Origin of the sequence: Thermococcus peptonophilus, assembly GCF_001592435.1 — an archaeon.
GTDB lineage: Archaea > Methanobacteriota_B > Thermococci > Thermococcales > Thermococcaceae > Thermococcus > Thermococcus peptonophilus.
In genome coordinates this window covers 1,502,486-1,560,156 of record NZ_CP014750.1, presented here as the reverse complement: position 1 = coordinate 1,560,156, position 57,671 = coordinate 1,502,486, and the positions used below count along the sequence as shown (strand labels likewise).

Genomic DNA, 57,671 nt, shown 5'->3' with positions numbered 1-57,671 from the left:
ATTATGCTCCGTTTGTACCCGATTTTTACTGCAAGGGGCCCCGTGAAGAGGAGAAGAGCGGCCTGAGCTATCGTTGAGAGCGAGAACAGTACGCCCATGGCCGAGTAGTCCATGCCGAGGGACTTGAAGTAGAAAGGGACTATGAACCAGGATATATTGCCCCCTAACCAGCCAAAGAAGGAGTATATGACCACAAGATATGCGTCGCGGCTGAAGGAAAAATACTCTCTCATCGACCTGGATACCAGGACAGTCCTTTATAAGCTTGTCGAAACGTTAAAAGTTCAAATTAAAAATACTCATCCATTTCCCATTTCTGTCCTTAACCTTGGGTTCAGGAAATCCGTATAAGCCCAAAATCCAAATCCATTTCGGTGGTGGGGGTGATAATCGCTAAACCATGCACTACGATGAAGGGGATTGTAATATCGGGCTATTCCTGGGAGAAGCCAATAAAAGTAGACCTCACAAAGACAGCCCAGTGTCTCCGGGAGAGGGGGCACAGCGTGAAAAAGCTCCTCCCGGGTATGATGCTCATTCTCGAAATGGAAGGTTACGAAGTCAGCGTTTATCCGAGCGGGAAGATAATAGTCAAGCTCCTCGATGATGCCGAGCTTGGAAGGAAGATCGCCGAGACAATCTATGAGTGCGCGGGAATCCTGGAGGTGGTAGCATGAAGATACCGGACGATATTAGGAAGGACATACCGCTCACGAGCGAGGTTATTTACTTCGATAACACTGCCACATCACTCACGCCAAAGCCAGTTATCGAGGCGATTGATGAGTACTACTTAAAATACCGTGCCAACGTCCACAGGGGTGTCCACAGGCTCTCTCAGATGGCAACGCACAAATACGAAGAGAGCAGAAAGGTTGTGGCGGACTTCATCAATGCAAAGTTCGAGGAGATAGTCTTCACCAAGAACACAAGCGAGAGCCTGAATTTAGTCGCCCTCGGACTGGAGCACATCTTCAGACCCGGCGACAAGATAGTGACAACACCATACGAGCACCACTCAGACTTACTCCCATGGCAGAGGTTAGCTAAAAAGAAGGGTCTCAGACTAGAGTTCATAGAGGGCGACCTGGAGGGAAACCTAGACCTGGCCGATGCCGAGGAGAGGATCAAGGGTGCAAAGCTCGTGGCAGTCCAGCACGTCTCGAACGCCCTTGGAGTAATTCACGAGGTGGAGGAACTTGGAAAGATGGCAAAAGAGGAGGGCGCAATATTCGTTGTTGACGCCGCCCAGAGTGCTGGCCACATGGAAGTGGACGTTAAAAAGCTCCACGCGGATTTCCTGGGCTTCTCCGGACACAAGGGGCCGATGGGGCCGACAGGGATTGGGGTTCTCTACATCAACAGCGAGTTCTTCGACGTCTTCGAGCCGCCGCTCATAGGAGGGGGAACTATCGAGGACGTTGGCCTCGACTCTTACAAGCTGGCAGAGCCGCCGGAGCGCTTTGAAGCAGGAACGCCGAATATTGGGGGGGCTATAGGCCTCGCCGCTGGAATTCGCTACATCGAGAAGATTGGAATAGAAAAGATCGAAAGGCAGGAGCACAAGCTTGTAAAACGTACAACAGAAGGCCTTGACGAGCTCGAAGTGCCGTGGTACGGACCGCGGAACCTGAAAAAGCACGCAGGCGTCGTCAGCTTCAACGTCCCACCGCTACACCCGCACGATGTCGCTGCTATCCTCGATGAGCACAACATCATGGTTCGTTCAGGACACCACTGCGCCCTGCCAGCAATGAAGAAGCTCGGGGTGCAGGGGACAGTTAGGGCTTCATTCCACGTCTACAACAGCGTTGAAGAAGTCGAGACGTTCCTCGGTGTTATGGAAGAGCTGACAAAAGGGTTGAGGAGCTAAGCTCCAACTCCTCCCCCTGTAACTATTATGACCGTAAACTCAAAATCAAACCTTTCCGTAAGCACGTTTCCAGGGGAAATGGGCCAGACGACATAGAACCTGTCTCTCCCAATTATTTTTCCTCCTCTCGATATTTCATAGGAGTTGACTTCTACAACTGGAAGGAGGAGCAACGGCCGCACCACCACAAGTGCTTCAAGCCTTTTGTTGAGCCCAAGTGAATGAGTAGGACCCACGTCATTTAGGAAGTAAACCCACATTGGCCCGTAAGAGGGAATCCCCAGCTCTTCAAGGTTTTCAGTGTCAACATGATACCTCTGCAGAGGCTCAAAAGAGGTTACACACGAGGATGAGAGGCAGAACTCCGGACTAACTGGAGAGTGTATATATAGGTACTTGTCTATGGCCTGTTCACCAGCCAGGGAGGTAACGAAAAAGGCCAGCAAGAGGAGAACGGCAAGGCGCTTTAGGCGATAATCCCCCTTGCTGATGTATGGCTTCGAGAGAGCAAACCACAGAGCCAGGGCAGCAGGTATCGAGAAGTAATACAAGGATATAAGGAGGCCAAATATTACAGGAGTTGTCCCGTGTGCGTAGTAAACCATTCTTTCACCCCGAGTAATAAATAAGCGGGAAAGTTAAAAAGATTACGCTTTTTAGCCGTGAAATGCTCCCGTCTCCACGTTTATTGTTTCCGGGGTACGGTAGATGAAAGCTCCCTCACCCTTGTGAACGTGCTTCCGCATCGGCCCGGATGGGACGCCGCTGGCCTCATAGACCAAGCTCTGAATGTCCGGGTCGTGGTAAAGGAGGAGCACAGGACCGGCAAGGTTGAGGAGCGAATCAAGGGCATATTCACTGGCGACCACCGTAACCCTCCTTAGAATCGGCTTTGTGAGGAGCGGTAGTCCGGCTCCGCCTGCCGAAGTGTAGCTCAGAACAGTAGCGTCGTTGAGGCTCATCATTGCGTTCCTCCTCTTCTCGAGGGCCGCAGCTAGGATTAGGAAAGCATTGCCAACGAGGGTTATGCTGTGAGCATTCCCAAAGTCCACGAGGATGTTTTTCCCAAGTTCCGGAACGTTGCCGGAGTAGAGGAGCTGGTCTATGACAGTATAGCTTTCAGCTATTACCTCAGAGTACTTCTCACCCGCCTTGAGTGCCTCGGGAATGCTTCCAACCTTACCGGAGAGTATGTCCGAGTAGAGCCTCTCCGTGAGTGTCCTGTCCAGTCCATAGACTGTCTGGACGATCGTAGCTGCAGTGTAGGGGTCGAAGTAACCTTCGATCGCAAACTTTATGGGGTCAAGTCCATTGGGCTTCGTGTCCTCAATCTCAAGAACCGTGTCAAATCCTTCTTTTGGAAAAGTTCCCTTCGTATCAAAGACTACTGTCGAGTATCCCTTCTCCCTGTAAGCCCCTACAAAGTAGCCAATAGCCTTGTCGAGGAAGTCGTCCATGCCGAAGACCTTGAGCGTCCTCCCGTGATAAACGGGGTCGTAGAAAACGTCCTCACCTTCCCTCTCAAAAAGCTTAACCGCTATCCTGCTGTACTTCATTGCATTCACCAAAAATAGAATTTGCAGAGGGATATAAACGGCTTCCGCTAGATGACCTTAACCATCTTCTCCATCCATGGGGAGACCCTTACCCTGATGTAGCCTCTTAGCTTTTCATCAACCTCTTTATCTCCCGTGTACACGCGAATGACCCCTCTTTCAACTTTTGAGGGGGTTGCAACGACTATAATGTTCTCCTTCGGAATCCTTCTCAAAACTTCAGCGGAGAACTGCTGGTTTCCTCTTCCGAATAGGAAGTTCAGGCCGCCTATCACCGTAACGACTATCTTCGGGTTCTTATCGGAAAAGCGTAGGAGGTCTTTCTCAGCCGCGTCCTTCACGAGGAGCCTGGCCTTTCCGTCCTTTACCCCAACGACGTCAACTCCGAGCAGTGTTCCATTTATTCCCATCCTGTCCTTTATTCTTTTTATCGTCGAACCTGCTCCAAGAAAGTAAATTCCGTCCTCGCTCAAAATTTCCTCAGCTACCGCATCGGCTATGGCCTCAAGGGTCTCGCTCTCATCAACTTTCTGCGGCTCCTTTGCGCCCTGTACAAGTAGCTCGACAACTGGTGTTAGGGCCTTTCCGTAGTGCTTTGGTTTGACTTCATCCCTCCTGAAGGCCTCTTCATCGAGGTCCATGACGTCCCTCTCTTCCAGCCGGGCTCTCCCGCTGGCGAACTCGACGAGAAGCCTGGCGGCACTTTCAGGGGAAGCCGCGAAAATACCAGAGAACATCTTCACACCCGTAGGTACGCCCAGGATCGGGACTTTTTTGCCAACAACGGAATGAACGTCCCTCGCAGTGCCGTCGCCACCGGCGAAGACTATGATGTCAACCTTCCCAAGCATTCCACGGGCAAGGGCTTTTGTGTCTTCCGGCGTGGTGTCAGGGACTCTCACGCCTTCAATCTCACGGTAACCGATCTCTCTGTGCCTGATTACCTCAACGACAAACCCAAACTCCCTGAGGTAGTCCTCCCCGAGAGGACCGGGTCCTGTTAGAAATTCAAAGTTCTCTGCCTCCTTGTAGTGCTTCAGCTCACTCAGGAATAGGCGGGCAATCTCAGGGGCTACAGGCCTTGCTCCCCTCCTTATCGCCTCCTCAACAACGCCGTCGGTTCCCTTAAGTGCCACCCTGCCGCCCATTCCGGCTATCGGATTGACTATGAATCCCACTTTTAGCTTTCTCATGAACATCCCCAGAGACAGTAAAAAGAGCAGGGGCTTAAAGCTTGCCCTTACCTCATGTACTTCCTCGCGAAGACCGTGAGGAAGACAGCCCACATGAACATTCCGAATAGTGCCTCGATGGACGCTATAATTCTGCCAACACCGAAGGGATGATAATCACCGTAGCCAAGGGTCGTAGCCGTCACGATGCTGAAGTATTCATAGTCAAGGAAGCTCAAGGAGCTTGAGAGGCCCTCAACACTCTTCGTCGTCCAGAACAGGAGGGGAAAGATGAGGTTTACCGCGGCGAGCCAGAGGAGGATCGGCCTCTTCCAGTCCGTACCGTATTTGCAGGTCAAGTCCGCAAAGAGCCACTCAAACCAAACCTCTGCCATGTTGATAATCCTTTTAAGCCCCTTTTTCCTCGACTGGAGCTTGGCCTTCCTCTTCGCCAGCATCTCAAGGTAGTAGTACTCGTCCGCCCTATCAAAGTCTCCGCTCTTTTCCCAGCTCGTCCTCGCGAGGCGGTAGAAAAGCTCCTCCGCGCGGGGGCTGTTGAACCTGCAGTCATCTACTATAATGAAACCACCCACTTCAAGTTCTATCGGAAGGTTGGGAAGAACCGTCATGCCCCAAGTAGAGTCGGTATGGATCGAGGTGCTCCTTAACACCAGGTTGCTCTCAACCTTGACGTGTACGAACTCCGGGGAGACCAAGTAGCTCTTCCGGATTTCAATGTGACCGAAAACCTCGAGGTTCTCAAGGTGCAGCCTGCCGTGGAAGCCTGCAACGGTAAGCCTCACTCTCCTCTTATAGCGGGGAGACACATCAAACGATACATCCCTAATGATTAGGTTCCGCGCCCTAACGCTCCGTTCCCTGCTCTCGGATACGTTTACACCGTGTTCCCTCAGAATCTCTCTAAGGAGCGGATAGCGGGTGTTTATTCCTATCCTTCTAACGCCGGTGAGACTCGAAATCTCTATGTTGCCGACAATTCTCTCAGTTTCTCCGTAGGCCTTCTCCTCCCCAACTTCCTCTTTAGGTCTGTAGCGCGTCGAGTTTATCATGAGATACTTAACTTCCGAGTCCCTTATCGAGATGTGGCTTGAAAACTCCGTCCTAAGAATGTTGAGACCAAAGATACTCGAGTTTTTTATGAGGATCGTTTCGAGAGAGCTTTCAAAAATCACAACTCTCTCAACTTTCGAGTTAATCATGATAAGGCCCCTAACCAAGGAAGCATCCATAATGAGGTTTGTAACCCTAGAGTTTTTGAAGACTAGCACTTTTTCAGCGGTGAAGTCCTTTATCGCGACATCATAGAGGTCAACACCCTCAAAATAGGTCTGACCTACTTTCAATCTTTTCTCAAAGGCCTCTTTCTTGATCTCTTTCAGCCTCTCACCGTAGAGGACCTCTCCTTCCTCCCTCGGGATGTGGAGGACACAGTACTTTGAGCCTTCTAAGGGTTTCAGCCTGCACTTTTTCCCATTCTCGTAGATGTACTCGCACATCACAGAAAAACCGGCACCTCTCACTTTAAAGCTTTCCACTTCATACTGCCGTACAAAAGATAAGCAAAAAAGAAAGTCAGAACTTGAGAACCCTAGCAAGGACTATCAGCGGATCCCAGACCGGTGCAAACGGCGGTGCATAGGCCAGATCGGTGAAGAAGACATCTTTGGTCGTGAACCCTGCCGTGATCATGGCCGCCGCTGTGTCTATCCGGGGGAGGATTTCGCCGCCCACTGCCTGCACTCCGAGGAGCCTGTTGGTCTCGTTGTCAACGACACCCTTGAGCCATATCGTCTTTGAGCCAGGATAGTAGTGGGGTCTCGTTCCTGCCTTTATAAATGCCGTCCTGACGTCGTAGCCCTCCTTTATAGCTTCTGCCTCTGTGAGCCCGGTCTTTCCAATCTCAAGGTCAAGGAACTTGGTTATGCTAGTTCCAAGGACGCCCGGGAAGTGAATTTCCTTTCCTGCTATGTTGCTTCCAGCCACGTATCCCATCTTGTTTCCGGCCGGGGCGAGGGGTACCCACACGCGTCTGCCCGTTATGATATGCTTCGTCTCAGCGACGTCCCCAGCGGCATAGACGTTCTCAACGCTCGTCTGCATCCTGTCGTTCGTCCAGATGGCGCCGGTCTCACCTGTCCTGACGCCGAGCCCTCTGGCAAGTTCTGTGTTGGGCTTTATTCCCGTCGCCACTATCACGAGGTCAGCGGGGTACTCTCCGGCGTCAGTGACGACCTTCTCAACCCTTTCTTTTCCTTCAATGCGGAGTGTAACCTCCTCAAGGCGGAGGTTGAGGTGGTTTCTGAGCTTTTCCTCAACTATATCGGTTATCTCCTTGTCGAAGGTCTTCCTGAGAACTCTTTCGCTCCTTCCGATGAGGGTAACGTTCTTGCCCCTCTCAACGAAGGCCTCAGCCATCTCAATGGCTATGTAGCCGGTTCCGATAACGACAACGTTTTCGACGGGGTTTTTCTCTAGGTACTCTGTTATGGCAACTGCATCGGGCGGGAGGTCTGCCGTGAAGACTCCGGGAAGGTCGATACCCTCAATTGCGGGGATCTGGGGCGAGGCGCCGTTGGCGAAGACGAGGTAGTCCCACTCGTAGGTCTTCTCTCCATCCTCTTCCCTCACCTTGACACTGCCCTGCTCAACCTCGATTACCTCCGCCTTCAGGTGGAGGTCTATGCCGCGCTTCTTAATGAAGACCTCGGGGGGATAGTGCATGAGCTTCTCCTTGGGCGAAATACCCTCAACAACGTAGGGGATGCCACATGGAGCGTGGCTGACCCACTCCGTCGCTTCAAAGACCTTGACGTCCCATTCTGGCTTCAATCTCTTGACGCGCGAGGCAGCACTCATTCCAGCGGCTCCACCACCTATAACAACGACCGTCTTTCTCTCCATCACCATCACCGGGAAAGGTTCAAAACCTTTGGTTAAAAATGTTGGTGGGCAGAAAAGGGAAGTCTAACAAAGCCAGCGGAAGCCTCACCTATTCCACAACACTTCCGTAGCTTTTCCTTATTTCAACGTGCTCAATGAATTTCTAAACCACTCTCGTCAACTATATCTGACTATTACGCTTTTCTGGGCAACCTTATTTTTCTTCTTCCTTGCGGCCGCGTATGTACCGCTTCCCTTTCACAGAAACAACTCTATAAACATCACCCTCGGTAAGCTCAACTCCTGGCTTTTCAATTTCGTAGGTCTCATAGCTCTCCATATCCATGAGCTGGACTTCGTCCCTCCCTATGCTCGTAACCATCGCCTCGCTCTCCTCGTGCTCGACTGTATTAACTCCCTCCCTGCCAAGGGTCTTCCAGTCCTTGTGCTCGCTCTTCCCCGTGGAGAGATTGCGCAGGGTCATGCCTTTGCCGTCAACCCTCTCGACTTCGTAAACGGTTCCCCTCCTATCTGTGACTATATCTCCCCTCTGGAACTTGGGTATTCTGACGCTGACGCTCGTCCTGTAAACCTCTCTGCTCGTCTGCCTGTCCATGCCCACGAGCTCGTAGGCTTCGCTTATCTTTCCACCGAAGCGCTCCTTTATGGCCTGGGCCAGCTTTCTCGCGGCGCTGGTTGAACCCATGTAGAAGTCCAGACCCTCTTCCTTCTCTATCGTGTCCTGGATAAAGCCCATCCTGTCCCTGCGCATTATCTCATCCACTTTCTCCTCGACGAGCTTTCCGATAGCCTCTCTTTCTTCCTCCGTCAGGGGTCTGTCCTCAGCCCTGACCTGGAGTATAGCCTCGAAATAGCCGCCGAGGAACTTCTGACAGCGCGGGCAGACCGTCTGGCGAACGTACACTGTGACCCTCTTCCGCTCGTCGTGAAGCTCCTTCTGGAGCTCGTGGGTCCTAGCCTTAACGCGGACTTCGTATGTTATTATGGCCGGGAAGTACTCTATATGGTAACCCACTGGCTCGAAGGCGACGACCGCCCTGCCGAGGGGGATTTCTTCCGTTTCTTCAAGCTCCTCAGGTGGTACGACCTCGTACTCGCGGATTTTGTCGCTGAAGGAATCCTCAAGGGCCTCAAGCAGGGCGTTTTCGGCAACCTCAAATATGAGCTCCTCAAGTTCGTAGCTTTGGGGGTCGACCCACACACCCCTCCTCTTATAGCTCCCGCAGTTCTGGCAGAGCTCCGTGTTTATTTCGTTCTCGATGAGAAGGACTGGATTTTCTTTTCGGTAGCACACCTGGCAGAGACCCTCAATGAGCGGCCCACCCTCTCGCTCGCTTATTCCACACCTGTAACAGAACCTCTCGCTCATTACTCTCACCGGAGAAGGTGCCAGGAGATAAGTTAAAAACCTAACTCAGAAGAAAAGTCTCGCCATCTGGGCGTGGGGGACACCCTGGATTCTCAGGACTCTTTCAGGATCAACGTACCCGAGTTCTATCGCCTTTGAGACGCATCGTTCGCCGGTGAGGTTTGCTATCGTTGCCTCATCGAGAAGCTCCTTCAAACGGTCTTCCTCGACGAGTTCGCCCTTATAAAAGCGCTCCTTGACTTCAAGCTTCAGCTCTCCCTCTCTAAACGTCTTCCCAAGCAGTTCCTCGTCGCAGGCGGCAAGAAGAACTTCCCCCTGAACCCGATAAACCTTCACATATATCATTTTACCACCGGGAGAAAAGGAAGAAAAGAGGGTTAAAAAGGTTTCAGCGCTGTGTTTCAAGCTCCTCGATGGCCTCGAGGAGCAGCTTCACTGCCTTCATCTCGTTGAGGTACGCCAGGCGCAGTGGCCTTATGAGCCTCGGGTCGCCGAGGTACGTGAGTATGTTGCCGTCGGTGACCTCAAGGGCCTCGTTGTAGTACTTCTCGGCCTCCTTGTGGAGCTCGAGAGCCTTCTGGAGGGTCTCGTTGTCCACTCCGAGCTCGAGAGCCTTCTGGTAAGTCTCGTTGAACTTCTCATGGTACATGTTGTACCAGCGGTAGCCGAGGAAGTTGAGGAGTGTGAGGGAGATGCCCTCTCTCGGAGTCCTGTACTCGACGTGGACCGTTACTGGTGAAGCAAACTTGATTTTGACAAAGAGGTATGTTGCCTTCTTTCCTGTCTCTACCCACCAGTCAATGAGGTGGTCTGCCGGTTCAGTGGTCACACTCTCAACTGTCGCCTTGGGCGGCAGTACTATCATTATCGTCGCCGTTGTGTTCTCGGTTCCGTTGACAACAAGGGTTACCTTAGAGGACTCTATCTTTTCTTCCATTATGGTGGCGTTAGCTCCTGCCTCTTGATCTACGAGGTTCACCTCCACTTTGGTTACCGGTTTTTCGAAGGGTTCTGATACTTTAAGCTTAAATACTCCCTCAAAGTCCTTATATTCGTCGCTGATTATTTTGACATTAAGGCTAATGTCATCTAGAGAGGCCGGTGTGTATACAAACCTGAGCTCTCCATCAACTGCGTAGTACTCCTTGCCGTTTACGATTACCTTGGTCTCCCCCTTGACTGGCTCAAGCGTTGCCTTGTCGAGTATCTTGATGGTTATCAGGGAGGGTTCACCAAGTACAAGGTCTCCTCCTGCAACAACTTCAAGCTCTGGCATGCCAACCTGCACCGTAAGCGGAGCATACGTGAGCGGAACTCCCGTCTCTGAATCAGCCAGTCCAAGGACCCCCAGGTAGGTTCCCTCGCTGGTAACGTTGAGGTTGTATGATATTGCCTTTGAAGCACCGCTCTGGAATGTGAATGGTCCCTCTGAGGTTGTTATCTGACCGTTGTCAGCCAGAATCTGGTGGTAATAAACGTAGGTCATGTTATCCATTGGGACGTCATAGCCGTTGACAACGGCGAAGTAGTACCCCTGCTCCGGCATGAAGCTGTCAAAGCTCTCGTAGGAGGTAGGACCGATCTGGTCGAGGTACACCTTAACACCGGGTATCAGGCCGTAGTATCCGTAAAGTATCAGGAGGAATGCACTGTCAGGATCGTACAGGAGTGGCGCGTATGAGTTGAGAACTGTGTCATTGGCGAAGTAGACCACGTAGAGGTCAAGGTCTGCATTGTCATCCTGGGGAGCGGTGATACCCATCCTGAAGTAGTAGAGCTTCTGGCCGAGCGTGGCGTTAATGAAGTCAACTACCTGCCAGTCGTCCTGGTTTATGGTCTCAATGTAGCCATATAGCCTGTCCAGGCTTCCAAGTCCATAGCCAAATGGTGTTACGTTGACAGTTCCAAGCTCGTTCTTGTACTCAACTGAGACTAAATGTACGCCCGGTTCGTCATAGTCAGCAAAGACCTTTGACGGAGACGCGGTTATGCCCGCAAGCTCAACATCAAGGTTGTAGTGGGACTCTGGATAACCTGTGAAGTAAGACGTGAACGTACTGCTGTAGACTGTTATCTCCCAGGTACCCGGCGTCGGGTTGGGGATAACCCAGGTGTAAGTGGCTGGTCCTCCAGGCCCAAGGTAGTAGAATCCGGTACTTGATCCGGTCGCTGCTACTATGTGACCGCGTGGGTCGACTATGTAGGGCCTAGCCCTTCCCATGAAGGTACCGTTCTCGTCAACGGGGATGCTCATCGTTACCTTGAGCTCCTGGGTGCCGATTGGGACGTCAACGTAGTAGTGCTTGGCCTGTCCCGGTGCCTCAACGTCGCTGAGAGAGGCTTTGCTCTCCCCATCCTTGTTGAGTGGAACCGTAACAACTACTGGAACCGCTCCGTCGATGTAGCTGGTGCTTGGGTCGTCAATGTAGACGTATCCAACGTAGGTTCCTGGCTTGGCGAGTTTGGAGTAGTCTATGGTAACGTAAACCACACCCGTAGTCTTGTAGAAGTCAATATAGGATATCCCTGCCAGTGTGAAGTTGTCCTCCACGAGTGTTGCCTCAACCGTGTCCTTGTCAACGTGGAGCCACGGTACGCTGGTGCTTATCTCGTAGGTGCCGTTAACTGGAGCGAGACCTCCATCATACTCCATTCCGTAGATGTATATAGGAACTGCAGAGGGCCTCTCGTTTCTGATGTAGACACCGCGGTAGAGATACGGGAAGTTGAACTCTATGAAGTAGCTGTTGAAGAGTATGTTGGCGAACAGTGGAAGCTCCTTCTCACCCAGCGGGTTGGTGTAGGGTCCAAACGAAGTTCCAGCGTAGATGTATGTTGTCTTCTCACTGCTGAGCTTGATGAGTTCCTCAATGGCCTTGTCCACCTGAATAAGGCCTGCCCCCTGGTCTATGGGGGTAGCGCCCTCAACGGGCTTTGCGGAAAGCTCAAGCGCCCTCTTTATCATGAACGGATCATAGGTGAGGTTGTGGGTCTTTGCGTAGGATATCATCAGGGCCACTGCACCACTGACGTGCGGTGTAGCCATTGAGGTTCCGTCCCAGAAGTCGGAAGCCCAAGTTCCGTAGTAACCAACGCTCCATATCGGCAGGCTTGAGAATATGAAGCTTCCCGGGGCCATTACATCGGGGTCGACCATACCGTCGAGCCTTGGGCCGCGGGATGAGCTCATCGCCGGACCGTCTGCAACGTTTGGAGCTCCGTACCAGAACTCCCAGCTCTCTCCGCTCCAGTAGTTTCCAACCGTAATAACAAGGTCAGCGTCACCTGGAGAGCCGACGGTGTTGGTAGTCGGTCCGTCGTTTCCAGCCGCTATAGCGAAGGTCACGCCAAACCAGTCTGTCAGCAGGTCGGCAAAGTAGTTCTCCGGGCTTTCGAGACCGTCGTTGTAGCCCTCATAGAGACCACCAAGGGACATGCTGATAACGTCTGCACCGTTGAGTGCGGCGAGTATCATTCCATCGATGATCCATGATGTTCTACCGAATCCCATGCTTGAGAGCGACTTGAACTCGAGCAGCTGGGCACCTGGAGCGACTCCCTCCAGTCCCTCGAAGTAAGTGCCTTCCGGACCATAACCGGCTGCAGTACCGGAGACGTGGGTCCCGTGCTGGCCTCCGTCCCATCCAAAGGTTGCACCGTATTCATCAACGTATGAGAGCACTATACTGTTGTAAACCGTGCCGTTGGCGACCTCCATAACGCCGGGCTCACCGAGCTCAAAGGTCACATAGGTAGTGTTGTCAACATAACCGGGCCCGAGGAGGATGTAGTCACCGGTCTCCGCAAATGGGGTGACTTCATAAGCCATGCTCAGGTTGACGGTGAAGGTATAGTTCATGCCGTCGGGGATGTCCATTATTGGATCGAGGAGGGTCTCGTTTACAGCATAGATTGGTTCTCCGGTAATGGGGTTGTATTTACCCGTAAAGTACACTGCGTTGAGGGTGTTTGCATTTGTAGTGTTGAGCTGGAGCGGTATCGGGTAGAAGTACACCCTGCCATCAGGGGTGTACAGGACGAAGTAGACCTCATCGTAATTGTGGTCAAAGTTTATGTCGAAGTACCTCTCCGGCAGGAATCCGAAGCGGTAGGTACCGTTGGTAACGTTTCCATCGAAGTATATAGTGAGGTTTAGGTTTGCTATTGTTGTAAGCTCCTTTTCCCTGAGCATGTAGAGGTAATAGACTCCCCAGTCAATTGTGATGTTACTGAAAGTAGCCTTCAAGACCCCAGAGCTTACCTGGGTTGAGTTGAACTCGTTTTCAAAGTAGACGTCGCCCTCACCAGTGGTGTCAAGCCAGTAGACTATCTTCCTCCTTCCGTCGGGAGTTATCTGGAGATAGGGCTGGGCAACGTCTGCACCGGTATCAACTATTCCGATGTAGACACCGCTGCCATCAACGCCGTACTCCTCCCTGGCCTGCGGAGCGTTTATTGCATACATGTCCCACATGAATGGATCGTAGTAGCCACTATCCCCGCTCTGGGCAATTGTATCTATCGGGGCCTTTATGGGAAGTTCCTCCGGCCTCTTGGGCTTGGGGAGCTTGACTGTCTTGTCCTCCCAGACATAGAACAGACCCTTAACGTTCTTCAGGGCATCGAGCTTGTCAACTGGGAGGGTAACAACAATGAAGTCGTACTCTGGCTTGCTTATCGGGTCGATCCTAGCACCGAGCTCTTTCAGTTGAGTTAAAACCAAGTCTTCATAGCCCCTCTTGGGAGCCAGAATGAGCCTTACACTGGGCTCTTTTGAAGATTCAAACTTCGCCTTCAGTAAGTCGATGTACTCTGCGACCTTTGGATTGAGTTCCTTCAAGGTCTTCGGCTCCTGGACGGTTTGTGAAACACCTGGCATCGCTGAAGAGGTAGTGGCACTCACTGGCTGGATCAAAGGCACTACCGACAGCACCATTACTGCCACGATTAGCAGGCTCAACACCTTTCGATTCATAGCAACACCTCCGTTGTTTGGCATTGGAAACTAGATACCAGCAGTGATATAAAGATTTCGCCGGGAGTAAACGTATCTTATCACTAATGATGAATAAAAGGCATTGGAGGCAGATAATCATCAAAAAAGTCTTCACTATGCAGAATGGTTACCAGCGCTTAGACTGTAATAACCAGGCAAATCAAAGCTCCAATTAAGAATCATTGGCTCAATACCAATCGATACCCCAAAATTATTGAAGTAAGTCCAAAAATGGATGCCTTCCCAGATTAAAAACAGCACTATAAAGACTTCCTCAGGAGATTTCGGCTCCTTTTGTATTGAGTCTTAAATTCTGGAAAATCAACGCTCCAACGATAAACATCAGGATGAGTGCGTCTATTCCGGAATCGAGGGCATATATCATAAGGGAAGAAACAAAGACGAAGGTTTCATGTTCCTTTTCGCTCTCTCTAAGAAAAACACCGAGGAGAAAAGCCTCCAGCACACCCAATATGCCAAAATCCGCCACTGCTTGGCCAAAGAAGAAGTACGTGTAGTGGGTTGATGCACCGAAGAGCTGTGAGACTAGGGCTCTGGGGCCTTCACTGAAGAGAACCGAGCCGTGAAAGTAACCCCAGGGAAGGGAGATGCGAACCAGGTTGTGGAAAACCAGAAACGTAAAGCCAATCCTTACAAGCAGAGCAGAGATGCTCCCACTCATAACGAGCACCATTACAAGGAGTGTCGAGCCAAAAAGTGCAACTCCCCATTTTCTTTTACGTTTCAGAGTGTAATCCAGCAGATACGGAAGGTATCCGAGAAGCAGCAGGGAGCGGAAAGTCCCGAGGAAGTACACAACAGAATAAGCCAAGAGAAAGAGGGTTTTTACCCTGGCGGAAAACTTCGAGTACACCATACCTCCTGCTCCCAGAAGAGCAAAGAGGACGAGGGGGCCAACAAGTTTATACCGGAGTCCCCAGTGGAAAAGAGGCACGCCCACGCTTAAGTAAAAGAGGATAGGGCCGAGAATTGAAAGCAACAGGGCCAAAGTGGAGAACTTTTCAACGACGTCAATCTTGAGATAGTATCCAATTACAGCCACAAATGCAATTAAAAAGGCATCCGGGAAATCATGGATGGAGAGTATAAGGAACAGCGAAATGAGGAAGGATGCCGGGAGCTGAAACCCCGAGAGATATCCCGCAGCGAACGCCATAAAGAAAACCAAAGCAACAACAAATCCTAATAAAACAGTTGAAGGTACAAAACCCCTCTGATAGACAACGGCCCGAAGGTCTTCATCCAGATAATTGGAGTAGAGCGCAAGAAACAGATATCCAAAAAAAGCAAGGCTAAATATTTTTAACCCCCTCACAACACCACCAGTAAAAGCTGATTGCCGAGCTTAAAAATTTTTAGAGGTGTTGGGCAGTGAAGCGGGAGAAGGTTTACCTCTCATTAATTCTGGTTGCATCCTTCGTTGTTAGACTGATCCCGCACAGAAACCTCTTACTGGCGGCCTATGACGAGTACCTTCATAGGGACCTCACCTTGAGGATTGTTGAAGGTGGAATAGGAACAGTTTCCCGGGATCTGCCGTCCCTCCTAGGACTCCGTGCCTACAGTTATCCACCCCTCTTCCACATAATCGGGGCCTTTCTCTACAGAATCTTCCACTCGGACTATTTTTTCCTCGTTATACCCGCTGTTTACGGAACTCTTGCAGTCCTAGGGTTTTACTTCGCCTACAAAGAACTCTTTGAGGACGAAAAAAAGGCACTCCTGGCGACGCTGTTGCTGGCGTTTGCTCCAGATTTCATATATAGAACAAGCCTTTATATACCCGAAAACATGGGATTACTTCTCTTCTCGCTGAGTATGTTTTTTGGTGTGAAGTTCCTCAAAAAGAAGACAATCTCAAGCTTTATCCTCTTTACCGCGACCTTTGGTCTCTACACCATAACCCACAGGGGATGGATATTCTTTGCCTTTGCGGCGGCGATAGTCTTGCTGTCTTATTTGGAGCCTACCATAAAGCGCAACGTCCACTATGTAATCATCTTGGTTCTTGCCGGACTTCTGGCATACTTTGGCCTGCCCCAAGTAAAATCAACTTTTGGAGAACTGTTTTTAAGGCTCCAGAGGAGCGAAGTAAGCTTCCTCGGATATTTCAAGTGGGTTGGAGTCGTCCAGCTTGTCTTCGGGGTTCTCGGAAGTTCCTATTACTTCAAAAAAGGTCCCCTTCAGAGGGGTCTTGTACTGTGGGCCTGGACATTCCTGCTGGCGGGTGGAGTTTCCTTCCGCTTTAGGGATCCCTACGCCACAATTTCTCTCGCGGCAATCACCTCGGAATACCTCATCGATGTGGTTTTCCCCTCAATTGGCCCCATTTTGAAGAGAGCCCTAAACGACGTGCGGGGATTCGGCTCCGCTCTTGTGAAAGCCCTTCCCGAGAAAAGGGCAGTCCAAGTCCTCATAATAGCGGTTTTAATCTTAACCCCCGCATTCCAGGGGGCCTATGGAGCATACCACTACATAGTGATTCCAAGCATAACGGACAAAGAGGCCTATGAGTGGATATCCCAGAATACCCCTGAAAACGCCACGATACTCGTCTGGTGGGATATGGGGTATCTTTTGATTGGAAATACCCACAGAAAGGACGTTGTCGTATGGAAAAAGGTATATCAGGGGTTCTTTGGAGAGGCCCCAACGGTAAAGGAAGCAGGACAGGCGTATACAGATCATGTCATTATGTTCAGCTCCAATCAGAGAAATTTCGTGTATTACCTCATGAAAAAATACAACGTGAGCTACATATTCGTCGACAGACGGCGCTATTCCTACGGGCTGGTACGCTATGGCCTCATGGAATACGCCCCGTATGATACTCACTTCAAGCTGGAGTTCTGCAACGGCGGTTCCGTGATCTACAGGTTCATCCCAGAGCCCAAACTCAGGATGGAACAGCCTCTTCCCATAGAGTATCATGGGAACTACTCTCCTCTGGTGAACTTTTTTGAGAAGTTCTGGACGGGCTACAACTATGCGGACTTCGACACCAGCTACAAGGCCGACTTCAACTTGAACGGGTGGATGGTCGACCTATACTACAACCTGTACAACAAAACCGGAGATGAGAGGTTTAAGGAGAGGGCAGAGTGGCTCCTCAGGTGGCTGGAGTACAAGCAGATGGACAACGGGGCGTTCCCCTGGGGAGTGCCTCCCAACGACTTCACGCTGTACACGGCCTACACACTGGAGCCCATCAAGAAGTTCCAGTTTGGTGGAACCGAAAAAGCACTCAATCTCCTGAAATCCCGGGAAAAAGAAGATTACTTCATGACCACGCCAAAGGACAAATCGGGAAGCTTTGTTGTGAACGCCCTGCTGCTTCCGCTTTACAAGGAACTCGGCATCCTGAATGCAACAACGGAGAAAAACGTTCTTAGAGAGATTTTGGATGAGCAGGGTGAAAAGGGAGACTGGAGGGATAACATCGGCACCACGCTTGCGGTAGCATCTGCTCTGGCAAGGTATTACCAACTCACAGGAAATGAGACGGTGTTAAACTCAGTTAAAAAAGCCGCCGAATGGCTCAAAGACCAGCAGGACGAGGAAGGGAGACTTAAGGTGGAGAAGTATCCCTACGCATACTCGAGGACAAGCTACGTCCAGATCGCTTATATATACCACGTTGCAGGTCTTGAAGAGCAGGCACAGAAAACGCTCGATTTCATCATGAAAACCTTTGACCCAACCAAAGAGGCACACCCGCTTGATGCGGCAGTTTCAATATACCGCTACATGATGTACGCGTACGGAAGCGAGAAAGCCATGGAGTTCCTGAATTCCCTTCTTGAGCAGCATCCTCTTCCAAAGTTCCTTCCGTGACATACGGGCTTTAATGGACATTTTTTCCTCTTTTTTCATCCCTATACACTAAAGAACAGGTCTGGATAGTTAATTTTAAAAGCGGCCAGTTGATATATCACCCGCAGTAATTAATTTGGAGGGATCGCCATGAGCGAATACAGGTTTATAAAGTGGTTTGAGGAACTCAGCAAGGAAGATGTCCCCCTTGTCGGTGGAAAGGGTGCCAACCTTGGTGAACTTACCAGGGCCGGAATCCCCGTCCCGCCCGGATTCTGTGTGACTGCCGAGGCCTACAAGTACTTTGTTGAGAACGTCAAGCTTGAGGACGGTAAGACCCTCCAGGAGTGGATTATGGAGATCATCAGCCAGACCAACGTTGATGACTCCAAGCAGCTCCAGGAGAACACCGCCAAGATCAGGCAGAAGATCATCGAGCTCCCGATGCTCCCGGAGATAGCTGAGGAGATCGAGAGGGCCTACAAGGAGCTCAGCGCCCGCTTTAACAAGGACGCCGTTTACGTCGCCGTCCGCTCATCCGCTACCGCTGAGGACCTTCCGGAGGCTTCCTTCGCCGGTCAGCAGGAGACCTACCTCGACGTCTACGGCGTTGACGACGTCATAGACAAGGTCAAGAAGTGCTGGGCCTCACTCTGGACCGCCAGGGCCACCTTCTACAGGGCCAAGCAGGGCTTCGACCACAGCAAGGTCTACCTCTCAGCCGTCGTCCAGAAGATGGTCAACAGCGAGAAGAGCGGCGTCATGTTCACCGCCAACCCTGTCACCAACAACAGGAACGAGATAATGATCAACGCCAGCTGGGGCCTCGGTGAGGCCGTCGTCAGCGGCAGCGTCACCCCGGACGAGTACATCGTCGAGAAGGGCACCTGGAAGATCAAGGAGAAGTTCATCGCCAAGAAGGAGGTCATGGTCGTCAGGAACCCAGAGACCGGCAAGGGCACCGTCTACGTCAAGGTCGCTGACTACCTCGGCCCGGAGTGGGTTGAGAAGCAGGTCCTCACAGAAGAGCAGATAATCGAGGTCGCCAAGATGGGTGCCAAGATCGAGGAGCACTACGGCTGGCCGCAGGACATCGAGTGGGCCTACGACAAGGACGACGGCAAGCTCTACATCGTCCAGAGCAGGCCGATCACCACCCTCAAGGAAGAGGCCAAGGCAGAGGAGGTCGAGGGCACTGAGGAGGCCGAGGTCATCCTCAAGGGTCTTGGCGCCTCACCGGGCATCGGTGCCGGTAGGGTCGTCGTCATCTTCGACGCCAGCGAGATCGACAAGGTCAAGGAGGGCGATGTCCTCGTCACCACAATGACCAACCCGGACATGGTTCCGGCAATGAAGAGGGCTTCCGCTATCGTCACCGACGAGGGTGGAAGGACTAGCCACGCCGCTATTGTCAGCAGGGAGCTCGGCATCCCAGCAGTCGTCGGTACCAAGGAGGCCACCAAGAAGCTCAAGACCGGCGACTACGTCACCGTTGACGGTACCCGCGGTGTCGTCTACAAGGGCATAGTCAAGAGCCTCGTCGAGAAGAAGGAGGAGAAGGCCGCTGGAGGAGCTAGCGGCCAGGTCGTCGTTGCTGGAGCTCCGCTCATCACCGCGACCAAGGTCAAGGTCAACGTCTCAATGCCTGAGGTCGCTGAGAGGGCTGCCGCCACCGGCGCCGACGGTGTCGGTCTTCTCAGGGCCGAGCACATGATCCTCAGCATCGGCCAGCACCCGATCAAGTTCATCAAGGAGGGCAAGTTCGACGAGCTCGTTGAGAAGCTCGCCGACGGTATCAGGACGGTCGCAGCGGCATTCTACCCGAGGCCGGTCTGGTACAGGACCCTCGATGCCCCGACCAACGAGTTCAAGGAGATGCCCGGTGGAGAGGACGAGCCGGACGAGAGGAACCCGATGCTCGGATGGCGCGGAATCAGGCGCGGTCTCGATCAGCCGGAGCTCCTCAAGGCCGAGTTCACCGCCATCAAGAAGGTCGTCGAGGAGGGCTACAACAACATCGGCGTCATGCTCCCACTCGTCGGCCACCCGGAGCAGATCAGGAAGGCCAAAGAAATAGCTCGCTCAGTCGGCCTTGAGCCGCACAAGGACGTTGAGTGGGGCATCATGATCGAGGTTCCGGCGGCTGCACTCATCATCGAGGACCTCATCAAGGAGGGTATCGACTTCGTCAGCTTCGGTACCAACGACCTCACCCAGTACACCCTCGCCATCGACAGGGACAATGACAGGATCGCTCACCTCTACGACGAGACCCACCCGGCCGTGCTCAAGCTCATCAAGCACGTCATCAAGGTCGCCAAGAAGTACGGCGTCGAGACCAGCATCTGCGGACAGGCCGGCAGTGATCCGAAGATGGCCAGGATCCTCGTTAGGCTCGGCATCGACAGCATCAGCGCCAACCCGGATGCCGTCGAGCTCATCAGGAAGACCGTCGCCCAGGAGGAGCAGAAGATCCTCCTCGAGGCTGCCAGGAAGAGGCTCTTTGAGGAAGAGGACGAGCTGGAGTTCTGAAGTCCTCTCTCCTTTTCTATTCGTTTTTCTCAGATTTGAACTGCAAACCTGGCTCTTTTATCCACGATAAGCCTTTTATACCAACGTTTAGATTTTCATCTGAGCGATCATGCGGAGCGAGAAAGTAGAGAAGATGAGGGAGCAGATACTCAACGGGCCGATAGTTAAAACGCTAATCCTACTAGCCTACCCTCTAATCATCAACCAGCTCGTTCAGGTGCTTTACAACCTCACCGATACATTCTGGCTTGGAAAGCTCGGAAGGCTTGAGCTCTCCGCCCCCGGAACGGCGTGGCCCCTCGTGTGGTTCTTCATGAGCATCGGGATGGGGCTGTTTCATAAATAGTTAAGAGCGTAAAGTTTAAATATTTTTGAGTCATTATTTGTTTTGGTGGAGTCCACTATGAGGCTTTATCGGACAGGGAAAGCCTCAGAACTCTTGGGCATCAGCAAACCAACACTCCTCAGAAAAATCAAAACAGGCGAGATAAAAGCCTACAAAATAGGCAGAGAATACCGCATTCCAGAAAGCGAAATCAAAAGACTTCTTGAGGGTAAAATCTCCGATAAAGTCGTCATTTACGCCAGAGTCTCAAGCAGAGACCAGAAAGAAGACCTCGAAAGACAGGTCGAATACCTCAAAAACTACTGCTCCGCAAAAGGCTACCAAGTAGCCAAAATTCTCACCGACGTATCATCAGGCTTGAACGAGAACAGGAAAGGCCTAAAACAGCTCTTCAAACTTGTCGAGAGCGGAGAGGTAACCAAAGTCGTGATAACTTACAGGGACAGGCTCACCCGCTTTGGCTTCAGATACCTCGAACAATACTTCAACTCTCACGGTGTCGAGATTGAGGTAATCTTTGATGACGAGGAAAAAACACCAGAGAAAGAACTGGTTGAAGACCTTTTAGCTATTGTAACTTCCTTTGCTGGAAAGCTTTATGGTATGCGTTCTCACAAGAAAAAACGCCTCGTTGAGGCGGTAAAGAATGCCCTCAGAGACGATTAAACTCACCGCAAAATTCAAGCTCAAAAACCCGCCAGAGGGGCTAAACGACCTCTTCTCTACTTATCGAGAGATTGTGAACTACCTCATCAGCTATGCTTTCGAGAACCACATTACGAGCTTTTACAGGCTCAAAAAGGAAACATACAAAAGCCTCCGCAAGGAGTATCCAGAACTGCCAAGTCATTACCACTACACGGCCACTCAAATGGCTACAATGATTTACAGGAGTTATCGGAAGAGGAAAAAGAAGGGGAAAGCAAAGGGAAAGCCCGTTTTCAAGAAGGAGGCCATAATGCTCGACGACCACCTTTTCAAGCTCGACCTTGACGCTGGAATAATAAAACTCTCCACCCCGAAAGGGAGGATTGAGCTGGAGTTTTGCTCCGCAAAGTATCACGAGAAGTTTAAGGACTGGAAAATCGGTCAAGCGTGGTTAGTGAGGACTCCAAAAGGCGTTTTCATCAACGTGGTCTTCTCCAGAGAGGTTGAAGTGAGAGAGCCTGAAGCCTTCGTCGGCGTGGACTTGAACGAGAACAACGTTACGCTCAGCCTTCCAAACGGTGAATTCGTTCAGATAATCACCCACGAGAAGGAGATTAGGACTGGCTACTTCGTAAAGCGGAGGAAAATTCAGAAAAAGCTTAGGGCTGGAAAGAAGAGGAAAGAACTTCTCGAAAAGTATGGGCAAAGGGAGAGGAACAGGCGGGACGATTTGTATCACAAATTGGCCAATAAAATCGTTGAGTTGGCCGAGAAATACGGTGGTATCGCTCTGGAGGATTTAACTGAAATCAGGGATTCGATTAGGTATTCTGCTGAAGTGAATGGTAGGCTTCACCGGTGGAGTTTTAGGAAACTCCAGAGCATAATCGAATACAAGGCTAAATTGAAGGGAATAAAAGTTGTTTTCGTTAATCCTGCTTTCACGTCCTCCCTGTGTCCGGTATGTGGGGAGAAACTAAGCCCGAATGGGCACAGGGTTTTGAAGTGCCCCAAGTGTGGTTTTGAGGCCGATAGGGACGTTGTCGGCTCTTGGAATATTCGGTTAAAAGCCCTGAAGATGTGGGGAGTCTCCGTTCCCCCCGAAAGCCCCACGATGAAGACGGGAGTGGGGAAGGTCAGCCGTAGCGATGCTTACGAGCTTTACGCAAATTACGGCTGACCAGAACGGTTTGCAACAGCGGGCTTCGCCTTCGTGAGCCAGTACGTTGGGGCGAAGGACTACGACAAGGCCAACCGCTACGCTGGAGCACTCTACTCCCTCATGCTCCTCTTCGCGACGGCCGTTGGAATCCTCGGTGTTATTCTCGCCCCCTATCTGCTCCGTTTGATGGGCGTAAGCAACACGATATTTCCCTACGCCCTCAGATACACGAGGGTCATCTTTGCGGGCATACCCTTTTCCTTCACGCTCTTCGCCTTCAACTTCCTCCTGAGGGCGGTTGGCGACACGAGGACGCCGGTTAAGATAAACATCGGTACGGTCCTCCTCAACCTCGTCCTTGATCCCTTCTTCATCTTCGGGTGGGGGCCGTTTCCACAGCTTGGCGTCGTTGGTGCGGCCGTTGCGACGATGCTGTCAAACACAACTGGCTCGATAATAGGTGGTTATCTCCTGTTCACGGGCAGAGTGGGAATTCACCTCACACCTGAAACCCTCAAGCCCGACCTCAAATTCTACTCGAGAATATTCCGCGTGGGGCTTCCTTCAAGCGTCGGCTCATCAACCACAGCCCTCGGCTTCGTCATCCTCACAAGGGTAATCTTCACCGTTGGAAGGCTCTACGGAGAAGCACATGGGCTTCCGCACTATGAGGATGTGGCCTTCGCGACGTACAGCATAACCAACAGGCTCACCAACTTCATGTTCGCCTTCTCCGATGGCATAAGCATGGCGATGGGAACTATGGTCGGCCAGAGCATTGGAGCGGGCCTCTATGATAGGGCTAAGAAGATAGCCGAGAAGACTATGCTCATAAACTTCACAATCCTGAGCGTTGGGACAACACTCTTTGCAGTCTTTCGGGTCCCGATATTCCGGTTCTTCATCAACGACCCAGCCATAATAGCTGAGAGCAGGAAGGTAGTTCTCTACTTCTCAGCTTCGCTCCCCTTCTTCGGGATATTCTCCGCTGTAAACAACACCTTCAACAGCGCGGGACACACCAAGAAGAGCATGGTAATTGGGATGATCCGCCTCTGGGGCATAAGGCTCCCCCTCAGCTACAGCCTTGGGGTTCTTATGAGGGACACCGCCGGAATGTGGCTTGGAATGGGCCTCAGCAACGTCCTTGGAGCAGTCATAGCGCTCGCCTGGTTCCTTAGGGGGAGCTGGATGAGGGCGATAATCGAGAGGCACTGATTTCCCATTATGAGTTCTGTCATTCTTCTTCAATTTTCCTGTAACGCTCATTGAGACTAGTACTCAAAATATACCTGTTTCGTTCTCGTGGCCCCAACCGAAAGCTTTATAAACTTTCAAGACATATGTAATATTAAAGTTACATATGGAGAGATGAACCAACATGAGAAAGAAAATATTGGGAATTGGTTTCCTGGTGCTGGCCCTGTTCGGGCTGGTGCTGGGGGGAGTAGCGGCCTACAGAGGCACACCTGGTCCGAACCCGGAAGCAGAGCAGCTCTACCAGAGTAGTTATGCCGATTACTACGCACCGCTAAGCGACGAAGAGGCCAGTGGGTTGATCTACGTGGTCGAGGAGGAGAAGCTTGCGAGGGATGTCTACCTAACGCTCCACAACGAAACAGGTCTCACAGTCTTCGAGAGGATAGCCCAGAGCGAGCAGAGACACATGGATGCCATGCTGTCGCTGATCGAGAAGTACAACCTGACCGCACCGAGCACGCTCGACCAGATTGGCGTCTTTGAGAACCCTGAGCTCCAGGCTCTCTACGACCAGCTGGTCGAGCAGGGAAGCCAGAGCACTATTGATGCACTCAAAGTTGGGGCGCTCATAGAGGAAACCGACATCAAGGACCTTGAGGAGTGGATCGCCAAGACAGACAACGAGGACATAGTAAGGGTTTACAGCAACCTTATGGCCGGAAGCGAGAACCACCTTAGGGCCTTCGTGAGGAACCTTGAAGCACAGGGTGTTGAGTACACCGCCCAGGTGCTTCCACAGGAGCAGGTTGACGAAATACTGGCTGGAGAGGCTAGCCACAGCGGACACGGGAAGATGATGGCAGGAGGAAATCACGACCACATGAAGAACAGTGACAGGATGACAAAGGGACAGAGAGGAAAAATGGACGGAAGGATGAAGGGCAACGGACACGAGAAAGGCACCCACGAACATGGAAAAGGCGGCAACGGTGAAGGGAACAAGCCCATGAGGGGCTACGGCAGAGGGGACTGCCCCATGCAGGCTGATGGAGCCTGAAGCCTCTCTTTATTCCCTTTTGGAGGTGAGAGAAGTGCCACGCGGGTTCGGTCCAATGATTGGCCCGATGCACGGGAGAAGAGGGTTCGGCTGGGGCTGGTGGGGCTTAGGGATATTCGGAATTCTCTTCCTGATGGCGAGATTTGCACTACTCCTACTGCCCCTGCTCCTGTTCGGCGCAATAATCTATGCCCTGCTGAGGAGGTAAGACAATGAGTAAGTCCATAACGACAATCCTGAACTTCATATTAAAGCTCATCAAGGGAACCCAGAGCCCCCAACCCTCACCGGCTATCCACAGAGAGGAGGGCAAAAGAGATGGGGCCTATTGACGCTGGTAGAAATGAGATTGGCCTCGTGGTTGGCCTTATAGTGATCGCCGCGGTGATGGTGGTCGGATACCTTATCGCGAGAGGCTCTTTCAGGGAAGAAGAAATAGAGGAGTGTAATGAAGAATGAGAGTCCCGAGATGGTTTAAGCCAACCCTCGACCTGCTCCTGCTCTTTGATTTTATCTTCGAAGCCCTTTCGGGGATAGCCCTGTACCTCGCCCCAAACGGGCGGATTGCGAGAGAGGAGTTCTGGACTTTCCTAGGCCTCGGCAAAGAGGCATGGGAAGGGCTCCACATATACTTTGGCTTCGCCATGATAGCGCTGGTGGCAGTCCACCTCTTCGTCAACTTCAACCCGATGCTGTGCATGCTGAGAAACATCGTCACCAACAGAAAGGAGCGGAAGGTAAACTGGAGGAGCACAGCTGCCCTAATAGCCCTCTCCGTGCTCTTCGTTGGTGGAGGAATAATCTACGCCGTGATGAGGGGATGAAAATGAAAAGGAACGCGATCTTTGGACTGGTCGGCCTTTTGATTATCCTCGTCGTTGCGAGCGGGTGCATATCGAGCAGCAGCACTCCAAATGAGAATGCCAGTGGAGGGCCCCCGGAGGACAAGGGCTACGGCAAGGGAGTGGGGGAAGACGTGGACGTCTCAACACTGCCCGCCGAGAACCTCAGCCAGGATGAGATGGCGGCAATCCTCTACATGCGCGAAGAGGAGAAGCTCGCGAGGGACGTTTACCTAACGCTCTACAACGAGACGGGATTGACGGTGTTTAGAAACATAGAGAAGAGTGAAGAGACCCACATGGACATGGTGCTGTCCTTAATCGAAAAATACAACCTCACCGACCCGGTTGAGGGACTGGGAATTGGAGAATTCGCGAGCCCTGAAATGGAAAGTCTCTACAACGAGCTCGTTGAGAGGGGGAAGACCAGCAAGCTGGAGGCCCTGAAGGTCGGGGCTTACATAGAGGAGCTGGACATAAAAGACCTCAACGAATGGCTCGAAAAGGTTGACAACCAGGACATAAGGGTGGTCTTTGAAAACCTGAGGAAGGGAAGCGAGAACCACCTCCGCGCCTTTGTGAACAACATTGAGAAGAACGGGGAAAAGTACAGCCCGGTGATACTCAGCGAGGAGGAGTATTCCGAGATAGTCGGTCCCAACTAACGGAAAGCTTTTATCTACTCTCTCCCTTTTCTTTTCTGTAAGGTGTTGATTGCATACGCAGTCCAAAAGTGATGGACATGGTACGGAGCGTTGACGAACTCGTGGCCCTCGGAGAGGCCCTCGGCAATCCAGTGAGGGTTAGAATACTTAAACTCCTCTGCCAGAAGGAGTGGTACGTCTACGAGCTGGCCAAGGAGCTGGGAATCTCAAGGCAGCTCCTCTATCTCCACCTCAAGAAGCTCGAAAAGGCCGGCCTCGTCGAGAGCGAGCTACGCCTTGAGCCAGACGACCCGAGGGCCAAGAAGTACTACCGCGCAAAGCAGTTTAGAGTGGTTATAGACACCGAAACGATAAAGAGCCTGGAGGAATGAAACATGCCGTGGGGAGGTGAGCACGTGTCAACTCCAAGTGGGTGGATAAGCATAATCCTCGGCCTGATACTCCTGGTGGTGTTCATATTCGTGTTCTACCAGATGAACAAGACGCTGAACGAGATGAAGCTTGAGCTGGAGAAGCTCAGGAACACCCTTGAGGAGACCAAGAAGAACACCGAAGAAGTGAGGAAAAAGCTCGAGGAGGTCTGATCACCTTCCCAGAGCTTTCAACTCGTTTTTGAGGAGGTCCAGATTGAGGGTTAGGTGTACTGCTATCAGGGCCAGCATTATCAGGCCGTAGCGGGCCTTAAGTTTCAGAACATCGAGCTGCCTCATCCCAAGGAAGCTTCCACTTTTTGTCGCTATAAACTGCCCCGCGGTGAGGATCAGCGCCCCCACATAGACGGCAAGCAGTATCGTGGAGAGAACGGCTTTTGTCTTGACCTTCTGTGTTGGGTTCATTCGCATCACCTTGTAACGAAAAGACCGCCGACCATATAACCCTTTCCATTAACTTTTTATATCCCCGCTTCGATGCCCGTCTTACTGTGGTAGGAATGGAGCGCGGAAAGATTCAGGCGATGAGGCAGGAAATTCTCAACGGGCCGATAGAGAAGACCCTACTCAAGTTAGCCTACCCTCTAATCGTCAGCAACCTCGTGCAGGTTCTCTACAACATAACCGACACCTTCTGGCTCGGCAAGCTTGGCAGGGAGGCCTTGGCCGCTCCGGGAACGAGCTGGCCGATAATAGGAACCCTTATGGCCCTCGGCATGGGGTTTGCCACCGCAGGCTTCGCCTTTGTGGGGCAGTACATCGGTGCTGGGAACTACGAGAGGGCCAACCGCTCAGCTGGAGCGCTCTACTCCCTCATGCTCTTCTTCTCAACGGCAACAGCTTTAATAAGCCTTGCCGTCCTGCCCTACGCGCTCCACTTCATGAAAGTGACCCCAAACGTTTATCCCTATGCCAAGGCCTACGCCACAGTCGTTTTTGCGGGTGTTCCTTTCTCCTTCACGTTCATGGCGTTCTCCGCTCTAATGAGGGCCTCTGGGGACACAAAAACGCCCGTGAAGATAAGCATGCTCACAGTTGCCATGAACATCATGCTCGACCCTCTCCTGATCTTCGGAATTGGACCCTTCCCCGAGTGGGGCGTTGCTGGGGCGGCCATAGCAACTGTTCTCTCAAACGCCACCGGAGCCCTCATAGGTGCTCGTCTCTTAACGAGCGGAAGGGCCGGCCTTCACCTTACGAGGGAAACGCTCAGGCCAGATATGGAGTTCTACTCAAGGATTTTCCGCGTTGGCCTTCCCTCAGCCGTCGGTCAGTCCGCCAACAGCTTTGGCTTCGTTGTTTTGACGAGGATAATCTACGGATACGGAGATGTAACCTACGCGGCCTACACAATAACCACCCGCCTCGTGAACTTCATAACGAGCATAGCCCGCGGTGTCAGCATGGCTATGGGAACGATGATAGCCCAGAACATCGGGGCGGAGAGATACGAGAGGGCCAAGAGAATAGCAGAGAGGGCAATGGTGATCAACTTCTTCATAGCCTCTTCGGCGATCCTGATAATCGGACTCTTTAGGGTTCCCGTCTTCAAGGTCTTCCTCGACGACCCGAAGGTTATAGCCCAGAGTGAGTACGTGCTCAAGTACTTCCTGATATCCGTTCCGTTCTTCAACGGAATCTTCGTTGTCGTGACGAGGACTTTTAGCTCAGCTGGACACACCAAGAAGAGTATGGTTCTCAGCATGCTCCGCCTCTGGGGCTTCAGGATACCCCTGAGCTACGTCTTCGGCTACGTCGCGGCGGTAACGGTTTTTGGACTTAGAATACCTCTCGCGGAGCTCTTCGGGATGAGCCCCAAGGGAGTGTTCTTCGGAATGGGTATGAGCAACTTTTTAGCGGCGATGGTGGCCTTACTATGGTTCAGTAGGGGCACGTGGATGAAAAGGATAATAGAAGAATAAGCTCAAATCTTAAACCTCATGACTAGCTGTTTGAGCTCTTCGATAACCTTTTCAAAGTCAGCTATAGCTGCGTTGACCTCCTCAAGGGCGGAGGTCTGCTCTTCAGCGGCGGCGCTGACCTGCTCCGCGGCTGCGGTTGTCTCCTCGGCACTGGCCGCTAGGTTCTCGAGGAAGTGCAGGCCTTCTTCGATCTTTTCACCCTCTTCAAGAACTTTGTTCTTAAGCTCGTTGGCTTTCATCTCCATTTCCTGCATAAGCTCTGCGATATGAGTTAAGTAGGACACGCTCTCCTTGAGAATTTCAGTTGACTTAGAGACAGTATCGGCGCTCTTCTCTGTAACCTCAACACTCTGCTGTATCTGCTCCATTATCTTGCTCACGATATTTCGTATGTCATCTGCGGCCTTCTTACTTTCCTCGGCCAGGTTTCTGATCTCATCGGCGACTACTGCAAAGCCCTTTCCGGCCTCTCCAGCCCTAGCCGCTTCAATCGCCGCGTTAAGAGCCAGAAGATTCGTCTGCTCAGCAATGCCGGTTATGACGTTGGTTATGTTGGTTATGTTTTTGCCCATCTCTGCTACTCCCTTGACAGTTTCCTGGATCTTAAGCATCATGCTCTGGATCTCCTCGATCTGCCTGATTGCCTCCTCGCCCTTCTCGCCACCCTCGCGCGCCAGGCCTACAGCTTCGCTCATTGAGTTTTCAAAGTCTTCCATGGTGCTTATGGTTTCCTTTCCAATGTCGTCTATATAGCGCATTGTCTCTGTCATCTGGTTTATGTTTTCCTGCTCGCGCTGTGCTTCGATGCTAACCTGGTTGATGGCCTCCGCTACCTGCTGAATAGCTTCACTGACTTGTTCAATGTTTTCCTTTATGAGATGGCTACGCTCCTCGACGACCTTTGTGGCCTGCTGTATTTCATCAACCATATTGCGAAGGCTTTTGCGCATCTTTTCTATAGCTTTGCGGATCTTGCCCAGATGCCCACTGAGAGCAGTGTCTTCAACGGAAAGGTCGCCCTCTGCTATCCTGTCAAGGATCCCGACTATTGCATCGATCTGCCGTTCTATCTCCTCTTTGTATCTAAGAACGTCCGAGGGCATCTCTTCACGTTTCTGAAGATCCTTCGTTAGAACCAGGGATATTGCAATGCCGATGAGTCCCCCCACAACTCCCCCAAGGATCCCTGCAAATGTCATTGGGACAAGTGTAAGCAGGAAAACAACAGCTGAGGAGAGTGTCAGTTGAACTTTCGGTTCCATGAAGCACCACCATTTAGCTTTAACATGGATCTTCTATTTAAGATTTTTTATCGGATGTAAGTAATAATTCAACTATAAGCAGTAATAGTAACTACCTACATAAAAACATACACACTTGGCTGTCAGTGAATATCGGAACTTTATGTCAACTTTTTCGTTGAAGTCTCATCCCTTGAGACAAACAGATGATCATCAAAACCACCAACTCCACTTTGAAGGTATCAGCATCGGAATGTTAATAAGACCCCACTCCAAGTGAACCCGGGTGAAGTCCATGAAGAGGGACGAGCGCTGGGAAGGCGTGTACTCTTTTGAGGACAGCCCGTTCATAATGGAGATTCTCACGGAGTTGAGGGACGAAAACACTGGCCCGATAGCGTTCAGAAAGGGCCTCGTCAAACTTGGACGTTACATGGCATACGAAATAACCAAGACTATGGCGACGGAAAAGGTTCTCATCAGAACGCCGCTGGAAGAAACAGAGGGCATAATTGTGAAGGACCGCAGAAACGTCGTGATAATTACCGTTCTTAGGGCCGCGATTCCATTAATGGAGGGACTCATTAAAGTTTTCGAACACGCCAGGGTTGGAATAGTCTCCGCATCCAGGGGAAAAGCGCCAAAGTTTGAAATTGAGATGAAGTACGTCAAAGTGCCCAGGATAAAGGCGGAAGACACCGTCATAATAGCCGACCCGATGATAGCAACTGGCTCAACGCTCATCAAAGTCTTAGGTGAGGTTAAAAAGTACGGGAAAGCCAAGCGCTACGTCATAGTCGGCGTTCTAGCAGCTCCAGAGGGAATAACCCGGATAAAAGAAGCCCACCCGGATGTCGAAATGTTCGTGGCGGCAATAGATAGAGAGCTCAACGACAAGGGCTACATCCTCCCTGGCCTAGGAGACGCTGGTGATAGAGCGTTCGGAGAACCGGTAAAGGTTTGAAGATGGAGCCCCGGGCGGGATTTGAACCCGCGACCTGCGGATTACAAGTCCGCCGCCCCGCCAGGCTAGGCTACCGGGGCACGGGATAAGAGTTGAATGAGCAGTTATAAATTTTTCTTTTCTCAAAACCGCAAAATTTATAAATCAACCTCTCATTCCCTACATTGGGTCGAGCCGCCGTAGCTTAGTTGGTAGAGCGCCGGACTGTTAATCCGGCGGTCCCCGGTTCGAATCCGGGCGGCGGCGCCATCAGGTGGGCCCGTAGCTCAGCCTGGTCAGAGCGCGCGGCTCATAACCGCGTGGTCGGGGGTTCAAAGCCCCCCGGGCCCACCACAGAAACTTTTCTGACGAAAAGTTTCATCAAAGGTGGAATGTCATTTTATGTGTCCTGCTTTTTAGGTGATTCTCCATCAATGGGGCAATTTTCAAGGGGTTTACTCACAATATAACGTCCGAAGGACGTTAAAAAGGAAGGAAAACCCGCATTACTCTGCTCGTTCACCAGGAGAATCCATTTTACTAGCCACTCCTCGAGGACATTCAAACTTTTGGTGAAGCTTTTTCTAAAAGCTTCCTGCGCGAAGTTTGATCAATGCTCGTGGTTCCTTCTAAAATTGCTCTACTACGAGGATTTTCAAGATACACAAGCTAGCATTAGTGAATTCCCTAAGTTTCAGCCTGCTGAAAAGGAGTTTTCTCACTTTGACGCCCTATGGGCGTCGATTAAAAAGCAAACTCACAAAGAGAGAGCAAATTAAAAATAGAATTCACAACCCAAGACAGCATTCAAAAAGAAAATCCCCTCAAAATGTCATGCCAAGCAAGAACCACAAACTTTGATGAAACTTTGCTTGCAAAGTTTCAGCGCTGGCGGAAAAGGAGTATGCTTTTTAAAACAGGCTAATTTTATGAGGGTTTACTTCAGTTGACTAATTCAAAGGATTTTCTTACTGTATAGTGCCAGAAGGGCACTAAAAAAGAAGTTAAAATCGCTCAGATACAGTGTTGGATTTAATAATAAACCCGCTTGCTTTCTGGACGAGCATACACTCCCCAATAAGCAAAGTTTGAGAAGAAGGGCAATTTTTGGTCAAGCTTTTTCCAAAAGCTTGCTGAAAAGTTTCATCAAGGAGCGAATGTCCTTTTGAGTGTCCTGTTTTTTCAGTGATTCTTATCATCAATTGGCAATTTTCAAGGGTTTTACTCACAGTATAAAGCCTAAAGGGCGTTAAAAAGGAAGAAACCCTTATTCATCTGCAAGTTTGTCATGAGAATCCCAATTCTCAGCCAATTCACAGAGACATTCAACCTTTTGGTGAAGCTTTTCCTAAAAGCTTCAGCGCCGCTTTCACTGTCGTTCAAGCGTCCTTGACGGATGGCGGAAGAAGAGTATGCAATTCTAACAAGCTTTACCTTAAAGGGTATTTACAAGTCCCTAAGGAAAATGAAAAGGATTGGGCCAAAAGAGAAAAGCTCAGTAGTCTATCTCTCCCTTCTCCTTCAGCTCCCTGTACATCCTCCAGGTAATTACGGGCTTCTTTGCGGCCAAAACGTCATCAACTCTCTTCACGGCGGTGTTATGGGGTGCGCTTGTGACGACTTCCGGATTACTGTATGCCTCCTCGCTGATCCTCTTGAGGGCCTCAACATATGCATCAAGCTCCTCCTTGCTAACCGTTTCCGTAGGTTCAATCATAAGTGCCTCATGGACTATCAGCGGGAAGTAGATGGTCGGGGCGTGCATACCGAAGTCGAGTAATCTCTTCGCAACGTCAAGAGCCTTAACGCCCGTCTCCTTCTTCATAGGCTCGGCTGAAAAGACAGTTTCGTGTTTTCTAAGTTCTTTACCAGGAAGTTCATACCCGCGAGTTCCCTTGAGCTTCTGGGTTATGTAGTTGGCGTTGAGAACTGAAACTTCACTGACCTCCCTAAGGCCATCTCTCCCCATTATCTTGAGGTAGGTCAAGGCCCTAACAATAACCGCGAAATTGCCGTACAGCTCCTTAACCTTGCCTATGCTCTTCGGCACGTTGTAGTCGAGGTAATAGCGATCGTTCTCTTCGTCGTAGCTTACGAGCGGAACCGGAAGGTAGTCCTTCAGGAAGTCCTTTACGCCGACCGGGCCGCTTCCCGGGCCGCCGCCACCGTGGGGTGTTGAAAAAGTCTTATGGAGGTTGAGGTGAACAACGTCGAAACCCATGTCTCCGGGTCTTATCTTTCCAAGGACGGCGTTGAGGTTAGCACCATCGTAGTAGAGCAGGCCCCCCGCTTTGTGTATTATCTTTGCTATCTCAAGTATCTCGTCCTCAAAGATACCCAGGGTGTTTGGGTTCGTTAGCATTAGACCTGCCGTCCTCTCGCTCACCGCGTTCTCAAGCGCCTCAAGATCAACTGTGCCGTTCTCGTTAGAGGGTATTTCTATCACCTTGAAGCCCGCCATGGCAGCGCTTGCAGGGTTTGTTCCGTGAGCAGAGTCCGGAACGAGCATTTCAGTCCTCTGGGTCTCCCCGCGGTCGAGGTGGTAGGCGCGGATTATGGAAACGCCGGTGAACTCGCCGTTAGCCCCAGCGGCGGGCTGGAGGGTGAAGCGATCCATTCCGGTAATTTCTTTCAGCCACTGCTCCAGCTCCCACATTATCTTGAGTGCACCCTGGACGGTTCTTTCGTCCTGGTATGGATGGATATAAGCAACGCCCGGGTGGGATGCAACCTCCTCATTGATCTTAGGATTGTACTTCATCGTACAGGAACCGAGCGGATAAATGCCGGAATCGACGCCGTAGTTCATCTCACTCAGCCGGGTATAATGTTTAACTACCTCTGGCTCACTCAGCTCGGGAAGGTTTAGCGGGCTCTTTCTCCTCAGCTTCTCAGGAATCTCAACATCAACGTCCTCAATCGGCTTGGGAAGGATGTATCCAATCCTTCCAGGGCGTGAGAGTTCAAATATGGTGGGTTCGCCCCATTTTGCCTGCTGGAACATTTTCATCACCTCACAGCTCCGCCTCTCCGATTATCTCTGAGAGCATCAACGAGGCCCTCAATCCACTCCTTCCTTGTGGTCTCTGTGGCGGCGAAGAGTGCCGTCTCCCCAAGCTCCGGGAAGTGCTTTCCGAGGTAGTAACCGCCGTGGATGTTCCTCTCAAGAAGCCTCTCGTGGATTACACTGTACGGAATCTCAAACTTGACCGGCACGTCCTTGAAGTTGATTCCATCAAAGACGATCTCTCCGACCTCAGCTAGGCGCTTCTTGAGGTAAGCAGTGTTCTTGAGAATTACCTCGCCAAGTTCCTTAACACCCTTCGGGCCAAGCGTGGCGAGGTGTATGGCTGCCGCAACGGCAACGAGGGCCTCGTTAGAACAGATATTTGAGGTTGCTTTGGCGCGCCTTATGTGCTGCTCCCTCGTCTGGAGCGTCATCACGAATGCCCTCTTTCCATCCGCGTCCTTGGTCATACCTATTATCCTTCCTGGCATCTGCCTTATCAGCTTCCTATCGTTCTTGACCGCAAAGATTCCGGCTCTCGGACCACCGAAGTTCATCGGGCTTCCGAAGTAGGCGGCTTCACCGACAACGATATCGGCTCCGAGTTCTCCCGGTGCTTCCACTATCCCAAGGATCGTTGGGTCAACGCCGACAATGAAGAGCGCACCTGCCTCGTGGGCTATCTCACCAATTTCCCTTATGTTTTCCTCAAGCAGGCCGAAGAAGTTCGGTATCTCTACGTAAACGCCTGCAGCACCCTCAACCGCTTCTTTAAGTTTCTCTATGTCCATCTGACCCCTCTCATCCCAGGGGACTTCGACTATCTCGAGGGCCGGGCCAGCTGTGTAGGTCTTGAGAACGAGCTTCTTCTCGGGGCTGAGGTGCTTTGGGACAACGAACTTGTTTCTCTTTGTCACGCGGGCTGACATTAAGGCAGCTTCCGCCATTGCCGTTCCCCAGTCGTACATCGAGGAGTTGACGATGGGAAGGCCGACTAGCTCGGCTATGAGGCTCTGGTACTCAAAGAGCGCCTGAAGCATGCCCTGGCTTATCTCCGGCTGGTATGGGGTGTAAGCCGTCAAAAACTCGCTCCTCTCGATGAGGTACTTCACGTGGGCCGGGACGTAGTGGAAGTATGTTCCTGCTCCAAGGAAGCTCGGCATCTCGAGAACTGTCCTGTTTTTGCTTAGCGTTTCGTTGAGCTCTGTAAAAACCTCATACTCACTCTTTCCTTCGGGAAGGTTGAACTCCTTGACCATTCCTTTTGGGACGTCCAAGAACAGATCTTCAATCGAGGAAAAGCCGATTTCCTTCAGCATCTCCTCTTTGTGGGCCGAGTTTGGAATGTAGTGTTTGCCCATACTTACCACCTTCTGAGCTTTTAGATGCTCATCGGGAGTTGGTTCAGAGTAATATATGCTTTGTGGCCTGATGGACTGAATTAGAGGTATGGACATAAATGAACGTTGATAATATCAAACCCGTCCAAGCTCAGCTATAAACGTTCTAGGAGAGTTAACTTTTAAAGCGGCCAAGCCCTCTAAAATGCCATGAATAGAAGAGAGTCTATCACAGTTTTGATCTTCCTCTCGCTGATGAGCCAAATCCTCTCCATGGGATGCCTTGGAACTCCCGAAGAGGTTAGTTCCATCAAGACAGGATTAACAGAGTGGGTACCCGACGGCAAAATAAGCAACGGCGAATACACAGTAGAAAAGGATCTCGGTGAAATGTCCCTTCACTTCCGCGTTGAGAACGACATACTCTACGTTGGAATTTCCGCTGAAACTCACGGGTGGGTTGCAATTGGCTTTGGCGGCGGGCCGGGAATGAAGAACACCGACATAGTAATAGCCTACGTTCTTCCCAACGGGACTGTTGAAATCAGCGATTCGTACTCCGCCGGCTTCTCTGGACCGCATAATCCCGACACTTTTCTGGGAGGATACGACGACATACTGTCTTACAGTGGACGCGAGGACGAGAACGGAACCGTTGTGGAGTTCTCAAGGCCGTTGAATACTGGTGACAAGTACGACTATCCAATCCCCACTGGAAAGTCGTTTAGGGTCATCTGGGCTTACGGACCCACAGATGACTTTCAATCGATGCACATAAAAGCAGGCCACGTTTACGTAACGCTGGAGGGGGAGAAATGATAATCGCCTTCGACTTCGACGGGACTCTCGCCGATACGTACTCATGCATCGAAGAGGCGTTCAGGCATGCTCTGGAAAAGCACTACCGCTGGCTCCCAGGAAAATCCCTCTGGGCAAAGCTACTCACCAAAATAGAGCTCCAGTTCGAGCGGCCAACCTTTGGGAAACACAAGAAGAAGAGCAAGCCACCATTCTTCCTAAGGACGAAGTTCTTTGAGAGGTGGTTCGAGGAGAGAGCCAAACTGAGCAGACCAATTGACGACGCACCGGCGCTTTTGAAGAAGCTCAAGGAACAGGGCCACACTGTAATCTCCTTCTCGGCTGAAGACTTCATTGACGGAATGAAGGTCAGAAGGCTGAAGGCAATGGGTATCTACGACCTCTTTGACGACATTATAGTCTTCGGTCACGACATGACGATAGACGAGGCGTTCAGGCTTGTCCGCAAGAAGTACGGGGACGAGGTCTTCATATGGGTTGACGACAAGCCCTGGCGATTCATAGGCCATGGGGATGAGAACACCGAGTACGTCTGGTACTACTTCCCATTTACCGCCAAATTTGTGGAGAAAAAGAGGGAGGTGCTGGCGTTGATCCCGCACCTCCACGTGATAAGGGACCTTTGGAGTCTGTTCGATGTGATTGAAAACGTCAAGAGACGGAGAGAGAATGCCAAAGAAAAAGCATAAAGTATTTTATTCTCTTTCTCCTTAGTCACTTGGGAGATGACCATGACCAATCCTTTGAAAAACAAAGTGGTAGTCCTCCTGCTGGTGCTGTTTGTGGTGATTATGGTTTTATCAACTACTCCTTGGATAAACAAGATATCCGAGAGCATAAAGTCAGAAGGACTAAATGTAACAGCCGTTTACCTCGGAACCACTGCCCCCAACGGAACGTGGCAGTTTAAAGTTGAAGACAGAATACTAACTGACTGTGCAGTGGCTTACGTTTACAACTACACCCCTCCGGGGAAGCTTATTGTTTATGAAATGGATTCTAAAGCATTCCGGGTAATTAACCCCTCGGAAGAAATGCCTTCGTTCGAGTGCAGTGGAGAGCTGACATATGGGTATCTCACTGCAAACTTCACAGAACCCCCCAACACGCTAACCATAGACGTCTGGGTCGGAACAACTTCGACAAACGATGGATACATATACTTCCGCCAGATTGGCGACTGGATGTTCATAAATGGCTCGTACGTTGGATATAAGGCTCCTTCTTTGAGCAACAACTACATGCTGATGCCACTCGAAGAACTGGAGAAAATAACAAACTCGACTGGAATCCATTTAGTCAATCGCCGCTGAGGTACTCCAGAGTATCTTCAACAAACTCGTCATGGTCTTCTTTTTCGACTTCCTCTAGCTTAAGGCGAAACTCATCACCCAGTGACCATCTTATGGCGACGTCTCCTCTGTTGGTTTCCACGATAACAAGACCAAACGGGGCATCTCCCATCCAGTGATGCTTTGAGAATATCACTTTAAACCCCAACTTTTTCAGTTCATCAAGTATCATCTCGTAGGTTCTTGACGGGTTGTGGGGACTTCGAGCAAACCCAATGTAGGCCATCTTTACTCACCTGTGTGAACTATTGGTCAGAATTTAAAACCTTTTCGGTTTCCCTAACAAAACTTAAAAGCCAAAGCGCAAACTTTTCATCATGAAACCAAAACCCCTCCCAGAGAAGGCCTTGAAGCTGGGGAAGAACATTATCATAGCGGACGTTCATCTCGGCTACGAAATCGCAATGGCCAAAGAAGGGTTCTACCTCCCCCGGGTTTTCCACGACGTTGTGAAAAGCTTGAAAAACCTCCTGGAGAGAGAAAAGCCGAAGAGGTTAATAATAAACGGAGACTTCAAACACTCCTTTGTTCCGGAGTGGCGGGAAAAAACAGAACTCCGGGCTTTTCTCGAAGAGGTATCTCCACTGGTATCTGAGGTAGTCCTCGTGAGGGGCAACCATGATGTCGGCATTCTCTGGCTGAAGGAGCTTGGCGTTGAGATCGTGGATGAACTTGAAATTGGGAAATGGAAGCTCGTCCACGGGCATAAACTCGTGGAAGGCAAAAACTTCATAATAGGACACGAGCACCCCGCAATAAGGCTGAGGGACGAAGTTGGAGCCGTTATCAAAGTGCCTATATTTTTAATGGGGAATCATCTAATAACCCTGCCAGCGTTCAGCCCCTGGGCCTACGGCAACGATGTTCTGAGGGAGATTGTGTCTCCTTTCTTAAAGTACAGACGGGAAGACTTCAAGGTTTTAGTACCGGTGGATAAAGAAGTTCTCGACTTTGGAACTCTATCAAAACTGCAGGAAGCCCTAAAAAGGCTGTAGCAAAAAGTTTAAACACCGAAGTTCAGAATAGAATGGAGGTCGAGGAGATGAATCTTATAACGTATATCGCGTTCTTCGCCTATGCCCCCGCGCTCGCCATACTCTGGTACTTTTATCACAAGGACAGATATGAGCCCGAGCCGAAGAGATACGTAGTGGCAACGTTTCTACTCGGGGCCACCCTATCGGTGGGAATCGCATACATCCTTGAGAGCGTGCTCACGGTAGGGGGAATAATCAAGCCAATACTGCCTACAACGGCCTTTTACGTCGCGCTAGTGGCCGGAATTGTTGAAGAGCCCGCAAAGGCACTCGCAATAAGGTATCCCTTCGCGGCAGGCCAGATGGACGGCATTATGGACGGGCTTGTCTATGGTGTCGCGGCAGGTCTTGGGTTTGCCGCCACGGAGAACTTCCTTTACGGACTCGGCTGGGGAGTAGGAGTCACAATAGCGAGGGCATTCCTAACGCCCTTTGCTCACGCCACATGGAGTGCCATAGTCGGTGTAGGATATGGGCTGGTGGCTGAGGGAAAAGCGTATTCAACGGGGAGCTTTCTAGCTTTAGCCATGCTCCTGCACGCAATCTGGGACTATTTTGCATTTCTGAGTGCAAGAATTCCAGCATACAACATAGTGCTGATATTCTTGATCCTGCTCAACGCGGCTATACTGCGCTACTTCCTCATGCTGGCCGAAATAGAGGAGAGAAGCAAAATCTGGTACTACCTATTCAGGAGGGGAATGCAATGAAAGGGAAGAACATCCTGGATGATGCCCTATTTGAAGCGAGGCCTTACGTCGAATACTGGGACAGGCTTAAAGAACTGGTTGAAAAACTGTGGGAAGAGTCTACGGATGAAAAAAACTTTATTGAACTCATCAACGAGGAAATGGAGCGGGCCGATGAGCCGTTCAAAACAGACCTCAGAATATTCCTGCAGAAGTTTGCGGCACTGATCAGCGAATGAAAGGGGTGATCCAGGATGAAAGGCTCACGAGTGGTTCTAGCAGTTCTCATAATCGGCTTAGTGATCCTCGGAGGGTATCTCTACACCACTACTAGAGCCAAAGAACACTCCCCCGAGATAGATACCACCAGAGCCCAAATTCTAGCATACCTTGGGGGGCTAGACTGCTATTCATATCAGGAAAACATCACCACCACCATCGGGAACGAGACCACAGAGTCCACAATAAATGGAGGCAGAATTTATGGGACGTACTACTTCGAGGGTCAGCGCTCCGGACTGCACTGGTACGCCGTTATTATCAACAACACGCTGAAGGAGCGCATCATAACGAACGAGACAACAAAGGACGTTAACATAACTCTCTCGAAGGATGGAAAGGCTCTGTCTTTATCAGTCGATCCCGTTAAAATAGGCCTCCAAGCTGTGGGGGCTGGGAAACTTGTAGAAAAGGGCAAGAACAACATTACGTATACCTTTGATATAACAGTGCCCCCAAGCCTAAACATCGAGATGAACGGTACGGTCACAGTCTTCTGGGATGGTGAAAGAGTCACCAGACTTATGTTCAACGTGGAAGTGGGAACACAGGGCAGACAAACTGAAAAGCGGACAATTATCGCCATTATCAGAGAGGAGTGCAGGAAACCAGAATGGTTTAAGAAGGTACTCAGGTAATTGTTTGTTTTGTTATTGTCTCACAATGAATAATCCAGTTCTTTTGTTTCTTTTCCGTGTCCCTGTTCAACATTTTAAACCAGGCGGGATGTTATAATAAAAACTTCGAAAAGTATTTAAACATCTATTCTATGTGTTCTTGACAACAACTTTAGGAGGTAACAACATGAGAAAAATTATTGCAGTACTCCTCCTCGGGATGTTGGCAATTGCAAGCGGATGCATTGGAGAAAAGGCAGGACTAACTAAGGAGAAGGTACTAACGGCCATTCAGAACATAGAGACTGCCCACTACAACGAAAGCTTCTCCATGAACATGAATGTATATGACCCTAACACCAATAAGACACTCAACGTAATGATGTCAGGTAATGCGAGAGGAGTCTTCAATAAAAGTGCCGGCATTGAAGTTGGCAATATGAGCGTGACCACTCGCACTATGGGAATGAACATCAGCATGAACTGGCCATACTTCGCTAATGGTTCCAATGTATATTTTAAGATTGACGGCAAGTGGTACCTCGTCCCCTCAAACAACGATCTCTATGACAAAGCTAAAGGTTCCCTAAACGTTGGTTATATAGAAAAGCTCCTCCAAGAAAAAAACGTGACGTTCAAAAAGCTTGGCGAGGAGTATGCCTTTCGCGTTAACGTGACGTTCTGGGAATTCGTCAATGCAACTAACCAGAGCGCATACCTAAATGAAATGTGGGGTCCCCTCTCTGATAATATAACGGTCAACACGAACACTGGGTGGGTCGAAGTCCACTTCAGAAGCGATGGGACTCCGACGTTTATTGAGACCTACATGAACCTGACAATAACCTTTGATATATCCCCCCAAGAACCTGTAACAGTGCGCGAGGTAATTCACGATTCAACGATCCTTTCGGACATAAACAGGCCCGTCAACATATCAACTCCGGAGGGAATAAAAAGCGCTGGGAACTTTGAGGAAGTATTTGGATGAGAGGGGTTAAGCCCCCCTCGTGGCCACTATTTTTATTCCCTCCCACTCCGCAACCACCTGGCCAACGTTCACAGGGGCCTTGAGCTTCAGCTTTGCCAAGAACCTCATCAGCTCTGGGATCTTCTCCTTTGGAACTGGCTCGGCAGTTTTGACGCTCACCGTAGGGAGAGCACCCCCCTCAACGGGAATGACGGTCATGACAACCCTTTTTGGACTGATAACCTCCTGAACTGCCCACTCCATTCCCCTAGGACACTTATATCCCCTGACCTCTTTGACCTCGCCGTTCTCGACCTCAACTTCAATGGAGCATCCAAGGGGGCAGACAATACAAGTAAAGCGGTATATCATGCTCTCACCACCTCAACGGTGAGCTTTTCGCTGGCTTTCTGAATTTCCTTCGCCCTCAGCTTCAGCCGTATCATCTCGGCGGGTTTGACAACTGGGAGCCTAAGCTTCTTTCCAATCCCAGGAATCCTAAGCTCAACGTTCTCCATAGGCCTGGCAACGCGTAGGTACAGGTAAACATCGTGGTCGCCGCTGAGGTAGTGAGGAGCTATCAGCCGGACGTTCTGACCCTTCTTAACTTTCACCCACTTCTTGCTCTCGATCCCACCGTTTTCGATAAACTCCTTGGCACCTTCAGCAGCAAGCTCTCCCTGTTCTGCAACATAATCCACGAGGTCGTTTATGAGAAGGGCGTTTCCGGCAACAAAAATTCCAGGAACGGTCGTCTCGAGCCTGTCGTTCACAACCGGGCCACCGGTAGCTGGGTCTATCTCGACGCCAATCTTCTTGAGCTTCTTGACGTTCGGGACTAATCCAGCTGAGATCACGAGCGTGTCCGCCTCGATCCAGAACTCGCTTCCGGGAACTTCGTTGAGGTTCTCATCCACCTTGACTACCTTGACCCTCTGAACTCTACCCTTTCCGCGGACTTCAACTACCTTGTGGCTCAGGTAAAGCGGGATGTTGAAATCCCTCAGTATCATCACGTTCCTCGCAAGACCACCGGGGTAGGGCATAAGCTCAACAACTGCTTTTACCTTCGCACCTTCGAGGGCAAAGCGGCGCGCCATTATTAGGCCAACGTCGCCAGAGCCGACGATGACGATCTCTTTGCCGGGAAGGACACCGTAGATGTCCATGAGAGTTTGTGCCTCTCCAGCCGTGTAGATTCCAGCAACACGGTCTCCGACTATGCCGATTTCAAAGGCGTGTCTCTCTCTCGCGCCTGCAGCGTAGATGATAGCCTTCGCCCAGACCTGATAGACTCCAGTGGGCGAGGTAAATATCACCACCTTCTCAAGGTCGGAGTAGTTCTTTATCTCAAGTACTCTCGCCGCTGTCCGGTACTCAACGCCAAGCTCTACGAGACGCTTCGCAAGTCTCGATGCGAACTCCGGGCCTGTAAGCTCCTCTTTGAAGTAGTGGAGGCCAAAGCCTGGGTGTATGCACTGCGGGAGGATTCCGCCCAGATAATCGTTCTCGTCGAGGAGGAGAACGTTGAGTCCAAGTTCCCTCGCCTTTATGGCAGCCGCCATTCCCGCTGGCCCGCCGCCGATGACAACAACGTCATAGGAGAGAATTGGTATCTGCGGCATCGGCTCCATCATGCGTCCTCCCCCCTGAGGAAGGTCTTAACGTCGCCTATCCCAATCTCGCTCCCCCTTCCCTTGAGGGTTATCTTCCAGGGCTCGACGCCGTATTCCCTGGCCAAAAGCTGAACGATCTTGGGCCTGCAGAAACTTCCCTGGCAGGTTCCGGTTGTTGCTTTAGTCCTGAACTTGACGGAGTCAACGCTCGGAGTCTTAACGCCTATGAATTTCATCCTCTCAATGGCCTCAAGGATGTCTCCCTCGCTGACGTTGTTGCACCTGCACACTATCTTTCCGTAAGAGGGATTCTTCTTTATCAGCTCATTCGCTCTCTCCGGTGGGAGCATGAAGAAGTGCGTTATCTCCTTCCTGTATGGGTTCCACTTCTCTTTCTCAACGAGTTTTATCCCGAGGTCGCGCTGTATGATGTCCCTGACCTCGTAGGCTATGGCGGGAGCGCTCGTTAAACCAGGCGAACGTATACCCGCGACGTTTATGAAGCCCCAAATCTCTTCTGCCTTGATTATAAAGTCTCCTCCGGTGGGCTCAGGCCTCAAACCTGCAAAAGTCCTTATCACCTTGCTCTTCGGCGGGAGGTTTGGCCAGAGCTTTTTAGCACCTTCCCAGACTTCTCTAAGCCCTTCCTCCGTCGTGGCAAGGTTGTCCTTTTCCTCTGGTGGCAAATCTTGTGCGTTTGGCCCTATCATTAAATGACCGCTTATCTCAGTGGTAACAACTATTCCCTTGCTTATGGGCGTCGGTGTTGGGAAGAGAACCCTCCTCGGACCCGGAACATCGTCGTCAAAGAGGTAATACTCTCCCTTCCTCGGGTGTATCTCAAAGTACTCTATTCCAGCCATTCTGGCAATTTCGTCGGCGTAGAGACCGGCGGCATTTATTACAATGTCTGCCTCAATGAAGCCGTGGTTTGTCTCAACGCCCTTAACTTCACCATTCTCAACCTTTATGCCCCTAACTTCTGTCTCAAGGTGGGTTTTAACACCATTCTCAACTGCATTCTCAACAAGGGCTATAACTGCCGGGATGGGGCTTATCTGCCCAACTATTGGAACCCACAGGGCGCCTATTGCCTCCCTCGTCAGGCCCGGTTCGAGACGGAAGAGCTCATCCCCCTCAACAATACGCATCTCGGGAACACCGTTTCTCCGTCCGCGCTCCAGAAGCTTCTCAAGCTCGTCGAAGTCCTCTTCCTTCGTAGCAACTATCAAAGCCCCGTTCCAGACGTGGGGAATCTGGAGCTCCTTCACCCACTGGTGCCAGAGACGGTTTCCCCTAATGCATAACTTTGCCCTCATTGGGTACTTGTCCGGGTCATCGTCGTAGCCGCCATGTATCAAAGCTGTGTTCGCCTTGCTCACGCCCCACCCGACGTCAGGGGCTTTCTCAATGAGATGAACCTCAAGGTTCTCGTATTTGCTCAAGACGCGCGCTATGCTAGCACCACTTATTCCAGCACCGATGATGACAACCTTGGTCTTCATGCTCACACCTCCAAACTAAAAGGAGGAACGGATTTTCAGGTTTTAAAGCTTTCCTTAACCTTTAGTTTCACTTAGAGAGGGTTAAAGAACGTTTTCAGGCACAAAAGGGAAGAACAGAGGAGAACACCATTCCAATGAATAACTTAGCACATTCAGGAGGTAGCTTCAACGACCTTTGCCCATCCCCTGGCCCTCTTCACTGCTTCTTTCCACCCGCGGTAGAGCCTTTCCCTTGTTTCTTCGTCCATGTTCGGCTCAAACACTTTCTCAGCTTTCCACAGCTCGGCTATCTCCTCAACACTGTCCCAGTAACCTACTGCGAGTCCGGCGAGGTAAGCTGCTCCAAGGGCTGTTGTCTCCTTAACGACGGGTCTGATGACTCTCCTGTTCAGGATGTCTGCCTGGAACTGCATGAGGAAGTCGTTCTTAGTGGCCCCACCGTCAACGCGCAGGTCTTTAATCCCAACAAGCTTCTCCATTTCCTCAACAACATCCCGAGTAAGGTAAGCTATGGCTTCAAGCGTCGCCCTTGCGAGGTGCTCCCTACCAGTGCCGCGAGTTATTCCGATTATCAGACCGCGGGCAAACTGGTCCCAGTAAGGCGCACCGAGACCCACAAAGGCGGGAACAAAGTACACACCTTCGTTACTCGCGAGTTTTTTAGCGAGTTCCTCTGTTTCTGAGGCGTGTTTGATTATCTTTATTCCGTCTCTGAGCCACTGGACAGCGGCACCTGTAACGAAGATGCTCCCCTCTAGGGCGTAGTTTACCCTCCCGTTAAGACCCCATGCTATGGTAGTTAGAAGGTTTTCGGAATAGCGGACCATCTTGCCGGTGTTGGCCAAGATAAAGCTCCCCGTCCCGTAGGTGGCCTTAACCATTCCCGTCTCGAAGGCCGCCTGGCCGAAGAGGGCCGCCTGCTGGTCGCCAGCGTCACCGCTCACCGGGATCTCAGCGCCGAGAATTTCCCTTTTCGTGAAGCCGTAGATCTCACTCGACTCCCTGACCTCGGGAAGGACGCTCTCAGGAATGTTGAAGAGCTCAAGGAGTTCCTCGTCCCATTCGAGCTTTTTGATGTTGAAGAGCATCGTCCTTGAAGCGTTGGAGTAGTCAGTAACGTGCTCTCCAGTAAGGCGATAGATAAGGAAAGTATCAACCGTTCCAAACATTACCTCGCCCTTCTCAGCTTTTTCTCGAAGGCCTGGAACATTGTCGAGGAGCCACTTGAGCTTTGAGGCAGAGAAGTAGGCATCGGGAACGAGACCGGTTTTCTCCTTGATCATCGTCCCGTATTCCCTCTTGATGTCTTCTATCATCTCTGCTGTTCTTCTGCACTGCCAGACTATTGCGTTGTAGAGTGGCCTTCCTTCTTTGTCCCACACGAGCGTCGTCTCGCGCTGGTTGGTAACTCCTATCGCCGCTATCTGGTTCGGCTCGATTTTAGCCTTCTCGATCGCGGTCTTTATCGCCCGAATCTGGGCATCCCATATCTCCTCGGGGTTGTGCTCGACCCATCCTGGCTTTGGATAGTGCTGTGGAAACTCGTACTGGCCCATACCGTGGATGTTGCTCTCCCTGTCGAAGATTATCGCCCTGGCAGAAGTTGTGCCCTCATCGAGAGAAAGTATGAACTTCTCCACCATGCCTCACCTAAGGAGAATAGAGAAAAGGGGACTTATTAGACTTGCTCATCTAAGTCCTAGCTTTTTGAGATACTCTATCATCCTCACCACGTCGTTCGCTATGACCACTTCAAAGAGCCCCTTCAGCTTGGCGAGGTTGTCGTCCTTGTAAAACAGAACGTCGTTTTCAGTCCACAGGACAACCTTCAGGCCCAGAGAACGGGCCCACTGAATTGCCTGGAAGGTTTTTTCAAGCCCGATTATGGGAATTGCTTCCATGGGGACGTTCACCGACCAGAGGTTGAGCTCGTCCTTGAGCTTCGGGATTAGAGGCACTACCTCCTCGCGGTCTATGAGGAGGCCCATTGTTGTCTCATCGTCGTACTTTCTGTACTCGCGGAGGGCATCTATATCGAAGGATGATATCATTACCCTATCGGGGTTGTTCTCGGCGACGATTTTAGCAACCTCGCGGGCGGCGTCTCTGTCCTTCACCTCAACGTTCACAAGCGCATCCTTCGGAATGGCCTCAAAGACCTCTTCAAGAGTCGGGATTCTCTCACCCTGTCCAACATCCGCTTTCTTGAGTTCTTCGAGGGTCATGTCTTTCTGCCTGCCCTTCATGTTACTCGTCCGGTCTATGGTCTCGTCGTGCATCACCACTACGCGCCCGTCCTTTGTAAGCCAGACGTCCAGCTCTATGCCGTCCGCACCTGCCCCGACCGCCTTCCTGAAGGAGAGAAGGGTGTTTTCGGGATAGTCGCTCATGTACCCCCTGTGTCCGAGGACGATAATCCTATCGCGCTCCCACATAACAACCGCCTCGCGTTCAATACGCATCGTTCATAAAAGCTTTTCTCAGCCTCGCTGGATCGTCGGAGATGACCGCATCAACAAATGGTAGAAACCTTGGGACCCAGGTTAGCTCGTCCATCCTGTAGTTCCAGAGGAAGATCTTAAGGCCTCTTTTTCGGGCAGTCCGGAGAATCGCCACCAGATTCCTGAAACCAACGTATGAAACTGCATCTATCGGGACGTGGACGGAATAGAGACCTCTCAAAGTCGGGAGAACAATAGCGTTTGAATAACCGGTTATTGAGAAGCCCACCCTGCAGTCCGGACACTCAGAGATCAGTTTCTTCACAATATCAGGATTATCCGCTGAAAACACCGAGGATGCAAAAAGAGAGTTCTTCTCAACCAGGCTCAAAAGCGGTTCAACGGCTTCAGGTTCTTTGACATCAAAATCGAAAAAGCCCGAAACACTCCTGATCACTTCCTTAACGCTCGGAACGAGCTTTCCAAGAGGGTGAAGGCGCTTTAGATCTTTAAACGTCAGCTCAGAAACCAGATAGTAATTTCCATTGCTCCAGAAGCCCCCATCGTGGTGGACTACAAGCTTACCATCTACAGCAACCCTGACGTCCATCTCAACACCGTCCGCCCATCTAAGGGCCCTTTTGAAGGCTGGAACGGTATTTTCGAGCTTTCCCCTGACGCCCCGGTGTCCTAACGTGAGCACTTCCATCCTGCCCGATTATGTTCAAAAAAGCCTTAAAAACCCTTCTATCCACAGTTTTAGAGATTACTCTAGCCTCTATCGTCTGGGGGGATGAAAATGGTGGAGTTCAAATACAGCAGAATATTCCTGCTCGGTTTCGGTTTCTTCGGTATAAGCATAATATGGGCACTCTACAACGCTTACATCCCAATATTCCTGCAGGACACCTTCCACATGAACAGGACGATAACGGGCTTCATAATGACGATAGACAACCTCTTCGCCGTCCTGCTCCTGCCGTTCCTGGGTGCGCTCAGCGACATGACACGGACTAGGCTTGGAAGGAGAAAGCCGTACATCCTGCTTGGCGCGCCATCAGCGGCGCTGATGTTCGCGCTCATTCCCGTGGCGAGGGAACACGGTAACCTTGCTCTCTTCATGGGCACGATAATCTTCATGAACTTCTTCATGGCGTTGTTCCGCTCACCGGTTGTTGCATTCATGCCAGACATAACCCCCAGCGAAAAGAGGAGCCAGGCTAACGGCATAATCAACTTCATGGGAGGTCTCGGCGCCCTTCTAGCTTACTTCGGCGGCAAAGTGCTCTACGATATGAACTACGCTTACCCCTTCTATGCGGGCGCCCTTATAATGCTCCTGGCCAACCTGCTGGTTGTGCTCTTTGTCCCGGAGCCCGAAGAGTACCGCGTTCCAGGCAAGAAGATAAACATAATGGAGCTCCTGTCTGAAACATCCCACAAGAGCTTCGGCGAGCTCAAGGAGAACCTCAAGGACGTCTTTGCCAGCCACGAGAAGAGCCTTATGGCGATTCTCCTAGCGATATTTTTCTGGTTCATAGCCTTCAACTCCCTTGAGACGTTCTTTACCAGCTACGTCAAGTACCACCTCTATGGAATCCCAGTGGGAGCCCCTGAAACCGAGATAACCAGAAAAATAGAAAGCACGGGTGCCTTTATGCTGGGAATGTTCAGTCTCAGCTTCATGATCTTCGCAATACCGGTAGGGTTCCTCGGGGCGAGGATAGGGAGGAGGAAAACGATAACCCTCGGCCTCCTCACGGTGATCGCAATAATCCTTGCAGCGTTCTTCATCGGTGAAACATCCAAGCCGCAGGATGTTGCCCTTACAGACCCCGTTATCATGAGGTTCATGGGCCTGTTCTTCCTCGGCGGAATAGGCTGGGCCATGGTGAACGTCAACTCGCTCCCAATGGTCGTTGACATGACCGTGAACGAAAAGGTCGGCGGATACACGGGGTTGTACTACTTCTTCAGCCAAGCAGCCAATCTGGTAGCACCGCCTTTCGCCGGTGCACTGCTGGATCTGATAGGCTACGAAACTCTCCTGCCGTTTGCAGTGGCGTTCTTCCTGCTGGCATTGATAGCAATGCAGTTCGTCAGACGGGGGGACGTCAAAGGAGGTGCTGAGGACGCTTACGAGTACGTCCCCGATATGGACTGAATTCTCTCCTTCCCTTTTGTTATTTGGAAACCTCCTAGTGCGCAAACCCGAAATTGTAAAAAGTAACAACAACCAGAATTTTGTCTAGTCTGGCTATATTTAGTAGAACAACGAAAATTAAGGAGGTGTTAACATGGAATCCGAATCGAGCCAAAAGGTTGTGAGGAAGGGCTTCAGCTGGGGCCTTGTCCTTGGTCTCGCCCTGCTCGGATTCAGCAGGAGCGTTGGATGGGCACTCAACAAGGGTCTGTCTTTCCCGCTGCTCTCAAGTTATACCCAGTCAGCGTTTGTTAAAGGCACGATCCTGGCCCTTGAGGGGCTTATCGGAATACTTGTCCCACCGCTCCTCGGCTATTACAGCGATACGCTCAAGTCGAAGCACGGAAGGAGAAGACCTTTCATCATGATTGGAGGCCTTCTGGCGGGCATAGCGGCCATAATGATATACACCGCCTACGCTATGGGCGTCCCCCTGCTCGGCTTCGCCCTGACTCTTGCGTTGTTCTACCTCTCGATGCACCTCTATACGGCCCAGTTCAGGGCCCTTATGCCCGACACCATCGAGAGCGGGAAGCGCGGTACAGCTAGCGGTGTGATAACCCTGCTTGAGTGGGCCGGCAACCTCTTCCTCTTCGGGCTGGCCGGCTACCTCATCGCTAAGGCCGTGGCGATGACCGGAGAGAGCGAGGGAATAAAGGCACTCACCCAGACGCCCTACCTCAAGATACCCTTCCTCGTCACGGCGTTCTTCCTCATAGGTGCCGCGGTCTTTGTTTACCTAATCGTTAGAGAACCTAAAGCACCCGACATCGAGGAGAACGAGAGCCTTGGAGAGTACCTCTGGAGCATCGTCAGGAACAGGGACTTCCTCAAGTTCTACGCGGCGCAGACCCTCTGGTGGATGAGCTTTGAGTTCATAGCGGTCTTCCTATACGGAATCCTCGCATTCATACTCTACGGTTCAGCAACGGAAGAGAACATCAAAGCGGTAACCTCCCTCGGTCTATACCTGATGGCGCTCTTCAACGTCACAGTGCTTATCGGCGCCCTTCCTGGGGGAATCATTTACGACAAGCTAGGCAGGAGGCTGAGCATAGTCCTTGGCGGCCTCATCTTTGCAATCCCCCAGATATGGGGATGGTTCATAACGACCAAGGCCCAGATAACGATAACCCTTGGAATAGCGGGCATAGGCTGGGGAATCCTCATGGCGGCATCATACCCTGTAATCGGCGACCTCCTGACCAAGTTCGAGAGGGAGGCCTTTACCGGCAGGTACTACGGCTTCTTTGAGGCCACCCGCTCCCTTCCGGTACTCCTAGCAGGAACGATCGGTGGGGCAATAGTGGATTTAGCCGGTGAGAACTACAGGGTGCTCTTCCCGATAGGTGCTCTCCTCGTCCTCTTCGCACTGCCAATGGTGTGGATGATGAAGAATCTCGACGTCGAGGGAGGGAAGGAGTGATGGGATTGCTCCTTTTCATTTTTGTTCTTGTCCTCATTGTTTTCCTCGCGTTTGTGGCCTTCGTCGGCTACAAGATGGTCAAACCTCCAAGGCTGGTTGAAGACTGGACACCGAAGGACTTTGGCTTTGACTACGAAGATGTCGAGTTCACAACGGAAGATGGAGTTAAGCTCAGCGGCTGGTGGGTTGACAACGGGAGCGACAAAACGGTCATCCCGCTCCACGGTTACACCGCCAGCAGATGGTACCCCCTCTACATGAAGCCGACCGTTGAGTTCCTCCTGAAGGGAGGCTACAACGTCCTCGTCTTTGACTTCCGTGCCCACGGAAAGAGCGGGGGGAAGTACACAACAGTTGGCGACAAAGAGCTCTTGGACGTCAAGGCCGCCGTGGAGTGGCTGAAGAAGACCCACCCGGAGAAGGCAGGCAAGATTGGACTCATCGGATTCTCAATGGGTGCAATGGTCACCATAAGGTCGCTCGCTGAGATTGAAGACGTCTGCTGCGGCGTTGCCGACTCACCTCCGATGGACCTTGACAAAACCGGGGCAAGGGGCCTGAAGTACTTCGCTAACCTTCCAGAGTGGCTTTACGTCTTCGTCAAGCCATTTACGAAGCTCTTCAGCGGCGGAAAGGAGATACATCCCATTGAGTACGCGGACAGAGTTAAGAAGCCTATCTTCCTCATAGCTGGAGAGAAAGACCCCCTAGTTAAGGTTGAAGAAGTCAAGGAGTTCTACGAGAGGAACAGGAAGATCAACCCGAACGTTGAGCTTTGGGTTACCGATGCACCCCACGTCAGAACCCTCAAGTTCCACCCCGAGGAGTGGAAGGCAAAAGTCAGGGAATTCCTCAGGAAGTATCTCTGAGGTTTCTTCCTTTATTTCCACCCTACCCTTCCAGCGTTGTTATACTCAGACACCCACGGCACGTTTTGCAGTGTCGGTTCCGTGGAATTCAAAGGTGTTAAATGGCTCAGACGCCAGATTGTTAATATCCATCACAAGGTTTTAGCAGAACTTAATGACTTTTAAACTATTTGCAAAAAACCTAAATACAACCAGACCATAGATATCCACGGTGGGAGGCATGGATCTAGCCCTATTCATGGAAAGGTACGGGTACAAACTTATTCTTACTAGGAGTTTTCGGGGGGCCTCTTCCTAGCTCTCTTTGGCGGAATAATTCGCGGCCTGATGGTTCTGGGATTCACCAAAGGGGAGGCAATACTCTTCATAGCGCTGCTCATCATTGTGACCTTGATTGCCGCCTTTGTGGGACATTTCATGACTAGGATAACCGGCATACATGGGAGAACAAGGTACTTTGGCCTCTTTTGGTTAAAACGGAAATGAAAACTGAAGAACCTAGAAAGAACGGACTGTGGCCTCGGCTAACCCTCTTTTCCTCACCCTTCAGCGTGGCTAACGCTCGTCATCGGCCGAGAAGAGTTGGAGTGAACCTTTTAAAAAGCAACCGGAAAATAAGACGGGGGATGAAGAGCGTTTACCGGTCTGATAGCTGCTGGATGAAGAGACTGGCACTGGCCGACCCCTCACTTTTCTCCAAGGAGCGTCTCAATGATCGCGATTATCTGATTGTGGACGGTCTTAACGTCATCCATCGCGTTGATTATCTTCATTTCAGGGAACATCTCGGCCAGCTTTAGGTAGTTCTCCCTGACCCTTCTTTGGAGCTCGAATATCTTGTCGAACTCGCTCTTTACCTTCCGACTCCTTATCCTGTTCATGCTCTCCTTTACTGGAAGATCAAGGAGAAAAACTATGTCAGGCTTTACGGCAAAGCGGTTGAGGTCTATGAGCCACTCAAGGTCAAGACCCCTCGCCCACTGATATGCGAGGGACGAATAGAAGTAGCGATCGGATATGACGACCTTTCCAGCCTCAAGAGAAGGCTTTATCAGCTTGTCAACATGCTCGGCCCTGTCGGCGGCGAAGAGAAGGGCCTCTGCCTCGTGGCTTATTTTAGCCCCGTCTATTATCCCTTCTTTACCGCCCGTAAGAACGAGCCTCCTTATGAGCTTACCAAAAGGAGTATCTGTTGGCTCTTTTGTTAGAACAACATCGTATCCCCTGTTTTCGAACCATTCTGCCAAGAGTTTTGCCTGCGTGGACTTGCCGGCGCCGTCTATTCCCTCGAGTACGATGAACACCAGTGCCACCCCCAAAATAGGACAGATAGTAGAGAAGGAGCAACTCTTATAAAACTGCCGCCCTCACTTGAAGATCCTCTTGAGGTAGTCAAAGAGGGACCACATGCTTGCAAACGTCTTCTCTTCGCCGTCCTTGTAGAACTCGGCTATTCCGTCCGGTCTGAAGCGCAGTCCAAAGGTGTAGTCGCCCTTGTTCAGCTTGTGGAGGAAGACCTCCTTCGGTTTCGGCGGGATGTAGCTGGTCATCATGTCGTTTATGAGCTCGACTTCGAAGCCAAAGTGCTCACTGAGCCTCGGGAAGAAGAGCACCGCAGGAGTGTTCATAGCGTCCACAAGGGCCTTTCCACCGATCTTGAAGTTGTAGCGCTTGAAGAGGTCGTGAAGGAAGTCGTCAAGGGCGTTTGGATAATAAACCGTAGCCCCTATATCATTCGGATGGGCCTCTATAAAGCTCCTGCTCTTCAGGATTGCCTCAACTTCATCAACGTCCAGACCGTTTACCTCAACCCTAACGCCCCCGTGGTAGTAAACGTAAGCTAATGGCATACCCTTGCTGTGGGCAAAGTCCTTTAGCGCTATAAGCGGGATGAGCCTCACGTCCATTATCGTTGAGCCAGTACTGACTATGCCAACGACCATGGCACGCTTTCCATACCTCGATATCGCCCTGCCGTCCCTGCCGACTATTACTGTCCCCTGGGCCACGGTACCAACGGCCCTTCCCAGAAGGGCAAGCTCTTCGGGGTTGAATTTTTCAGAGTAGTATAGCTCCACTTCTTTCACCCCCATGTATCACCGTGAGTGTTTAAAATTACTCCATTTTTGAGGTTATCGGTAGCTTTCGATGTCCGTATTTATTCGTCAGAGTACTTAAACCTACCGGCAAACTATTTTAATACATCGGGGCATCCCCTCTGGAGGCGGTATCATGAACGCTCTTGAACGGCTTGAAAAGCTCCTTGATAAGGAACAGTTTGAAAAGATAAAGGCCATAGACAACCCGGAACTCCACGAGTTTCTGGCGGACTGGATTGAGTGGCTCGAGCCCGATAAAGTTTTCGTTTGCACTGACAGTCCCGAGGACGAGCAGTACGTCCGCTGGAAGGCCCTCTACTACGGCGAAGAAAAGATGCTGGAAACGCCAAACCATACTGTACACTTCGACAACTACTACGACCAGGCAAGGGACAAGGCAAACACTGCAATTCTTCTGCCTGGGGGTAAGAAGCTCCCATACATAAATACCAAGGACAGAGAAGAGGGCCTGAAGGAGATACGCGAGCTGATGAAAGGGATAATGAAGGGAAAGGAACTCTTTGTGTGCTTCTTCGTCCTTGGGCCTAAAAACTCGATATTCACGATCCCAGCCGTCCAGCTCACCGATTCGGCCTACGTTGCCCATTCCGAGTTCATCCTCTACAGGAAGGGCTACGAAGAGTTCAAGCGCTTGGGCAGGAGTGCGCACTTCTTCAGGTTCGTTCACAGTGCTGGTGAACTAGACGAGAGGAAGACGAGCAAGAACATTGACAAGCGTAGGATATACATTGACCTCGAAGACGAGACGGTCTATTCCGTCAACACCCAGTACGGCGGAAACACGATAGGCCTCAAGAAGCTTGCTTTCAGGCTCACAATCAAGAGGGCCGTTGAGGAGGGCTGGTTGAGCGAGCACATGTTCCTGATGCGCGTGAACGGCCCGCACGGCAGGAAGACCTACTTCACAGGTGCTTACCCGAGCATGTGCGGAAAAACGTCAACCGCCATGATACCCTGGGAGAACATCGTCGGCGACGACCTGACTTTCATCCTGCCCGTGAATGGAGTTGCTAGAGGAGCGAACGTCGAGAAGGGTGTCTTCGGCATAATCCAGGGCGTAAACCCGGAGGACGACCCGATAATCTGGCAGGTTCTCCACTCCCCAGTTGAGATAATCTTCTCCAACGTCCTCGTCAAGGGTGGAAAGCCCTACTGGAACGACATGGGAGTAGAGATCCCAGACGAAGGCGAGAACCACAGCGGGAAGTGGTGGCGCGGAAAGAAAGACGCTGAGGGCAACGAGATACCGCCGAGCCACAAGAACGCGCGCTTCACCGTTTCACTCGAACACTTTCCGAACGTCGATATGGAAGCCCTCGAGAGTCCCTGCGGCGTTGAAGTGGGCGGCATGATATTCGGCGGAAGAGATGCCGACACATGGCCTCCGGTAAGAGAAGCGTTCAGCTGGGAGCACGGAGTCATAACAATGGGTGCTTCCCTTGAGAGCGAGACCACTGCGGCAACCCTCGGAAAGGAAGGAGTTAGGGTCTTCAACCCGATGGCGATCCTCGACTTCATGAGCGTCCACCTCGGGGACTACCTCAGGAACTACCTTGAGTTCGGCAGGAAGCTCAAGAAGGCCCCGAAGATATTCGCAGTCAACTACTTCCTCCGCGAGAACGGAGTCTGGCTCAACCACAAGCTCGACAAAGCCGTTTGGCTCAAGTGGATGGAGCTCCGCGTACACGGCGACGTTGATGCGATAAAGACCCCAATCGGCTACATCCCGAAGTACAAAGACCTTGCCAAGCTGTTCAAGGACGTACTCAACAAGGAGTACACGAAAGAAGACTACGAGAGGCAGTTCAAGATAAGGGTTCCGGAGCTGCTGGCGAAGATAGACAGAATTGAGGGGATATACGAGAAGCTCGACAACGTTCCCGAGGAGCTTTTCCAAGTTCTTGAGGAGGAGAGGAAGAGGCTTCTTGAGGCCAGGGAAAAGTACGGTGACTACATAAGCCCCTTTGTCCTTGGGGGCGAGTGAGCTTCTCTCCCTTTTTTCGTCATTCGACGAGCGGCAAGACTTTTTAAGTCCCTTTTCTATTTGGTATCACCAAAGATGATACATAGGTGATGGCTATGGTAAACGTTTCCAATGCTGTTGAGGATGAAATAAAGAAGAAGCTCCCGTATCCGCTCGGAGACCTCGTCGATCTGGCCTACAACTACTGGTGGAGCTGGAACAGGAGAGCCACGAAGCTCTGGGAGTACATCGACCCTGAGCACTGGAGGGAGTACAAGAACCCGGTAAAGCTACTTCTCGACACTCCGGAGGAGCGCTTTAAGGAGCTCGTCCGCGATGACGACTTCATGAACCTCTACGAGCTGGTTATGGATCAGTTCCACGCCTACATGAACCCAAACTCAACCTGGTTCTCTACGAACTACCCCAAATGGGACAAGCCCATAGTCTATCTCTGTATGGAGTACGGAATAAGCAAGAGCCTGCCAATTTATTCCGGCGGCCTTGGAATCCTCGCCGGCGACCACGTGAAGACCGCGAGCGACCTGGGGCTTCCGTTCATAGCAATAGGCCTTCTCTACAAGCACGGCTACTTCAGGCAGGAGATTGACAAAGACGGCAGGCAGGTCGAGATATTCCCCGAGTACAAGCCCGAGGAGATGCCGATAAAGCCCGTCCTCGACAGGGAAGGAAAGCCGCTTCGCATCGAGGTTCCGATTGAGGATAGGATTATCTATGCGAGGGCCTTCGAGGTAAACGTCGGCAGGGTGAAGCTCTACCTCCTCGACACTGACGTCCCCGAGAACAGCCCCGACGACAGGACGATCTGCGACTACCTCTACAACGCCGAAATGGACAAGAGGATAAAGCAGGAAATCCTCCTTGGAATCGGTGGGATGAGGCTTCTTAAGGCCCTGGAAATTGAACCGGGGGTCATCCACCTCAATGAGGGGCACCCGGCCTTTGCGAACCTCCAGAGGGTGGCCTGGTATATGGAAGAGGGCCTAACTTTCACTGAGGCCTTAAGCATCGTGAGAGGAACTACAGTCTTCACAACCCACACGCCGGTTCCGGCCGGCCACGACAGATTCCCGATTGATGAAGTGAAGAAGAGGCTCGCAAAGTTCCTTGAGGGCAGAGAAGAGCTCCTCGAACTCGGAAGGGAGGGCGACCAGCTTAACATGACTCTCCTTGCCATAAGAACCTCCAGCTACGTGAACGGCGTCAGCCAGCTCCACGCCGAGGTAAGCAAGAGGATGTGGAAAGACCTCTGGCCGGGCGTTCCGCTCAACGAGATACCCATCGAGGGAATCACGAACGGCGTCCACACCATGACCTGGGTACACAATGAAATGAGAAAGCTCTTTGACAGGTACATCGGTAGGGTCTGGAGGGAGCACACAAACATCGAGGGCATATGGTACGCTGTTGAAAGAATTCCAGACGAGGAGCTTTGGGAAGCCCATCTCCAAGCTAAGAGGGAGTTCATAGAGCTCCTTAGGAGGAAGGCCATAGAACGGAACAAGAGGCTCGGGATAGACGACCCGATACCAAACATAGACGAGAACGCCCTCATAATAGGCTTTGCGAGAAGATTTGCAACCTACAAGCGCGCTACCCTCCTCCTCACTGACCTTGAGAGGCTGAAGAAAATCTTAAACAATCCCGAGAGGCCGGTTTACATTGTCTTCGGCGGCAAGGCCCACCCGAGGGACGAGGGAGGAAAGGAGTTCCTCAGGAGGGTCTACGAGGTCTCCAAGATGCCCGAGTTCAGGGGTAAGATATTCGTTATGGAGAACTATGACATGGGCAGCGCGAGGCTGATGGTGGCTGGCGTTGATGTGTGGCTCAACAACCCACGCAGGCCAATGGAAGCCAGCGGGACGAGCGGAATGAAGGCCGGGCTGAACGGTGTCCTGAACGTCAGCATCTACGACGGCTGGTGGGTCGAGGGCTACAACGGAAAGAACGGCTGGGTCATCGGTGAGGAGACCACCGAGCCGGAGACAGAGGCGGACGATCCGAAGGACGCGGAGAGCCTCTACACTCTGCTTGAGGAGGAGGTCATCCCGACATACTACGAGAACAAGGCAAGATGGATATACATGATGAAGGAGAGCATAAAAAGCATAGCCCCGCGCTTCAGTACTCACAGGATGGTCAAGGAATACATGGACAGGTTCTACTCAAAGGCCATGAGCAACTACATCTGGCTCACGAGGGAGAACTACAGCGGTGCAAAGGAGATAGCGGCGTGGAAGGACAGGGTTACCTCTTCATGGGACAATGTGGAAATAATGGACGCCAAGGTAGAGGGCAACAGGCTTAAGGTAAGGGTCTACCTCGACGGTCTCAAGCCAGAAGACGTTGAGGTTGAACTCTACTACGGCGTCAGGGCACAGGGCTACGAGATAGAAAAGCCTCACATCGTCGAGCTGAGGCATCCTGAACAGGTGGGAGAAAACGAGTGGCTCTACACCTACGAAGGAAATGCCCTCAGGCACCTTGGAGACCCGTGCTGGCACTACGCGGTAAGGGTCCATCCACACCACGAAAAGCTTCCTCACAGGTTCCTGTTGGGCCTAGTTAAGTGGAGGGGGCTTGACTGATTATTCCATTTTTCCTATTCATAACAATCTGTTCGATTTCAGGAACAAGAATAATACTCAGTAACACGAGAGGTTCTTAAAGACATAAAATTAACAAG

General features: G+C 51.3%; 51 protein-coding genes, 3 tRNA genes and 2 pseudogenes (1 of these 56 cut by a window edge). 32 read left to right on the top strand and 24 right to left on the bottom strand.

Features of this window, described 5'->3' with window-relative positions:
• On the bottom strand, positions 1-233 hold the 5' end (the start) of the coding sequence (locus A0127_RS08395) for an MFS transporter (protein WP_062390298.1). It extends 928 nt beyond the left edge of the window; the window shows 233 of its 1,161 coding nt (coding positions 1-233); the start codon lies at positions 231-233; its stop codon lies off the left edge, out of view.
• A 150-nt stretch (positions 234-383) separates the two neighbouring features.
• On the opposite strand from A0127_RS08395, the gene A0127_RS08390 reads away from it, so the two are divergent.
• Together A0127_RS08390 and A0127_RS08385 are read left to right on the top strand one after the other, a co-directional pair.
• Positions 384-677, top strand: a complete 294-nt coding sequence (locus tag A0127_RS08390; RefSeq protein WP_062390296.1) for a hypothetical protein — start codon at positions 384-386, stop codon at positions 675-677.
• Positions 674-1,873 carry a cysteine desulfurase gene (locus A0127_RS08385; protein WP_062390293.1) on the top strand — a complete coding sequence of 400 codons (1,200 nt, stop codon included), beginning with the start codon at positions 674-676 and terminating at the stop codon, positions 1,871-1,873. Before A0127_RS08390 ends, A0127_RS08385 begins: the two co-directional genes overlap by 4 nt.
• Here A0127_RS08385 and A0127_RS08380 read toward each other — a convergent pair.
• The 9 genes from A0127_RS08380 to A0127_RS08340 all read right to left on the bottom strand — a co-directional run bounded on the left by A0127_RS08380 (position 1,870) and on the right by A0127_RS08340 (position 15,224).
• Positions 1,870-2,478 carry a hypothetical protein gene (locus A0127_RS08380; RefSeq protein WP_062390292.1) on the bottom strand — a complete coding sequence of 203 codons (609 nt, stop codon included), beginning with the start codon at positions 2,476-2,478 and terminating at the stop codon, positions 1,870-1,872. The two genes, A0127_RS08385 and A0127_RS08380, sit on opposite strands and share 4 nt — an antisense overlap.
• A 51-nt stretch (positions 2,479-2,529) precedes the next feature.
• Complete coding sequence (locus A0127_RS08375) at positions 2,530-3,429, bottom strand: hypothetical protein (protein ID WP_062390290.1); 900 nt, start codon at positions 3,427-3,429, stop codon at positions 2,530-2,532.
• A gap of 47 nt (positions 3,430-3,476) precedes the next feature.
• Entirely contained in the window at positions 3,477-4,622 is a 1,146-nt protein-coding gene (locus tag A0127_RS08370; protein WP_062390288.1) for an ATP-NAD kinase family protein, read from the bottom strand.
• A 47-nt stretch (positions 4,623-4,669) separates the two neighbouring features.
• On the bottom strand, positions 4,670-6,118 hold the full coding sequence (locus A0127_RS08365; RefSeq protein ID WP_062390286.1) for a potassium channel family protein: 1,449 nt from the start codon (positions 6,116-6,118) through the stop codon (positions 4,670-4,672).
• A 76-nt stretch (positions 6,119-6,194) separates the two neighbouring features.
• Positions 6,195-7,523, bottom strand: a complete 1,329-nt coding sequence (cdr, locus tag A0127_RS08360; protein ID WP_062390284.1) for a CoA-disulfide reductase — start codon at positions 7,521-7,523, stop codon at positions 6,195-6,197.
• Positions 7,524-7,716: 193 nt separating this feature from the next.
• Positions 7,717-8,892 carry a 60S ribosomal export protein NMD3 gene (locus A0127_RS08355; RefSeq protein ID WP_062390282.1) on the bottom strand — a complete coding sequence of 392 codons (1,176 nt, stop codon included), beginning with the start codon at positions 8,890-8,892 and terminating at the stop codon, positions 7,717-7,719.
• Positions 8,893-8,937: 45 nt separating this feature from the next.
• Positions 8,938-9,237 (bottom strand): DUF424 domain-containing protein, encoded by a 300-nt coding sequence (locus tag A0127_RS08350; RefSeq protein ID WP_062390280.1) that lies wholly within the window; start codon positions 9,235-9,237, stop codon positions 8,938-8,940.
• Positions 9,238-9,280: 43 nt separating this feature from the next.
• The gene (locus A0127_RS08345; RefSeq protein ID WP_197463577.1) at positions 9,281-13,867 is read right to left on the bottom strand and encodes a S8 family peptidase; all 4,587 of its coding nucleotides are present in this window, start codon (positions 13,865-13,867) and stop codon (positions 9,281-9,283) included.
• Positions 13,868-14,162: 295 nt separating this feature from the next.
• A complete protein-coding gene (locus A0127_RS08340) occupies positions 14,163-15,224 on the bottom strand; it encodes a hypothetical protein (RefSeq protein WP_062390275.1) in 1,062 nt (353 codons plus the stop codon).
• Positions 15,225-15,280: 56 nt separating this feature from the next.
• On the opposite strand from A0127_RS08340, the gene A0127_RS08335 reads away from it, so the two are divergent.
• The 13 genes and pseudogenes from A0127_RS08335 to A0127_RS08285 all read left to right on the top strand — a co-directional run bounded on the left by A0127_RS08335 (position 15,281) and on the right by A0127_RS08285 (position 26,758).
• A complete protein-coding gene (locus A0127_RS08335; RefSeq protein WP_062390273.1) occupies positions 15,281-17,743 on the top strand; it encodes a glycosyltransferase family 39 protein in 2,463 nt (820 codons plus the stop codon).
• Between the two features lie 129 nt (positions 17,744-17,872).
• A complete protein-coding gene (gene ppsA, locus A0127_RS08330) occupies positions 17,873-20,254 on the top strand; it encodes a phosphoenolpyruvate synthase (protein WP_062390271.1) in 2,382 nt (793 codons plus the stop codon).
• A gap of 109 nt (positions 20,255-20,363) precedes the next feature.
• Positions 20,364-20,585, top strand: a pseudogene (locus A0127_RS08325) (MATE family efflux transporter); the annotation flags it as partial.
• A gap of 72 nt (positions 20,586-20,657) precedes the next feature.
• The gene (locus A0127_RS08320) at positions 20,658-21,266 is read left to right on the top strand and encodes an IS607 family transposase (protein WP_062390267.1); all 609 of its coding nucleotides are present in this window, start codon (positions 20,658-20,660) and stop codon (positions 21,264-21,266) included.
• Positions 21,247-22,428: an RNA-guided endonuclease InsQ/TnpB family protein gene (locus A0127_RS08315; protein WP_062390265.1), complete on the top strand. Its 1,182-nt coding sequence runs from the start codon at positions 21,247-21,249 to the stop codon at positions 22,426-22,428. Before A0127_RS08320 ends, A0127_RS08315 begins: the two co-directional genes overlap by 20 nt.
• A 9-nt stretch (positions 22,429-22,437) precedes the next feature.
• A pseudogene (locus A0127_RS08310) lies at positions 22,438-23,628 on the top strand (MATE family efflux transporter); the annotation flags it as partial.
• Positions 23,629-23,791: 163 nt separating this feature from the next.
• Entirely contained in the window at positions 23,792-24,667 is an 876-nt protein-coding gene (locus tag A0127_RS08305) for a DUF2202 domain-containing protein (protein ID WP_062390263.1), read from the top strand.
• Positions 24,668-24,701: 34 nt separating this feature from the next.
• Positions 24,702-24,875: a hypothetical protein gene (locus A0127_RS10620; RefSeq protein WP_197463576.1), complete on the top strand. Its 174-nt coding sequence runs from the start codon at positions 24,702-24,704 to the stop codon at positions 24,873-24,875.
• A gap of 110 nt (positions 24,876-24,985) precedes the next feature.
• A complete protein-coding gene (locus tag A0127_RS10515; RefSeq protein WP_156471185.1) occupies positions 24,986-25,126 on the top strand; it encodes a hypothetical protein in 141 nt (46 codons plus the stop codon).
• Positions 25,123-25,491 (top strand): DUF4405 domain-containing protein, encoded by a 369-nt coding sequence (locus tag A0127_RS08300; RefSeq protein ID WP_062390261.1) that lies wholly within the window; start codon positions 25,123-25,125, stop codon positions 25,489-25,491. The genes A0127_RS10515 and A0127_RS08300 overlap by 4 nt, the downstream gene beginning before the upstream one ends.
• A complete protein-coding gene (locus A0127_RS08295; protein WP_331710443.1) occupies positions 25,488-26,174 on the top strand; it encodes a DUF2202 domain-containing protein in 687 nt (228 codons plus the stop codon). Before A0127_RS08300 ends, A0127_RS08295 begins: the two co-directional genes overlap by 4 nt.
• Before the next feature lie 77 nt (positions 26,175-26,251).
• A complete protein-coding gene (locus A0127_RS08290; RefSeq protein ID WP_054841629.1) occupies positions 26,252-26,545 on the top strand; it encodes an ArsR/SmtB family transcription factor in 294 nt (97 codons plus the stop codon).
• A gap of 3 nt (positions 26,546-26,548) precedes the next feature.
• Positions 26,549-26,758: a hypothetical protein gene (locus A0127_RS08285; protein WP_197463575.1), complete on the top strand. Its 210-nt coding sequence runs from the start codon at positions 26,549-26,551 to the stop codon at positions 26,756-26,758.
• Here the strand turns inward: A0127_RS08285 and A0127_RS08280 are convergent, their stop codons facing one another.
• Entirely contained in the window at positions 26,759-27,019 is a 261-nt protein-coding gene (locus tag A0127_RS08280) for a hypothetical protein (protein WP_394347082.1), read from the bottom strand.
• 86 nt (positions 27,020-27,105) lie between these two features.
• Here A0127_RS08280 and A0127_RS08275 point away from each other — a divergent pair, with 86 nt between their 5' ends.
• Entirely contained in the window at positions 27,106-28,527 is a 1,422-nt protein-coding gene (locus A0127_RS08275) for an MATE family efflux transporter (RefSeq protein WP_062390255.1), read from the top strand.
• Positions 28,528-28,529: 2 nt separating this feature from the next.
• Here the strand turns inward: A0127_RS08275 and A0127_RS08270 are convergent, their stop codons facing one another.
• Positions 28,530-29,789, bottom strand: a complete 1,260-nt coding sequence (locus A0127_RS08270) for a methyl-accepting chemotaxis protein (RefSeq protein ID WP_062390254.1) — start codon at positions 29,787-29,789, stop codon at positions 28,530-28,532.
• Positions 29,790-30,063: 274 nt separating this feature from the next.
• Between A0127_RS08270 and upp the strand changes: the two genes are divergently transcribed.
• A complete protein-coding gene (gene upp, locus A0127_RS08265; RefSeq protein ID WP_062390252.1) occupies positions 30,064-30,732 on the top strand; it encodes a uracil phosphoribosyltransferase in 669 nt (222 codons plus the stop codon).
• A 3-nt stretch (positions 30,733-30,735) separates the two neighbouring features.
• On the opposite strand, the gene A0127_RS08260 is transcribed toward upp, so the two are convergent.
• Positions 30,736-30,812, bottom strand: a tRNA-Thr gene (locus A0127_RS08260).
• 93 nt (positions 30,813-30,905) lie between these two features.
• Here A0127_RS08260 and A0127_RS08255 point away from each other — a divergent pair.
• Positions 30,906-30,981: transfer RNA gene (locus tag A0127_RS08255), tRNA-Asn, on the top strand.
• Between the two features lie 6 nt (positions 30,982-30,987).
• Positions 30,988-31,065 (top strand) — tRNA-Ile (locus A0127_RS08250).
• Between the two features lie 1,141 nt (positions 31,066-32,206).
• On the opposite strand, the gene gcvPB is transcribed toward A0127_RS08250, so the two are convergent.
• Together gcvPB and gcvPA are read right to left on the bottom strand one after the other, a co-directional pair.
• Positions 32,207-33,715 (bottom strand): aminomethyl-transferring glycine dehydrogenase subunit GcvPB, encoded by a 1,509-nt coding sequence (gene gcvPB / locus A0127_RS08240; protein ID WP_062390250.1) that lies wholly within the window; start codon positions 33,713-33,715, stop codon positions 32,207-32,209.
• Between the two features lie 5 nt (positions 33,716-33,720).
• Positions 33,721-35,079: an aminomethyl-transferring glycine dehydrogenase subunit GcvPA gene (gene gcvPA / locus A0127_RS08235; RefSeq protein WP_062390248.1), complete on the bottom strand. Its 1,359-nt coding sequence runs from the start codon at positions 35,077-35,079 to the stop codon at positions 33,721-33,723.
• A 189-nt stretch (positions 35,080-35,268) separates the two neighbouring features.
• Here gcvPA and A0127_RS08230 point away from each other — a divergent pair, with 189 nt between their 5' ends.
• Genes A0127_RS08230 through A0127_RS08220 form a run of 3 tightly spaced genes read left to right on the top strand, consistent with a single transcriptional unit; the run spans position 35,269 to position 37,190 of the window.
• Positions 35,269-35,877: a DOMON domain-containing protein gene (locus tag A0127_RS08230; RefSeq protein ID WP_082781412.1), complete on the top strand. Its 609-nt coding sequence runs from the start codon at positions 35,269-35,271 to the stop codon at positions 35,875-35,877.
• Positions 35,874-36,566, top strand: coding sequence for an HAD family hydrolase (locus A0127_RS08225; RefSeq protein WP_062390244.1), 693 nt, complete (start codon positions 35,874-35,876; stop codon positions 36,564-36,566). Before A0127_RS08230 ends, A0127_RS08225 begins: the two co-directional genes overlap by 4 nt.
• Before the next feature lie 36 nt (positions 36,567-36,602).
• Positions 36,603-37,190, top strand: coding sequence for a hypothetical protein (locus A0127_RS08220; protein ID WP_156471184.1), 588 nt, complete (start codon positions 36,603-36,605; stop codon positions 37,188-37,190).
• On the opposite strand, the gene A0127_RS08215 is transcribed toward A0127_RS08220, so the two are convergent.
• Complete coding sequence (locus A0127_RS08215; protein ID WP_062390241.1) at positions 37,177-37,455, bottom strand: hypothetical protein; 279 nt, start codon at positions 37,453-37,455, stop codon at positions 37,177-37,179. The genes A0127_RS08220 and A0127_RS08215 overlap by 14 nt on opposite strands.
• Positions 37,456-37,546: 91 nt before the next feature.
• Between A0127_RS08215 and A0127_RS08210 the strand changes: the two genes are divergently transcribed.
• The 5 genes from A0127_RS08210 (at position 37,547) to A0127_RS08190 (ending at position 40,842) form a co-directional block, all read left to right on the top strand.
• Entirely contained in the window at positions 37,547-38,224 is a 678-nt protein-coding gene (locus A0127_RS08210; protein WP_062390238.1) for a metallophosphoesterase, read from the top strand.
• A gap of 47 nt (positions 38,225-38,271) precedes the next feature.
• Positions 38,272-38,976 carry a PrsW family intramembrane metalloprotease gene (locus A0127_RS08205; RefSeq protein WP_062390236.1) on the top strand — a complete coding sequence of 235 codons (705 nt, stop codon included), beginning with the start codon at positions 38,272-38,274 and terminating at the stop codon, positions 38,974-38,976.
• Positions 38,973-39,194, top strand: coding sequence for a hypothetical protein (locus A0127_RS08200; RefSeq protein WP_054841622.1), 222 nt, complete (start codon positions 38,973-38,975; stop codon positions 39,192-39,194). The genes A0127_RS08205 and A0127_RS08200 overlap by 4 nt, the downstream gene beginning before the upstream one ends.
• 15 nt (positions 39,195-39,209) lie before the next feature.
• Positions 39,210-39,872 (top strand): hypothetical protein, encoded by a 663-nt coding sequence (locus tag A0127_RS08195; RefSeq protein WP_062390234.1) that lies wholly within the window; start codon positions 39,210-39,212, stop codon positions 39,870-39,872.
• A gap of 166 nt (positions 39,873-40,038) precedes the next feature.
• Positions 40,039-40,842, top strand: a complete 804-nt coding sequence (locus tag A0127_RS08190; RefSeq protein ID WP_062390232.1) for a hypothetical protein — start codon at positions 40,039-40,041, stop codon at positions 40,840-40,842.
• Positions 40,843-40,848: 6 nt separating this feature from the next.
• On the opposite strand, the gene A0127_RS08185 is transcribed toward A0127_RS08190, so the two are convergent.
• The 6 genes from A0127_RS08185 to A0127_RS08160 all read right to left on the bottom strand — a co-directional run bounded on the left by A0127_RS08185 (position 40,849) and on the right by A0127_RS08160 (position 47,092).
• Positions 40,849-41,193: a DUF1667 domain-containing protein gene (locus A0127_RS08185; RefSeq protein ID WP_062390230.1), complete on the bottom strand. Its 345-nt coding sequence runs from the start codon at positions 41,191-41,193 to the stop codon at positions 40,849-40,851.
• The gene (locus A0127_RS08180; RefSeq protein ID WP_197463607.1) at positions 41,190-42,455 is read right to left on the bottom strand and encodes an NAD(P)/FAD-dependent oxidoreductase; all 1,266 of its coding nucleotides are present in this window, start codon (positions 42,453-42,455) and stop codon (positions 41,190-41,192) included. The genes A0127_RS08185 and A0127_RS08180 overlap by 4 nt, the downstream gene beginning before the upstream one ends.
• A complete protein-coding gene (locus A0127_RS08175; protein ID WP_062390228.1) occupies positions 42,455-43,942 on the bottom strand; it encodes an NAD(P)/FAD-dependent oxidoreductase in 1,488 nt (495 codons plus the stop codon). The genes A0127_RS08180 and A0127_RS08175 overlap by 1 nt, the downstream gene beginning before the upstream one ends.
• Positions 43,943-44,094: 152 nt before the next feature.
• A complete protein-coding gene (glpK, locus tag A0127_RS08170) occupies positions 44,095-45,582 on the bottom strand; it encodes a glycerol kinase GlpK (RefSeq protein WP_062390903.1) in 1,488 nt (495 codons plus the stop codon).
• 48 nt (positions 45,583-45,630) lie between these two features.
• The gene (locus A0127_RS08165) at positions 45,631-46,377 is read right to left on the bottom strand and encodes a glycerophosphodiester phosphodiesterase family protein (RefSeq protein WP_062390225.1); all 747 of its coding nucleotides are present in this window, start codon (positions 46,375-46,377) and stop codon (positions 45,631-45,633) included.
• A 16-nt stretch (positions 46,378-46,393) separates the two neighbouring features.
• Complete coding sequence (locus A0127_RS08160; RefSeq protein WP_054841259.1) at positions 46,394-47,092, bottom strand: glycerophosphodiester phosphodiesterase family protein; 699 nt, start codon at positions 47,090-47,092, stop codon at positions 46,394-46,396.
• Between the two features lie 90 nt (positions 47,093-47,182).
• On the opposite strand from A0127_RS08160, the gene A0127_RS08155 reads away from it, so the two are divergent.
• The 3 genes from A0127_RS08155 (at position 47,183) to A0127_RS08145 (ending at position 50,881) form a co-directional block, all read left to right on the top strand.
• A complete protein-coding gene (locus A0127_RS08155; protein WP_197463574.1) occupies positions 47,183-48,547 on the top strand; it encodes an SLC45 family MFS transporter in 1,365 nt (454 codons plus the stop codon).
• A gap of 133 nt (positions 48,548-48,680) precedes the next feature.
• Positions 48,681-50,012: an MFS transporter gene (locus A0127_RS08150; RefSeq protein ID WP_062390223.1), complete on the top strand. Its 1,332-nt coding sequence runs from the start codon at positions 48,681-48,683 to the stop codon at positions 50,010-50,012.
• Positions 50,012-50,881, top strand: a complete 870-nt coding sequence (locus tag A0127_RS08145; protein WP_197463573.1) for an alpha/beta hydrolase — start codon at positions 50,012-50,014, stop codon at positions 50,879-50,881. Before A0127_RS08150 ends, A0127_RS08145 begins: the two co-directional genes overlap by 1 nt.
• Before the next feature lie 686 nt (positions 50,882-51,567).
• Here the strand turns inward: A0127_RS08145 and tmk are convergent.
• Together tmk and A0127_RS08135 are read right to left on the bottom strand one after the other, a co-directional pair.
• Complete coding sequence (tmk, locus tag A0127_RS08140) at positions 51,568-52,185, bottom strand: dTMP kinase (RefSeq protein ID WP_062390219.1); 618 nt, start codon at positions 52,183-52,185, stop codon at positions 51,568-51,570.
• 63 nt (positions 52,186-52,248) lie between these two features.
• Positions 52,249-52,959 (bottom strand): phosphohexomutase domain-containing protein, encoded by a 711-nt coding sequence (locus tag A0127_RS08135; protein WP_062390899.1) that lies wholly within the window; start codon positions 52,957-52,959, stop codon positions 52,249-52,251.
• A gap of 154 nt (positions 52,960-53,113) precedes the next feature.
• Between A0127_RS08135 and A0127_RS08130 the strand changes: the two genes are divergently transcribed.
• Together A0127_RS08130 and malP are read left to right on the top strand one after the other, a co-directional pair.
• Entirely contained in the window at positions 53,114-54,985 is a 1,872-nt protein-coding gene (locus tag A0127_RS08130; protein WP_062390217.1) for a phosphoenolpyruvate carboxykinase (GTP), read from the top strand.
• A gap of 95 nt (positions 54,986-55,080) precedes the next feature.
• A complete protein-coding gene (gene malP / locus A0127_RS08125; RefSeq protein WP_062390215.1) occupies positions 55,081-57,573 on the top strand; it encodes a maltodextrin phosphorylase in 2,493 nt (830 codons plus the stop codon).
• Positions 57,574-57,671: the final 98 nt, after the last annotated feature.

Bases quoted from the DNA above. Each gene is read 5' to 3' on its own strand.
- A0127_RS08385 (WP_062390293.1), top strand. From the start codon at position 674: ATGAAGATACCGGACGATATTAGGAAGGACATACCGCTCACGAGCGAG.
- A0127_RS08380 (WP_062390292.1), bottom strand. From the start codon at position 2,478: ATGGTTTACTACGCACACGGGACAACTCCTGTAATATTTGGCCTCCTT.
- A0127_RS08375 (WP_062390290.1), bottom strand. From the start codon at position 3,429: ATGAAGTACAGCAGGATAGCGGTTAAGCTTTTTGAGAGGGAAGGTGAG.
- A0127_RS08370 (WP_062390288.1), bottom strand. From the start codon at position 4,622: ATGAGAAAGCTAAAAGTGGGATTCATAGTCAATCCGATAGCCGGAATG.
- A0127_RS08365 (WP_062390286.1), bottom strand. From the start codon at position 6,118: ATGTGCGAGTACATCTACGAGAATGGGAAAAAGTGCAGGCTGAAACCC.
- cdr (WP_062390284.1), bottom strand. From the start codon at position 7,523: ATGGAGAGAAAGACGGTCGTTGTTATAGGTGGTGGAGCCGCTGGAATG.
- A0127_RS08355 (WP_062390282.1), bottom strand. From the start codon at position 8,892: ATGAGCGAGAGGTTCTGTTACAGGTGTGGAATAAGCGAGCGAGAGGGT.
- A0127_RS08350 (WP_062390280.1), bottom strand. From the start codon at position 9,237: ATGATATATGTGAAGGTTTATCGGGTTCAGGGGGAAGTTCTTCTTGCC.
- A0127_RS08345 (WP_197463577.1), bottom strand. From the start codon at position 13,867: ATGAATCGAAAGGTGTTGAGCCTGCTAATCGTGGCAGTAATGGTGCTG.
- ppsA (WP_062390271.1), top strand. From the start codon at position 17,873: ATGAGCGAATACAGGTTTATAAAGTGGTTTGAGGAACTCAGCAAGGAA.
- A0127_RS08320 (WP_062390267.1), top strand. From the start codon at position 20,658: ATGAGGCTTTATCGGACAGGGAAAGCCTCAGAACTCTTGGGCATCAGC.
- A0127_RS08315 (WP_062390265.1), top strand. From the start codon at position 21,247: ATGCCCTCAGAGACGATTAAACTCACCGCAAAATTCAAGCTCAAAAAC.
- A0127_RS08305 (WP_062390263.1), top strand. From the start codon at position 23,792: ATGAGAAAGAAAATATTGGGAATTGGTTTCCTGGTGCTGGCCCTGTTC.
- A0127_RS10515 (WP_156471185.1), top strand. From the start codon at position 24,986: ATGGGGCCTATTGACGCTGGTAGAAATGAGATTGGCCTCGTGGTTGGC.
- A0127_RS08300 (WP_062390261.1), top strand. From the start codon at position 25,123: ATGAGAGTCCCGAGATGGTTTAAGCCAACCCTCGACCTGCTCCTGCTC.
- A0127_RS08295 (WP_331710443.1), top strand. From the start codon at position 25,488: ATGAAAATGAAAAGGAACGCGATCTTTGGACTGGTCGGCCTTTTGATT.
- A0127_RS08290 (WP_054841629.1), top strand. From the start codon at position 26,252: ATGGTACGGAGCGTTGACGAACTCGTGGCCCTCGGAGAGGCCCTCGGC.
- A0127_RS08285 (WP_197463575.1), top strand. From the start codon at position 26,549: ATGCCGTGGGGAGGTGAGCACGTGTCAACTCCAAGTGGGTGGATAAGC.
- A0127_RS08275 (WP_062390255.1), top strand. From the start codon at position 27,106: ATGGAGCGCGGAAAGATTCAGGCGATGAGGCAGGAAATTCTCAACGGG.
- A0127_RS08270 (WP_062390254.1), bottom strand. From the start codon at position 29,789: ATGGAACCGAAAGTTCAACTGACACTCTCCTCAGCTGTTGTTTTCCTG.
- upp (WP_062390252.1), top strand. From the start codon at position 30,064: ATGAAGAGGGACGAGCGCTGGGAAGGCGTGTACTCTTTTGAGGACAGC.
- gcvPB (WP_062390250.1), bottom strand. From the start codon at position 33,715: ATGTTCCAGCAGGCAAAATGGGGCGAACCCACCATATTTGAACTCTCA.
- gcvPA (WP_062390248.1), bottom strand. From the start codon at position 35,079: ATGGGCAAACACTACATTCCAAACTCGGCCCACAAAGAGGAGATGCTG.
- A0127_RS08230 (WP_082781412.1), top strand. From the start codon at position 35,269: ATGAATAGAAGAGAGTCTATCACAGTTTTGATCTTCCTCTCGCTGATG.
- A0127_RS08225 (WP_062390244.1), top strand. From the start codon at position 35,874: ATGATAATCGCCTTCGACTTCGACGGGACTCTCGCCGATACGTACTCA.
- A0127_RS08220 (WP_156471184.1), top strand. From the start codon at position 36,603: ATGACCATGACCAATCCTTTGAAAAACAAAGTGGTAGTCCTCCTGCTG.
- A0127_RS08215 (WP_062390241.1), bottom strand. From the start codon at position 37,455: ATGGCCTACATTGGGTTTGCTCGAAGTCCCCACAACCCGTCAAGAACC.
- A0127_RS08210 (WP_062390238.1), top strand. From the start codon at position 37,547: ATGAAACCAAAACCCCTCCCAGAGAAGGCCTTGAAGCTGGGGAAGAAC.
- A0127_RS08205 (WP_062390236.1), top strand. From the start codon at position 38,272: ATGAATCTTATAACGTATATCGCGTTCTTCGCCTATGCCCCCGCGCTC.
- A0127_RS08200 (WP_054841622.1), top strand. From the start codon at position 38,973: ATGAAAGGGAAGAACATCCTGGATGATGCCCTATTTGAAGCGAGGCCT.
- A0127_RS08195 (WP_062390234.1), top strand. From the start codon at position 39,210: ATGAAAGGCTCACGAGTGGTTCTAGCAGTTCTCATAATCGGCTTAGTG.
- A0127_RS08190 (WP_062390232.1), top strand. From the start codon at position 40,039: ATGAGAAAAATTATTGCAGTACTCCTCCTCGGGATGTTGGCAATTGCA.
- A0127_RS08185 (WP_062390230.1), bottom strand. From the start codon at position 41,193: ATGATATACCGCTTTACTTGTATTGTCTGCCCCCTTGGATGCTCCATT.
- A0127_RS08180 (WP_197463607.1), bottom strand. From the start codon at position 42,455: ATGGAGCCGATGCCGCAGATACCAATTCTCTCCTATGACGTTGTTGTC.
- A0127_RS08175 (WP_062390228.1), bottom strand. From the start codon at position 43,942: ATGAAGACCAAGGTTGTCATCATCGGTGCTGGAATAAGTGGTGCTAGC.
- A0127_RS08165 (WP_062390225.1), bottom strand. From the start codon at position 46,377: ATGTGGGAGCGCGATAGGATTATCGTCCTCGGACACAGGGGGTACATG.
- A0127_RS08160 (WP_054841259.1), bottom strand. From the start codon at position 47,092: ATGGAAGTGCTCACGTTAGGACACCGGGGCGTCAGGGGAAAGCTCGAA.
- A0127_RS08155 (WP_197463574.1), top strand. From the start codon at position 47,183: ATGGTGGAGTTCAAATACAGCAGAATATTCCTGCTCGGTTTCGGTTTC.
- A0127_RS08150 (WP_062390223.1), top strand. From the start codon at position 48,681: ATGGAATCCGAATCGAGCCAAAAGGTTGTGAGGAAGGGCTTCAGCTGG.
- A0127_RS08145 (WP_197463573.1), top strand. From the start codon at position 50,012: ATGGGATTGCTCCTTTTCATTTTTGTTCTTGTCCTCATTGTTTTCCTC.
- A0127_RS08130 (WP_062390217.1), top strand. From the start codon at position 53,114: ATGAACGCTCTTGAACGGCTTGAAAAGCTCCTTGATAAGGAACAGTTT.
- malP (WP_062390215.1), top strand. From the start codon at position 55,081: ATGGTAAACGTTTCCAATGCTGTTGAGGATGAAATAAAGAAGAAGCTC.